Source organism: Sphingobacterium sp. UBA7631, assembly GCF_002483935.1.
Taxonomy (GTDB): Bacteria; Bacteroidota; Bacteroidia; order Sphingobacteriales; family Sphingobacteriaceae; genus Sphingobacterium; species Sphingobacterium multivorum.
On the sequence record NZ_DLIX01000007.1, the window covers coordinates 567,534 to 625,204 of the forward strand.

Genomic DNA, 57,671 nt, shown 5'->3' on the forward strand with positions numbered 1-57,671 from the left:
CTGATTTTTCATCAATTATAGGCTGTCCATTGCTACTGTAACCTGTAATCGGGTAGCGTCCTGAACTTGCCATCGGATAGCTGTCGACCAGTTTTAGCGAAGGTGCATAACCGCCCCAGCCCATCGTCACAACTCGCGGTGGAGCCGTACGGACGTTATAATTGAAGCCGTCATCAGACCATCTTCCCCAAATAATTTCCGAATTCCACTTATCAAAATAAATACCCATGTAGGATTTAATTGCACGTCGAAAAGAGTTCGTCTCTTTGTTATCTTGGTAAAGTGCATACACATTCAGGTCAATCAACGCTTTGGCAGATTTGGCCGCAAGCTCCCATTTATTGGGATCTGCGGTTTGTGGAAATAAGAATTCACCGCTTTTATTCCTTATTCCTATATAAAGTTTCGCTCCGTTAAATAGCGGCCTAGCCATATACAGCAGTAATTCAGATTTTGCGGCCATCACAGCCCCTTTTGTCAATCGACCATACCAGGCTTGATCAGTTATTTCCTGTGGCAATACGGCACTTGCTTTATCAAATTCAGAAACTATGAAATCCACATTTGTCTGCAAAGACATACGATCTACTGTTGTTGGATCAATTTTACTATCGGGAGCACGATCGCCCCATACAAATACAGGTCCATATCTTTTTAAAAGCAGATAATAAAAATAGGCTCTTAAAAAACGGGCTTCGGCTTTCATAATATCTTTAGTAGCAGCACTCAATTCCACATTTCTATCAATATTTTCAATGAAAATGGTTGCCTGATTAATCCCTTTATAATTCTGTTCCCAAGTTGTATAATCCTGGGTTGTCACGCCCCATGCCCCATTCGCAAAGTTAAGCCATGGAACCCAGGCTACCCATGAAAATAAGGCTTCATCACTCAGCGGAACATTTCCGCCTTCACCATTGAACATATCATGTTCTATAGGCAAATAGCCATACACCTGAGCCAGATATTGTTCCGTGGTTTTCCGTTTATTAAAAACCTCTTCTAAAGTCATTTGATTTTCTAGATCCACGTCGAGATATTTGCTACATGCCCCGAGGGAAAATACCAGTAATAGGCAGGAAATCGAGTATATATACTTTTTCATTATTATCTTTCAGATTAAAGTGTTACACTTAAACCAACATTAAAAACACGCATTTGAGGATAGCTGCTTCCTGACACTGTTTCCAGTTCAGGATCCCACAACTTGAACTTACTGAATGTGAACACATTTACGCCTTGTGCATAAATACGCACGATTGACATTTTCCATTTTTCCGTGAGCTGCTTTGGCAACGTATAGCCCAATTCTAGATTCTTCAAACGGATAAAGCTCATATCGCGTTGCCATAAAGTGGAAGCCTGAGAGTTATTGGCAATATTAAATGAGAGCCGTGGATAAGTTGCATTTGGATTAGGGTTGTCTGCACTCCAGCGGTGATCAGCGACATCCGAATAGATCTGTCCATAGCCCCAGATGTTGCCAGTTTGACCATATAGGGGTCCTCCCGCTATAATCCGGGATATTTGTCCAACGCCATGGAAAAAAGCCGATAGATCAAATCCTTTCCAAGATACACTGGCGCCAAATCCATAATTCCATTGCGGCATATCTGTATCACCTATCGCTACTTTATCTTCTTCTGTAATTTCGCCGTCTCCATTGATGTCCCGATATTTTACATCACCGGGACGTATCACATCGCCATAGCGTTGAATCGGGCTATGCGCGATTTCCTCTTCTGACTCAAACAGCCCCAAAGCAATTAATCCGCGCTGTTGTCCCCAGCGTTGTCCTATTTCAGACTGATATGCCCATCTTGGAATCGGCTTGTCATCAAATAATTTTTTATTTCGATTGTAAGTTAGATTACCCCGGACCTGTATGCCGACTTCTCCCTGGCGATGATTAAACTCCAAGGATCCTTCGGCCCCTTTATTTTGCATCTGTCCAATATTAACATAGGGTTTTACATTAATTCCCACGATGGAAGGCACACTTTCCTGAAGAATGTAAATTCCATCACGTTTCTCCGCAAAATAATCGGCCTGTATGGTCAATTTGTTGAAAAGGCTTAACTCAAGCCCGATATTACGCTTTAATGCACTTTCCCAGGCAACCAGTGGATTCCCCGGATAACCGGTTGCTATACCCTGAAGATAATTTTTGCCACCAATGCCGAAAGAATAGCCACCATCGAGCTTCATTTCTGAATTGTAAGCAAATCGACGTGAACCACCGATTTTATCGCTACCAATCCGACCAATTGATCCCCGAATTTTCAGAAAGTTAACGACAGGCAATAGCGACTTAAAGAACGCTTCATTACTAATAACATAGCCCATAGCCAGGGAAGGAAAGAAACCAAAACGTTTCTTTGGCGCAAAGTTCTCAGATCCATTGTAGCCAAAGTTACCTTCGATAAAATAGCGGTCCTGGTAGGAATAGGTCAAACGTGAAGCAATCCCCGTATTACGATAGGGGAATGCTGCGATATAATCCCGTTCTGGAAAGTTATTTGTCCGCTCGCGCATGGAGAATAAAAATAGTCCCCCGACGCGATGCTTGTTTCCAAACAACTGGTCATACATCAGGGAACTTTCAAAATTAGTCGCACGCTCTCCCGAATGATAGTCGGCTAAAGCAAGATAATCGCTGCCATTACCGTTATCTTTTAAAATAAGATTCCCTTCGCTGTCCCGCGGTTTTGTTTTGTCAACATAATAGGTGGTTGGTGCCTTTCTTTTGTCTAATGTCGAAGAGTTCTTTGCATCCCAGGAAAATTTAACATTCGCTTTTAAACCGGGAGTTATCAACTCTGAAAAATCTTGAGTGATACCAATCAACGACTGCGCATTATTCCAGAAATCCTTCGAGAATCCAGTAGTATTGAGCGAATAATAGGGATTTTGTCCTCCTTGTGGCTGTGCATAGGCGCCATTTGAAAACTGGGTAGGTGTTGCCACTGGTGTGGTGTGGAGCACAATATCATACATATCACCCAAATTTACACCTAATCGGTTTTTTGTTTCGTATTGATTGGAAAGGTTTAGGTTTACTTCAGTCGATCGAGACAGTCTAATATCAACATTCGATCTAAAATTAATCCGGTCGAAATTCACAGATGGATCATAATTCGATGTTTTTCGAGGCTGAAAGATCCCATTCTCTTTCATATAAGAACCCGAAACGTAATATTTAATAAAATCTCCTCCTCCAGTCACATTTACATTCAAACGTTCATTTGATGTTCTCTTTTTAAAGATCTCTTGCATCCAATCCACATTTGGATAGACATCTGGATCTACTTTATTCACATATTTATTTATCTCTTCTTGTGTCAATGGGGCTTTTCCAGAAGCTTCAAAATTGATATCGTTATAATAATCTAACCATTGAGCAGCATTTGCCAATTTCGGTAGGACAACAGGTTCCAACATACCGCGCTCAACACGTGCATTGATACTCGGTTTAACACTTTTCTTTCCCCTTTTTGTTGTAATGATCACAATACCATTTGCTCCCCTTACGCCATACACGGCTGTGGCAGTTGCATCTTTCAAGACAGAGAATGACTCGACATCCTCGGGGTCTACGAGGTCCATGGGACGTTCGATCCCGTCCACCAATACCAGTGGACCGGTCCCCCCCGCAAAACTGCTCACCCCACGTATCCAAAATGACGTTGCAGAGCCGGGCTCTCCCGAACCTTGAACCGTAACAACGCCCGCCATCTGTCCCGCCAATGCGCTGCTGATCTTAGCAACGGGAGTTTTTAATTGTTGTGGAGAAACGCTACTTATTGCACCCACTACGCTAATTTTACGTTGCTTTCCATAAGCAACAACTACAGCTTCCTCCAGATCGCTTACCGCAGGCTCCAAAGTGATCTTCAGCTGATTTGACGCACTAATATTCCGCTCAAACGACTGAAATCCTACGAGCGAAAACTGCAGCACCTTATGCTGATCTTCAATTTCCAAGGCAAATTGCCCCTGCTCATCGGTCTTCGTTCCAATAGTTGTCCCCTTAACCGAAACCGTGACACTTTCCAATGGCGCTCCCTTCGTATCAGACACAACCCCTGTTATTCTACGCCGCTGCAAGAACACCGCGGTGCTGGAAGCAACTTGCGGAGAACCCACTTTGGCCATAATCAATACCGTGTTCAGATTCAATTCGTAAGTCAGGTTTCTTTCCGACAGAAACTCTTGCAGGACCTCTTTAAAGTTTTTGTGATTTGCTTTAATGGTCACTCTTTTCTGTTTATTAATCAAACTGTTATTGTACAAAAACTCGTACCCCGTTTGTTTTTGAATCTCATCCAGGACGTCCACCAAACGTCCATTTTTTATATCCAATGTCACTTGTTGACCAAAGCTAGATGCATGAACATGCACCATGGAGATGATGAGGATTAGTATGCATACTTTCATCCTGATAAATGCTTTTACAAAGAATTTTTGTGTAAAAAAGCAACTTTTGCTATTCCTTTTATACATTTGTATAGGTTTGGTGTTAAATGGTTTATAACTCAATTAGGTTTATTTAATTGCTAAACTACGATCGGGAGTGTTGCGAGCACTTCCGATTACTTTTAGCTCAAAGTCTCATTGTTACATAACAAGGACCCTCCCATCCTGAATTTTAAATTTATAATTGGATATTTTTTCCAGCTGCCGGAGTAAATCCGAGAGCTTTTTGGTCCGCTTTATCATCCCCGTAAATTTATCGGTGGACGATGAATTCACCTTCACTTCTTTGATATCATACCATTCGCCCACTTTTTGCAAGACAGTCTCAATATTATCTTCTGTAAAGCGGAAGAAGCCATCCCGCCAAGCGAGAACCTCTTTTAGGTCGGCTTCCTGTACGGAAATTTGTTTCGTATGCAGATTGGTTTGTGCTTGCATTCCAGGGCTTAAAATCTGCTGATTATGCCCCGCACTTACAGCAACCTTACCTTTGATTAAAGTGGTCAGGATTTTAGTTTTGCTGAGATCAGAGGCAATATTGAATTGTGTTCCCAACACTTTGACCTGGGTTTGTTTCGTCTGAACAATAAATGGTTTTCTACTGTCATGAGTGACATCAAAATAAGCTTCACCATCCAAGGATACCGTTCGGTTATGTTCATCAAAATGTGTTGGATAGGTCAAGCTCGCGCCCGAGTTTAGTTGAACTTGTGTGCCATCAACCAACTTCACGGTCAATGCGCTACCTTTTGGACTCAGGAAAGTTCTCATCTCAGATTTGCCCTCGACATTATTTTTAACTTGATATACTACTGTACCATCTGTTGCTTTAATGATGCTCAGACCGTTTTTATCCAAGGTTTCAGGATGATCTTCTGAAATTGAATATTGGTCACCATTGGAAAGTTTAAGTATAGGCGCACCGTTTTCTGGCAAGGCGATTTCCCTTGGTGAGACGGCTTGTTGAGAAGTTCCTTCCTTCGCGCTTTGTTGGACCAGAAACAGAATTGAAAAACAAAAGACAACAATTGCTGCAGCAATCCCCCCCCATTTGATGTAGCGCAGCTTTGATTTTCTTTCATCTCCTATCTCTTTATGATGTCCGCCTATTCGACTTGAGATCTGATTTAAAACCTGATCCCTGTTAAATAGCTCCGAGCGTTCAGGAACTCTTTCGCCCATACGTTCAAAAAGATCGGAGAACTCAGCTTCTTCCAGCTGATCTAATTGATCGAGCATCTCTTTCAATTCCGAACGAGAGATTGTATTCCTAAAATAATGGGTTAGCAAATAGCGTAGTCTTTCTTCTTGCATGGTCAAATTGGTTCGTACTTTCTAAGTATTTATTTCAGTACACCGCAAAAACAGAAAAGGACTACAGGAAGAGATATTTTTTTTATTTTTTTTTAGATCCTTATGAAATTGTTATAGGTATAAAATTTCCAATGGAACTTCAGTCCAACTGTTTAGCATATCGATAAGCAGTTAGGAGGATTCCATCAATCCATGAAATCCTTTTCAAAAAAAATAGAAAAATAAGGATAATAGCCGATTTCGTCCAGAACGGACTTGTTTTAAATGTTTCGATGCTCTCGCAAGATGGTTTTTTACTGTGTTCTTAGAAAGATTGAGTTCCGCTGCGATTTGATTGTGGGGTATTCCTTCAATTCGGCTTAATGTAAAAACAAGTTTTTGTTGTTCAGGTAGTTGAGCAAGGTAATTTTCTATTTCATCGGCAAGCTCCTTTCGTTCTATTAAACCATCGGCCCTATCCGAATGATGTTCAATATGGTAATAGAGAAGCTCAAAGGCCGAATGAGAACGTTTGATGCTTCTTAGTTTATTGAAACACTCTCTTTTAGTCAATACATAGAGAAACGGCCAGAGATCCACATCCTGTTTTATACTTTCTCTATTGGTCCACAGTTTCACGAAAACTTCCTGCACAACATCCTCGCTCCAACCTGTATCTTTAAGCAAGTGAAAAGATACATCGAAAATGCGGTCTGCATATCGTTCGTAAAGTTTTGGTAAAACAGCCTGCTTCCCTATAGAGAGCGCCTGGATCAAATTGGCTTCATCATTTTCTTTTCTCATAACTAAAGCTCCCAATCTTCAGTTTATTGGTCATTGTGCTTTTCAGGTAACAATTAGATTACAAGGCCAAGTTAACAATTATTTCTACATATTAATCAAGCATATTAAATTTTTCCAAAGCGATCTTATCGTTAATAGATCGCTTTAGGTTCGGATTTTTCCTGTGCTTCTTTGTAACGCAATACCTGCGATAGCATAGCTGGATTTTCGATCACTTTAGGCCTAAACTTTGTACTGTTCATATACGTTAAGATAGAGCCCAACAGCTGTCTTGCAACGGGTCTGTTGGCTAGATCTGCCTCCAGATCAAACGAAGCAATCATCAGTTTGCCCGCTCCGACTGTCCCTTCAAAAAGAGATGCTAATCTCCTATTATTAGCAAAGTTGTCAATGAGCTCTACAATTGCATTTCCGCCTTTGATCTCATCCGTAATTAGCGTAGTCGATTTAATTTGGAGATCCCACCATTGCCAGTCAGTGTGATTATCTGTTGGGAAATCGGCAAATACAGGGTGTTTAGGGTCACAAAGCAATCCCATGGTACCGGCCTGTTTTGGAAAATGTACTGGGCTCCAAAAAACAGGAACGAACTTCCCTTCAATACCGTTTATTTTCTTCCAATCGGGATTTAAAAGCACCTTTTTCCCATCTTTCAGCAAGCGCATCGCTTCCGCCAGATCGCGCGTATAACTCACGTCCCCAAAATCAACAGCGAGCTGTTGAGGGTATACCCAAATATTCCAATGATTTTCATAGGATGTACCTTCCAGTTTAAGTTGAATCGTCAATTTCTTCGCCTGTCCAATTGCTTGTAATGGCACTTCTAAATGCCCCACATGGCCTTGATGTCCCTTTCCAATGGTCGACTGAAAATGTCCTTGTGCGATTATTTTTCCTCCATCTTTCAGAAACCAGCTAATCCCCTGATTCTTCAAAACCTCCTGGCCGTAATTACTCACATCGATAGAAGCTTCGAACGTTTCATTGTTGGTATATACAGCTTTCGCAAACTGGAGCAAAGGCACTACTGGAGCGCTAAATTGTCGAAATTCTGCCGCAGGAAGTATATCTTTACTGTCCCAAAAAGCATCTAATAAGCCTACCAGCGCCGTTCCCTGACCAGGGAAATCGTGAAGATCAAGGAGCTGATACCCGCTGATACCCGGTGTCTTCAACGCTCTTTCCATCTCCTCCTTATATAGAATAGCAGCCAATTTTCCTGAAGACATCGTATATGCTTTGGCCTTATGTAATAATCCCTTTTGTTTCAGATCTTCTGCTACAGAAATGAAGTTTAGCGGTTTTAAAACACCTTTATATTTTTTGATTTCGGCGAGATTGGGATAGACAGCATATTGTCCAATTTCATGCGTCACGACCGGAATCGAAATTCCTTCCAAAGAATTGCTGTAATTTTTATTGAATGTGGGTGCTTCGCTATTAAATACACCTTGTCCCCGTACCCAGCCCTTAGCTGTCCACTGGGTAATCAGATAATCATCATAAGGTTCTTCCTTCACACCATGCCCTTGCTGGAATGTAAAAGAAGTTGCCGTATAAAGATGCCGTCTGTCTTTCTGCTTTAGGTGTTTTACCAAAGTATTCAGCGCATTGAAATCACCACTCAACTCATTACCCATACTCCAAAAACAAAAGGACGGATGATTTCCGTAAGTCTGCATTATTCGATCGGCCTCTTCATAGAGAAAATTCATCACTCCTTCATCTTTACCAATATTATTCTCCCAAATTGGCAACTCAATTTGAAGATAGAATCCCAATTCGTCGGCAACAGCAAAGGCCGCCTCCGGAGGACACCATGAATGAAACCGCAGATGATTTAGCCCCCATTCGCGCGCTGTCAGAAAGACTTTCCGCCAACCGGCCTTATCCATTGGTGGATGTCCCGTTAACGGGAAAATACTGCATTCCAATGTTCCTCTCAAAAACAAAGGCTCGCCATTGACTTTTAGGATAGTCCCATCAGTAGAAAGCTCACGCATACCTATTGAGGTATGCAACGTTGATACGGCATCTGCGGCTTTCAATTCCAGACCGATGTCATACAAATGCGGTGAAAATTCGCTCCAAAGTTTCAGTTTGTCGCCAAGAAGGTAGTTTAGGTTTATCGTTGAATCCCCTTGCGAGAGCTGAAAGGTTTTTTCAACTGGAGGCAGGGAACCCCTATTGTCTTTTACCGCTATTTTCAGTTTACCGACAACGCCCTTTGCTAGTTTATTACGGAGATTGATCTGCAGATTGATTTCCTTCTTCGCTAGATTAGGGCTAGCGTACACCGACTTCAGACGCAGCGCATCATAGGCCTGAATAGCAATCTTTCCAAGAATACCATTCCAAATAATTTGGGTGTGATCGGTATAAGCATGCGCCATATCATCAACGCTGATTGGAAGCTTCTTTCTGTTATCTATGCGGATTGTCAACCGATGTTTCTTCCCAGCTTTCAGAAGTGAGCTTAGGTCAAACTCATGCGGACTGACAAGGCTACGTTGCTTTTGTACCACTGCTACCCCGTCGATCCAAACCATGGACTCCCAAAGAACACGCTCGAGGGTTAAGATCATCTCCTTACCAGCCCAACCTGCCGGAATTGAAAGTTCCCGTGTATACCATGCTGCCCCCACATAACGATGTTCTCGCGTTAAATGCGAAAGCTGAGGTTTGGCAAGAGCAGGTGTCAACGTATTTAAGGTTCCTAAACCCGCATCATCTGTTGTTCCTGGTAATTTGATCGATGTTTCGAACGATTTACCAGCCCAGCCCTGATCGATACCGACATCTTCGGGATCAAGCCGAACTTTCCACTCACCTGCAAGGTCAAGCCGATTTAGTCCATCTGCCGAGACCATGTAACTTTGAAATAGAATGACGAATACTATGATATAGCGATACATACGAAATTAATTCTTTAAAGAAGTTTCACCTAAGAAAGAATGCATGATAGCCTGGCTCCCCTGGTGATTGGGATCCAACTGCCGAACTTGTGCAAAATAATCCATTGCCAGAGCACGATCCCCATTCCCCAAATACCCCAATCCCATGACATACAGACAATGTATTTTATTCTTATCATCCAGATTTTCCTCCCAAATATCCATATCAGGTAAGGAAACTGCAAAATAATCTATTTTAAAGGGCTTGTCAATAAATAACTTTCCATGATCTATTAAACATTGAAAACGTTGCTCAGCTCGCCCTGGATCACCAAGCTCATGCCAGGCTAAACCTTGATAGAATATCTTATCTGGTTGTGGATCATTATAGAAAAGGGCTTGCTGGGGTTCATCAGCACCTTCTGTCGCTTTATAGAAATAAACCTTAGCTTCTTCTTCACGACCCAATAAACGGTAAACAAGCCCTTTATAATAGTGAATGTCATTTTCCTCCATTGTAATCAGCTTACCTTCACCAAGATTATGTGGATAATAATCAATTGCCTCTAGCAAAGAAAGCGCCTGCTGCAGTTCATTTTGGAGTATCGATTTTTTGGCCAGTTCCAGCTGACATATCGTGTATTGACGAGAGACCTTACCTTCTCCTCCTTCCCAGGGCTTAAACTGCCGGGAAGCAAGCAATGTTTTCGCGCACTCGTATTCGCCCAACAGATTAAACAGGGTGATCCGCTCCAAGAATAGATCATCTCTAAGCGTCACCAAATCCGGATATCGATCTAGTAACGCCAACCTCTCTTTGTAAGGACGGCCCTCCTTCTTGTAGAGCTGATGAAGCTCCATGAGTAAACGTGCATCAGTTTCATCCAATGAAAATGCCCGCTCCAATAAAGTCACGGCTTCCTTCTTCTTACCTATCCGATTATAATAAGCTAAAGCCAGATTGCGAAAAACGGTAGGAAACTCTCCATCCAATTGGATCGCATGCTGCCAACAGTCTGCCGCATCCTGATGCTGTCTTTTTCCATACCAAAGATTGCCCAAATAATACGAGGCCTTTGCGTCAGCATCATTTAAACCGATGGCATGTCGGAGAATTGCAATCTCTTCCAAACGATTTGGAAAACAATAGGTAGGATCCATGAGGATGGCTCGGTCACAGTAAGTTTTTGCCCTGTCATGCAAGCCTAACTGGGTCGCAAAATAACCTAACGTATAATATACCATAGGGTATACTAAGCTTACGTCTTCAATGGTTTTTTCCAGCAGTAACGATGCTTCTTCATACAGACCGGCATGCGCAAAATCCAATGCGTACTCAATCACACTATGAATATTTACACGCGCTAAATCGAGAATAGGAGAAAAAATGGATTCTTCTTTATTTAACAGGTACCATTCGAATCGACAGCCCATATTAAAGGGATCCAATTCTATTGATTCCTGAATAAATGCTAAAGCGGCATCTTTTACCCCAAGTTTTCTTAAAATAGAGGCCTTCAGCTGTCGTCCTTTGTGGTGATACCAGTTTCGGCTCAATGAGTGATCTATTTTTTCCAAAGCAGCTTTCCAATCGCCTCTCTTTGCATCAATTTGTGCCAAACCAAAATAGCCAGAGTCCTTCCAGGCTGCATTCCAGGTTGCTTTGTAGAAAGCTGCATAAGCTCCATTCAAATCCCCAGATAGTTGCAGAGCTACACCTAGGTTGTAATAAGGTTCTCCATCATAAGGATTGGGATTACGCTCCGTAGCGCGTGCGATAGCGGTCTCAAAATAAGGAATCGACGCATTGATCTTACCGCTTCGCAACAAGAACGCACCCATTGCATTATTACATCGGATATCGTTCGGTTCACGTCGCAGCGCTTCCTTATAATAATCCAATGGATTATAAGTTGCATGTCGGTACTGTTCCAAATGCTGTCCCGTCAAAAACAATTCTTCGATAGAACGAATATCTTCGGGTAGCAATGCTGCCTGTGCTGGTTTGGGCATATCTTTAGCATCCTTTGCCTGCTCTTGCTGGTAGACCAATATTTCATGGTTATTTTTATCATACACAGTCAATAGGAGTTCGGTTGGATCACCGTCCAATCCAGCAACACTTTGGGTATAAATATTCCGAGGAGAACAGTCCGCTTGCTCGTCCAAATAGATTTTACCTGCCGTATTGCGTAACAAAATACGTATACCTTCATACGTCCCCGTTGTATATAAGACAATGTGAGCTGTCTGCTCCCTAACCTCCATATTGAGCACCACATCTTTTGTTGCATTTTTCACCTGTCCGACTTCTGCGTAAGGCATAAAATACTGAGACCAGGATTTCACTTCATAGGGTTGTAACCAAGCAAAATCAGGCTGATTATCGGTGTATACACCGGCCATCAATTCAATGTACGGTCCATTTTCATCGGTCAAGTTTCTATCCCAGGCGACACCAAAATCACCATTTCCCCAAGTCCACTGCTTTTTGCCCGGCGAAATGTGATGATCGGCCACATGCAACATCCCCGCATTGGTCTCACCGGCCTCATAGCCGCCAACGAAATTGTATTTCGATTGAATGGCCATATAGGATGTCGGAACAGGAATATTCTTGTATTGTGCTATATCAACACCAGCTGAGTAATCGTACTTGTAGTAGGTCCCCGTAGCAATCGGAAAAGAGGAAACCTCTCGCTTTCCATGATCAAAAACGGCATTGACATCAGGAGGGAAGACGGAAAAATAGTCATCATTCACAACAACAGCCGGATTGGCCCACCACAGAAAGGTTTGTGGCAATGCTGTCCGATTATATACCTGAACCTTAATTTCTAGATATGCTTTATCGGGATGCAAAGTAAATCCCTGCATGGCCTTCATGCGAAACATGCGTTCGATTTCGTTGCACCAAACCGTAATGCTTCCATCGCTATTGTGTTCGATTAAATGCTCTGTTGGCATGAAAGTAGTCGGTCGATGATGCTGGGGCCAATTAAATTCAATCCCTCCCGAAATCCAAGGGCCAGTAAGCCCTACCAGAGCCGGCTTGATCACTTCGTTATAGTAAACAAAATGCCGTTCTCTGACTTTATCATAAGCCATATGAACCCGCCCACCTAAGGCTGGAAGAATCATTACCTTAATATATTCATTTTCAAGAAATAGCGCCTGATAGATCTTGTTTCGCTTCTGATCGCTAATTTTCTCTATGATTGGATAGGGATATACTACCCCTGAGCTACCTTGATATACGCGTTTTTCTGCAAATATGGGATTCTTCTCCATCGTTCCAATCTCGTATGTTGGAATAGCAACTTGCTCCTCCCATGCTTTTACGATCCCTTTTTGATCCACTGTTGATTTTATGAGGTAACGAGTCAATTCTGTCATTTTCTTAATACGCTAATAGGTTTATATAGGTCGAGTTGATTCAGTTGATTATCCGGGTGCCAATTATCCTTCCAGTTCTTGTTCAATTTCTTCTAAGCTTTTTCCTTTGGTCTCTTTCAATCGGCTCCATAGAAACAGACAACCGATAAAACAGACTCCACCATACAGCCAGAATGTACCAGCTGCTCCCAGGTTTTGATTCAGTAAAGGAAAAGTATAGGTGAGCACAAAACATGCAATCCATAATAACGATGTTGCAATCGCCATGGCCTGCGCCCTTACAGCGGTAGGGAATATTTCGGCGATAATTACCCAAGTTACAGGAGCCAAGGTCATCGCATACACCGCAATTCCGGCCAGTACAAGGAGAAGCACAAAAATGCCGCTGCAATTGAAATAATAACATGCTCCTAAGGCAATATAAATCACAAAAAGGCCTGCTGATCCGAAAAGCATCAATGCGCGACGACCAATTCGATCAACCAGATACATGCCAATGAATGTAAAAATGACATTGATCACGCCAGTGATAATAATATTGAAAAGCATCCCCGAAACCGTATATCCAGCAGCTGTAAAGATTTCCTGGGCATAATTAAAAATAACATTAATCCCACACCACTGCTGAAAAACCGCAATAAAACTCCCTAGCAACAACAACCGTAGCAGCTTCCCCTGAAATAAATTTCTCTTTCGGGATTTAGCCTGACTTAGTTCAGCCGCCTCGGCAATAGAACGTATATTTTCTGCTGCATACTCCTCTCCACCCATGCGTAAAAACACACGTTTTGCCTGTTCGTGCTTCCCTTTTGTATATAACCAGCGCGGACTTTCAGGAATCAGGAAAAGTAGCAATAAAAAAATAACCGCCGGGATCGCTCCTGCCCAAAACATCCATCTCCACCCCTCTTGCGCATTCCAGGTTTCTAGCATAGATTCTCCGGCTAAAACCGGCTTTGCAATGAGCCAATTGACCACTTGTGCTGCAAGGATGCCCAGTACAATGGTCAACTGATTGATCGATACAAATTTCCCTCGACTTTCTGCGGGGGCGATCTCAGCAATATACATCGGTGCCAAATTGGAGGCTACACCAATACCTATCCCGCCCAAAATCCGATAGATAATAAAAGTGTCCAGTTCGGACGCCATACCGGTTCCCACTGCAGACATTATAAATAAAATTGCAGCAGTATAAATCAGCGGTTTTCTGCCATAGCGATCGGCCAATCCCCCCGAGAGTAGTACACCAACGAAGCTCCCCACAATCGCCGAAGACATGGCCCAGCCCTGCAAGGCAGGATCGGACTCCAAATGAAAATAAGCCTCATAAAATGGCTTTGCACCACCAATAACTACCCAATCATACCCAAATAGAAATCCACCGATAGCAGCCACAAAAGTGATCAATAGCAGATAGGTCGTCGCAGTCTTTTGCATAAGAGTTTACATATTTAGATTTACTTAGGTAAAATTAATGGAATACTTGGGGAGAATCATGTAAGTGAACACGATAAACATGTAAAATATTACTATTTTTATACGAATAACCAAAAATAAGCTCGATCTATGAAACAAAACCAAGATGTCATCGCTGAAGGATTCAAAGGAGAAAAGGCGATTGTCCTTCCCTATGCCGTATGCAATTACCTGACAGGCAACAACATCACATCAAAATTACACATCACACATATCGGCTATTATCCCAATGCTAAAAAACACTACCGTGATCGTCAAGAAGGATGTAAGGAATATATTCTGATTTATTGCGAAGATGGAAGCGGTTGGATAAAACAGGATGAAACAACGCACAACCTTAAAAGAAACGATATATACATTATCCCGAGAGATAGCGCTCATTGCTATGGCGCAAAATCAAATGATCCCTGGAGCATTTATTGGATTCATTTCGACGGCACAGATGCAGTTCTTTTTCAACATATCATGGGCGAAGTGATTCATATAGATGACGCGGATTCAAACAAACATGCCAACCGCATCCAGCTCTTCGAGAGCATCTACAAAAACCTGGAAATGGGGTATAGTCCAGAAAATTTGGAGTATACGAGTTTTTGCTTTCAATATTTTTTAGCGTCCATTCAATATCAGGCTCAGTTTAGAGAAGGTAACCGAATTCAAGTAGATAATATCATACAGGACATCATCATATTTATGAAAGACAATCTGGAAAACAATATCAACTTGGATGATATTTCAGCACATTTCAACTATTCCAAGTCACATCTTATTAACTTGTTCAAGCAGAAAACATCTTACCCACCCATGGTGTATTACAATCAACTCCGTATGCAAAGGGCTTGCTCCTATCTGCAATTTACACTACTTAAGATTAAAGAAATCGCATTCAAACTCCATTTTTATGACCCCTTTCATTTTTCAAAAGCGTTTACACGGGAGATGAAAATGTCGCCACAGGAATATCGCAAAAAATATCAAAAATAATGTCGGTTAAAGCTTTCGGATTCAGATTCATAAGCCATCTTAACCAATGCCGCAAAACGATTGGCGCTCAACCCGAACCTCCTTCCTTGGTCTTATGTTACCTCTTCATCGATACTCAAACCTGACAATACACGGCGTATGGCGTTTCACGAAGTACAGCGGCATTATTCAAAATTGGGTGTCCTTTTCGCTAAAAATGCGGAAACACCTTCTTTGAAATCTTCTGTTCCAAACAGATGTCCGAAAGCATCCATTTCCACCTTATTCCCATTTTGTTGTTTATCTTCAACAGCGTTAATAGCAGTAATAGCATTTGCCACTGCAACGCGAGAGCGCGTAAATATCTTATGGAGTATTTCCTCCGCACGGGCAATTAGTTTATCCTGTGCGATCACCTCATTGACCAATCCTAGTTCATAGGCTCGCTGCGCGTCGATCATATCACCCGTTAAAATCATTTGCATAGCCTGTCCTTTTCCGATCAACTTGGGCAAACGCTGCGTACCACCATAGCCCGGAATCAGTCCCAAAGAAACCTCCGGCAGTCCCATTTTTGCATTGTCAGACGCTATACGAATATGGCAGGCTAAAGCCATCTCCAGCCCTCCGCCTAAAGCATACCCATTTATTGCAGCAATAACTGGCTTCGGAGAACCTTCAATAAGGTCCGAAAAAATAATATGTCCTCGTTCACTGAGCCACCGTGCTTGAATTACAGATAAATCCATAAATTCCTTAATGTCTGCCCCTGCAGCGAATGCTTTAAGCCCAGCGCCTGTCAGGATAATACCTCTTACGTGGTCATCGGAATTGAAATGCATGAAGATATCTTGCAATTCGTCAAGGGTTTCCTGATTCAACGCATTCAGCTGGGGTTCGCGATTAATGATAACATAGCCGATGCTATCTTTAATCACATAATTTAAATTTGAATATTGGACCATAATTGCTAAAAATTAAAATGTAAGGATGCTGTAAAGGTATCAGAAGGTATGCCTTCACCACCACTATAGCTTAATCTCTTTTTATACTCTAATCTAATCAATTTAAAGATATTATCCACCCCCACTAGCCCTTCTACATACGGTTTGTTACGCACTGCTTTTGTTTGGATAATACCATTTTTGTCCGCTTCAAACTGAATATTTTCGGGTGTTACAAAGGGGTTGTTGGCATCGCTTAACTTTCCATAAAAAGCCTTAAATCCCGTCACTTCACGCCATTTTAACCGCCTGAACAACGGAATTCTATTGAAAAAGAAACCATTCCAGTTGTGGTAATAGGTCAGTTTCAAAAACTGGTCTGAAACAAATTCCGAGGTAGCCATCAAGTCAAAATTCACCAACGGTCCCTGCTTATCTCTATTGACATCAGGGAGCTCCAGTAAGGTATAAGGCAGATGTTTCCCCCAAATTCTTCCTCCTGAAAACTCAAAATCCGCCTGCCCCGCTGGGGATAAAAATAGTCGTTTGAAAATGCTAAAGCGTAATGCATCATAACTATAGTCTGCGCCCCAAAATCCTTTCAGTCCTTTATTATATTGCAGGGTAAAAATGGGATATTTGTTTTCTACGGTTCCTCTGTCGAGATTATGATAAGTAAATTCTTCATTCGGAGCCCAACGTAAAATCAGCTGTAGGTCATTTGTATTGACTTGTCGGACAGTATCAGGTAAAGGTAGACTATTAATATAAAACAAGTCAGCGCGCGGTTGTCTGCGGGTATGCGTAAACGCCGTTCCTACGCTAACATGGTTCCCAAATTCGATCAGATGATCGATACGATAGATATCATTAAATTGCCATTTATTAGGCCTGTTTTTCCCAAAAGAACGGAAGAAACCATCCCCTTTTAAAAAACCCAAACCTCGCCCCGGTTCCATGACGTCATGCTGTACTGTAAAGCGTAAATAATTTGCCGGAAACTGAACAATACGTTCTCCATTTAAAGTAAATGCCGTACTCAGGTAGTACTTTAGCTCTTTGTCCTTATCGCCATAGGCTGTGTATCCTTCAATGTAGGCTTTTTCCGAAAATAAACGCGTCGTCCGACCACTCAGGCGCACACGATTGCCCTCGTAATTATTGCGGCTATAAAGATATTCCAGTGGACCAAATTCAACTTTCCCGGCATTATAATATCCCTTTGCTAACAAATAACCCAATGCGACCAACTGATTAAAAGAACGCATATTCTGTACCGAATCAACCTTTTGATAGGCTCCTAATTCAGCATGGCTTAACGGAGTTGGTCTAACCCCTACAATGGGTACCTTCGGTGCGGACTGGAGGAGATACCTCTTTTCAACTGGTACACCAGCAAAATTCTCATTCGAAATAGAATCTGTGCGATATCCCAGGTATTGGGTTTCCCTGCGTCCATACAATACATCTGACTTGCTCCCACCAAATAACATTTTTAGATCTGCACGAACAGGGAGCATGCTACCATTTTTAAATTCACTATAGCTGAGATCTATTTGCACGTCATTGATCCAATTGATATTTGCAGAACGTCCGATATTCAAAGTTGCGCTATGAACAGCATACCTTGTATCATCTGAGATCAGAAGATCACCGTAGAAGAGCAGATCAATAGCCGATTTACCTTCAAAATGGAGCTCAATATAATCCTTGCCTTCGATCTTGACCGTATCTTGAATTTTGTACCTATAAAACGCTGTAGCACCTGCAGCAATTGGGCTCAAGACTCCTTTGTTTGTGATCTGAATTGTATTATCATAGAGGTCAACATCACGGAGTATCGTTTGAAACCGCGTCTGCCAATTGTCATTGTTAAAAAAGCGTGGATTTAATTCGGTCTGGTTGTGGCTGATGACAATCTTCTTACTACGATCTGGATTATGGGATGAATAGACATTTGCATAGTTTTCTTCCAAATAAAAGGGTGCAATGGTTTGCCCCCGAAAAGCGGTAGAATCTATATTTTCAAAGAGGAATCGGAATGGTTTCGGAAATTTCTTCGCTTTATCTTCAGGATTGACAAAACCAAACTGTGTCTTTTCATACTCATCAAAACGAATTTCAGGTATGCGGGTGTAATGATTTTGTGGTCGATGTGCAATAACCTGTTCAATCAGTGCTATAGCAGGATCTTTGGTTTTTTTGTTTTTTCGATTAACCACGACCTCCTCTAATGTGTTATTTGAGGCAATTAAGTGCACGGTCAGCATTGAATCCTGTAAACGACGAACATCCACCGTACGCCGCTCATACCCCACCGCTCCAAAGACAAGCTGTCTGTATTTCTTGATATCCAGAATCTTAAAAAACCCAAGGGTATCGCTGCTACCACCGCTATCTCCATCAAGCCAGTTAATTGAAACCCTTGAAATACCCTTGCCTGTTTGTGCATCAATGACCTTTCCACGAATAAAGTCCTGTGCAATTACTTTTCCACCCATACAGAAGAATAGTAACACACTTAAAACACGAATCGAAAAAGATTTAACACACACTTTAAACGCCATCTGCAATTTGATAGGATTTCTTTTTTACAATATACAATTTGTATGCAAGAGTTATACCAATAAAAATAAAAAAAGCACAGCGAAATCGCCATGCTCTAATAAACAACAAGTATTTTAACAGAAACTTTATATTAATTTTAAAAGGCAGTCTGGATATACCCCAATTAAGATTGTAAGCGCTACGGCAAGGAATAACACAAATGAATAATTCCACTGTACATTGACACAGGATTCGTCACTGTCTCTAAAGTACATCGCAACAACAACCTTCAAGTAGTAATACACTGCAATTCCTGCATTGATTACAGCCAATACAAGCAAAACAATATGATAATTTTCCATAACAGAAGAAAACATCATAAACTTACCGATAAATCCAGCTGTCAGTGGTATACCCGCAAGAGAAAGAATTGCTATCGTGATGGCAAATGCTAGCAAAGGATTTCGTTTGCCCAGGCCATTGAAAGCTTCAAAATGTTCAGAACCGGTCGTTTTCTTGACTAGGATCAATCCTGTAAAAGCAACAATGGTGGCTAGAGAGTAGGCAAGGCCATAAGCAAAGATACTATTAGCCGAGGTAGCCCCAACTGCTACAATCGCAAATAACATATACCCGGCATGCGAAACGCTCGAATAAGCAAGCATACGTTTGAAGGAAGACTGCATTAATGCAGAAATATTTCCAACAAATAAGGTGAGAATGGCGATCACTAAGAAAACCGGCGTCCAAAAATCTTGTAAAGGCAATAGACTATAACTGAATAAACGTAACAATCCAGCAAAAGAAGCAACTTTAACCACGGTGCTCATATAACTCGTAATCAATATCGGAGCCCCATCATAAACATCTGGTGTCCAAAAATGAAAGGGAACAGCGCCCACTTTGAACGTCAGTCCTACAATGAGAAGCAATATACCCCCATAAAACAACGGTGAAATTGCCTGCGGGTTATTGACAACATAGTCTTTGATTTCACTTAAATCAAATGATCCTGTGGCACCGTACAAAAGGGCAATACCAAACAATAGAAAGCCCGTAGAGAAAGCCCCCATCAAAAAGTACTTCAATGCAGCTTCATTTGATGCTTTGTCTCTTTTACGTATACCGACCAAAATGTAAAGCGCTACAGACATAATTTCAATACCTAAAAAAAGCATTGAAAAATTATGATAACTATTCACAAGAACAGCACCTGTAAGGGAGAAAATTAATAAGGAATAGTATTCCGCAATTTGTCCCTCCTCATCAAAATAGCCCTTTGAGATGACAAAGATGCACAAGGTAACTGCGATACATAAGATTGAGAAAGCAATAGCAAAATGATCAAAATGAACCATCCCACTATAGAGCGGTCCACTGGTCGAAGTCCAATCATTCCATAAAAAACCAATAGCGACCAAGAAGCCAAGAATAGAAACAGGCAGTAGCATAGATTTCATCTTGAATAAACCAAGATAAAGGACGACTAATGCTAATATCGAAAGTGTAATTATTGCACCCATACAATTAAATATATCTATTATCTGCCTAAAAATGTACTTAAAACTTCCACGGAACCTGCAGAAAGGTTCAATAGGAAATTAGGAAATATACCAATATAAAGGATCAAGACGGAGACAACTGTCAATACAATAAGTTCCGTTCCTTTTACATCTTCAAATTGTACAGTTTTTTCGGTCGTTTCCCCCAACATCGTTCCTTGGTAAAGCCTAAGGATATAAACTGCGCCCAGAATTAAGGTTAAACCCGCGAAAACAGCAAACCAAAATCCATACTGAAAAACGCCTTTCAATAATAAAAACTCACCAATAAATCCATTCGTTAATGGTAAACCCACTGCCCCCATACAAATAATCATAAAGAAGATGGCCAAACGAGGCGCCTTGCTTGCTATTCCGCCAAGCGCTGTGAGACTACGTGTCTGTGTGCGCTGCTGTATAATATCCAACACATAAAAAAGCCCGATCACAGAAATACCGTGATTTAACATTTGAATAGTTGCTCCACTCAGGCCATTCGTATTCCATGTTAAGACACCGGCACTAATTAAGCCAACGTGGGCTATTGACGAATACGCGATCAATCGCTTCACATCGTCCTGTTTAATTGCGATAATGGAAGCATAAACGATCCCAATAACGCATAAGATCATTGCAAAATGCCCATACAGCGCAACACCAGTTGGTGCGATAGGCAATAGCCAACGCATTAAACCGTAAACCCCCATTTTGAGCATGATACCTGCCAACAACATCGTGCCTGCCGCTGGCGCATTTGTATACGTATTGGGTTGCCAAGTATGAAAAGGAAAAATTGGTATTTTGATGGCGAAAGCGACAAAAAATGCCCAAAATAACCACCGCTGCGTATTTTCTCCCAAATCTAAGGCAATAAATGAGGTCCATTCAAAATCACGGTTGGGCACTTGTTGATAGAGATAAAGAATACCGATCAACATCAAAAGGCTACCCAAAAAAGTATAAATAAAAAATTTCAAATTTACGCGAATACGATCTCCTTCACCCCAAAGCGCGCAAATAAAATAAATCGGTATCAAGGCAATCTCCCAACCCACATAAAAAGTAAAAGCATCCAGGGCCATAAATACGAGCAATAAGCCCGCTTGCATAAAAGCCATTAATGCATAAAAGTTTCCTTTATACTCCTTCTTAAAGGTTGTAGCAATGATTAAAGGCATCAATCCATTTGTCAATAAGATCAACGGCAAGCTAATTCCATCAACGCCGATATGAAAATGAATATGCAACGAAGAAATCCATAGCCAATTTTGTTCAAATTGCATTCCGCCATTTGCGTCAAAAGTACAGAGGAACGGAATAGTCAAAGCCAAAGACAGTAATGATAAAATCAAGGCAATAGACTTTGCAGCATTGGTCTTTAAGAACGTTAGAATCAATGCGCTTATTAACGGCAATAAAATAAGTAAAAACAAGTTATCCATCGATTACACCAAAATTAAAGACTCAACAATCCATAGATGAAAATGGCAATCACCCCAATTACCATCATCAATAAATAAAAACCAACATTACCATTCTGGAGCAAACGCAATACCTTTCCCGTATCAAATGTTGCCTTACCGGCCCCATTAACAACACCGTCAATACCACGTTGATCCACGACATTTCCGAAGAAAGCCGAGAGCCAATTGATGGGACGTACAATGATGCTATCATAGAGCTCATCCACGTAAAACTTATGGTAAGAAAGATTGCCCAAGAAACCACGCGTACCTTCGCCCTCTTCCTGTAGCTGTTGTCGTTTAACGTATTTATGAAAAGCCAAAGCAACCATAATCAATACTCCAACAACAGAAATGCCCATGAGTAAATATTCCGTACTATGTTCCAAATGATGAGTTGCAGGCATTATCGCTTTTCCCTCTGAAAACACTGGCGTCAGGAAATCCTCAAGCCAATGGTTACCACCCAAAACAGCTGGTAAATTGATCACTCCTCCGATCACAGAAAGTATAGCCAATACAATGAGTGGCACTGTCATACTCTTTGGAGATTCATGCAAATGATGCTTTTGCTCTTCCGTACCACGGAATGTTCCAGAAAAGGTCATAAACAACATCCTGAACATATAGAAAGCCGTCATTAATGCACCAATAAAACCTAAACCCCATAAAACTGGACTCGCAGCAAATGCCCCTGCCAATATTTCGTCTTTGGAAAAGAAGCCGGAGAAGGGTGGAATTCCTGCAATCGCGATTGTCCCCATCAACATCGTCAGATAAGTAATAGGCATTGCTTTCTTCAAGCCTCCCATTTTTCGCATATCCTGTTCTTCACTCATACCGTGTATAACAGATCCCGCCCCCAGGAATAGTAAGGCTTTGAAAAAGGCATGCGTCAATACATGGAAAAACGCTCCCGTAAATGCTCCGACACCAAGGCCAAGAAACATATAGCCCAATTGTGAAACGGTGGAATAAGCCAATACTTTCTTAATATCATTTTGTGTCAATGCTATTGCAGCAGCCAATAGGGCTGTACAAATAGCGATCACAGAAATGAGCTGCAAGGTAAACGGTGAAAGGATAAACAGTACATTGGAACGTGCAATCATATAGATACCGGCCGTAACCATCGTTGCCGCATGAATCAGGGCCGACACGGGGGTTGGGCCAGCCATGGCATCTGGCAACCAAGTAAACAAAGGTATCTGCGCCGATTTACCTGTTGCAGCAATAAACAACAAAATGGTAATGCTAACGACTGTGATATCACCAACAGCAAAATTCTTGGCCGCAGGAAATACAGTTGAAAATTCTAAGGATCCAAAAGTTCCAAGGATTAAAAATACCGCAAGTAGAAAACCTAAATCACCTATTCTATTCATCACAAATGCTTTTTTTGCCGCATTCGCATACGAACTATTCTTATACCAAAAGCCGATCAATAAATAAGAACATAGCCCTACACCTTCCCAGCCGATGAACATGACCAGGTAATTGGATCCCAATACCAATAGCAACATAAAAAAGATAAAGAGATTCAAATAGGCGAAGAACTTACCAAATCCATGATCATGATGCATATAACCAATCGAATAGACATGGATAAGGAAACCAATCCCTGTAACGATCAGGAGCATGATGGCACTTAGTGGGTCTACCAAAAAGGACAGACCGATCTTGAGATTGCCCACCGCAATCCAGTCAAATACATGTTGTTCTATAATACCTGCTTGTCCAGCTTGCCTCGCTTGGTAGACTTCGGAGAAAAGAATACAGCTGCATACAAAAGAAATAAGCACTACAGCGCTGCCAACAGCACCTATCATACCTTTGGAGAAGGCATTCCTACCCAATCCGTTCACAATAAACCCGATTAAGGGCAAAAGGGGAATCAACCAAACTAATTCACTCATCGTATTTATTTCTAAGTTCTACCAACGAAGTTTATTTAAGGAATCGATATCCACAGACTTCGTATTCCGATATACCATAATAATAATCGCTAGGCCTACGGCAACTTCTGCCGCTGCCAATGCCATGATAAAGAAGACGAAGACCTGTCCTGACGAATCGCCATGCTGCACTGAAAAAGCAGCTAAAAGAAGATTCACCGCATTCAGCATCAATTCAATAGACATCATAATAATAATGACGTTACGGCGAATAAGAACACCGATAACACCAATAACGAAAATAATCGCACAAAAAATCAGATAATGATTTATTGGCACCCCCTGCAACTGTTGAACAACTGTTTCCATTAGATTTGTTTAGGTTCTTTCTTAGCTAATAATATTGCTCCAATCATTGCTGTCAATAACAATAATGATGATAACTCAAAAGGAAGCAAAAATTCGTTAAACAACACCTTACCCAGATTCTTAACCAACCCTATTTCCGGATTAACAACAGTTAAGGGATTAGAAATGTCAAATACGCGGTATACACCGAAGAAAGTCACCAATAGGCAACAACCGGCGATAGCACCCATAAACTTAACCAGATTGGATTTCATGGGTTCGGTATCCTTGTTCAGGTTGAGCAGCATCAGTACAAATAAAAACAACACCATGATGGCTCCCATATATACGATGAAATTCACCACAGCCAAAAACTGTGCATTCAAAAGAATATAATGTATTGTAAACGTAAAAAACGTAATGACCAGATACAGTACACTGTGTACAGGATTTTTTGTAAAAATGGTCAGCAGCGCAAAGAAAATAGACAAGAAGGCTACAAAATAAAATACTGTCATAATTTCCTGGTTTAGCTCTTTAATTTGGTAATATCAAAAGTTGGTTCTACCAATTTATCTTTTCCATAGATAAAATCCTTACGTAGGTAATCTGCTGTCACATGCGGTCCATCCAGATAAATCGCTTCTTTAGGACAGGCCTCTTCACATAGACCGCAGAAAATACAACGCAACATATTGATTTCATATACCGACGCATACTTTTCCTCGCGATAAAGATTCTCTTCACCTTTTTTCCGCTCGGCGGCAGTCATTGTAATCGCCTCTGCCGGGCAGGACAAAGCACATAATCCACAGGCTGTACAGCGCTCACGCCCTTCCTCATCACGTTTGAGCGAGTGCTGCCCCCTGAAGTTTTTCGAATAAGGTCTTATTTCCTCCGGATATTTAATGGTTGGAATTTTCTTAAAAAAATGCCTTAATGTAATGCGCAAACCTTTGATAATAGCCGGAAAGTATATTCTTTCCGAAAATGTCATCGGTTTTTGTTCAATTACTTTTTTACGATTGGTTAGTTGCATAAAAAGTCCTTTCTTATGAGAAATAAGTATCTTTAATCAATGTAAATACACCTGTGAGTACAATATTGGCAATCGCCAATGGAATCAGCATCTTCCAGCCCAGATTCATCAATTGATCGTAGCGGAAACGTGGTAAAGTCCAACGCACCCACATAAAGAAAAAGATAAACAGCAATATTTTAATGAAGAATACCACCACCCCGATGATCGTGATCATATTGGCCGACCATCCCAGATCATTCATAAAAGGGAAATTATAACCGCCAAAATAAAGTGATGCCATGAGCGCCGAAGAAACAAACATATTGATGTATTCGGAGAACATATAAAGGCCCAATTTCATGGAGGAGTACTCCGTATGGTAACCACCGACAAGCTCTGTCTCACATTCCGGTAAATCGAAAGGAACCCGATTACACTCGGCAAAAGCACAGACCATAAAAATGATAAACCCTAGCGGCTGCGCCCAGATATTCCAATTGACAAAACCCGACTGCTGCGCAACGATTTCCTTTAAGGAGAGACTTTGTGTCACCATCAATAAAGCGATAATTGAAAGTCCCATGGCGATCTCATAACTGATGCTCTGTGATGCTGCACGAATAGCCCCCATAAGCGAGAATTTATTATTAGAAGCCCAGCCGCCCAACATAATACCATATACACCTAATGCAATCACACCAAACATATACAATATACCAACATTAATATCGGCCACCTGCAAGGAAACGACCCGCCCCCCAATTTGCAATTCCTGCCCCCAAGGGATAACCGCCGAGCTAATACAGGCCGTTATAATAGCGATGGTAGGCCCTAGGATAAAAAGAACTTTGTGTGCCCCTGCTGGGATAATTTCCTCCTTAAAGAAGAATTTACCACCGTCACAAAGCGGTTGCAAGATACCAAATAGACCAGCCCGGTCAGGACCATATCGATCCTGCATAAAACCTGCAATTTTACGCTCAGCAAGTGTCGAATACATCGCAATCACCAGGGTGACAACAAAAATAACAGACACCAGTATTAATTTTTCTATGACAAAAGACCACTCCATGTTTGTGATTATTTCAATTTTTCCGTTCTAGCTAACTGTTCCCGATTTTGTTCCTGCAATATTGGATTTTCTTTAATGACTTTTGGCGGATTAAATAACTCGTAGTGATTGGCAGAAATAACAGAATGTGGATCTATTTCTGTTGGTTCCTCCAAAATCCAATCGCTTGTTTTTTTCTGATCAAAGCGGCAGGTATTACAGATAAATTCTTCCACTTCACCAAACTCATCCTTTCGAGCAGTTACCCGAATGACTTCTTCTCCCTTATACCATAAGGTTACTTTACCTGAACATGTCGGACAATCGCGATGTGCATCGACAGGCTTTGTAAACCATACCCTGTTCTTGAAACGGAAGGTTTTATCCGTCAAAGCTCCCACAGGACAAACATCAATAACATTTCCGGAGAAATCATTGTCGATGACATTTTCAATATAAGTCGATATTTCGGCGTGATCTCCTCTTCCTAGGATACCATGTACACGTTGGTCGGTCAACTGATTGGCGACATAAACACAACGGTAACATAAGATACAACGGTTCATATGCAATTGGATCTTATCGCCTAGATCAATTCGTTCGAAGGTACGACGATCGAATTCGTAGCGTGTATTAGCGCTGCCGTGTTCATACCCAAGATCCTGCAATTTACATTCACCAGCCTGATCGCAGATTGGACAATCCAAGGGATGATTGATCAATAAGATTTCAACAACACCTTTTCTTGCTTCCACCACCTCTGGCGAAGTAATATTTTGTACTTCCATACCGTCCATCACCGTCGTACGACAAGAAGCCACCAGTTTGGGCATCGGCCTCGGATCTTTTTCAGATCCCTTGGAGACTTTGACCAAACAGGTACGACATTTACCGCCACTTCCCTCCAGTTTGGAGTAGTAACACATTGCCGGAGGGACTATATCGCCACCGATCTGTCTCGCTGCATTTAATATGCTTGTCCCAGGAGCAACCTCTACCGGTATACCATCGATGGTGACCTTAAACTTTACATCTTCCGCTTCTGCCATGATATAATTAATTTATCGTTACAGCTTCTATTATGATACTATTGGTTGTAAAGGATCAGCATAATGTGCCAGTCCATAATTCCGTGTTTGTGACTCTTCCGGATGAAGAATATGCCATTCAAATTCATCCCTAAAATGTCTTATTGCTGCTGCCACAGGCCATGCTGCCGCATCCCCTAATGGACAAATTGTATTCCCTTCAATTTTTCGCTGCACATCCCACAGCAAATCAATGTCTGACATCGAGCCGTGACCACTCTCGATCTTATGCAGCACCTTCTCCATCCAACCCGTTCCTTCACGACAAGGCGAGCACTGCCCACAGCTTTCATGATGATAAAAACGCGCAAAATTCCAGGTATTACGCACCACGCACTGATCCTCATCAAATACGATGAAACCACCCGACCCGAGCATTGTCCCTGTTTGGAAACCACCATCCGCCAATGACTCATAAGTCATCAGCCGGCTATTTCCTGCCGCAGTTTTCAAGATCAAGTTAGCGGGTAGGATTGGAACCGAAGAGCCTCCAGCTACGACAGCTTTCATTCGTTTCCCATTGGCAATACCACCACAATATTCATCCGAGTAAATAAACTCTTCCACAGGCAGACCGAGTTCGATCTCATAGACCCCTGGTTTTACAATATTTCCGCTAGCGGAAATTAATTTTGTCCCGGTACTACGCTCCACGCCGATTTTAGCATATTCTTCACCGCCCAAATTGATAATGGGCACTGTGGTCGCAATAGACTCCACATTATTCACCACTGTCGGGCAGTTATATAAACCTGCTATCGCTGGAAAAGGTGGTTTAATACGCGGATTACCCCGTTTACCTTCTAAAGATTCTAATAAAGCTGTTTCCTCACCACAGATATACGCTCCACCTCCAGGTTGAACATAAATCTCCAGATCATAGCCCGAACCTAAAATATTTTTACCCAAAAAACCTTTTTCCTTGGCTTCAGCAATGGCACGCTCCAGAATTCTGATCTGCGGCATCATCTCTCCACGCACATAGATATACGATGTATGAGCTCCTAAGGCGAAGCTGGATACGATCATTCCCTCAATGAGCGCATGTGGGATGTGCGTCATCAAATAACGGTCTTTGAATGTTCCTGGTTCAGACTCGTCGGCATTACAGACCAAATAGCGTGGCACCCCTTCAGGTTTAGCCAAAAAGGACCATTTCATCCCAGTAGGAAAACCAGCTCCCCCACGTCCACGTAATCCGGACTTCTTAACCTCTTCAACAACATCCTCAGGAGACATTGTTTTTACTACTTTTTCAACAGCAACATAACCACCTTTTTGTCGATAGACCTCAAAGGTATTGATGCCAGGAACATCGATATGAGTCAACAAAAGTTTACGTGCCATATTATTCTGTTTTAGCTTTTAAATTATCAATCAATTCGTCGACTTTATCTTCTGTCAGATTCTCATAGAATGTATATTCAGGGCCGATCTGTAAGACTGGTCCAAAACCACAGGCGGCCAAACATTCTACACCCCGCCAAGAGAAAAGCCCGTCAGCGGTGACCTGACCTTCCTTTACGCCGAGCTTTTGCTCTAAATGCCCCATGATACGCTCTGCACCGACCAAACAACAAGGTCCGGTACGACAAATCTCCAGTACATATTTTCCTTTAGGTTGCAACAGGAACATGGTATAGAAGGTTGCCACCTCATACACCTCAATAGGCAATATATTCAGGTAAACAGCAACCTTATCCATCGCATCTGCGCTTACCCAGCCATATTCCGCCTGAACCAGATGTAAAATGGGCAATAAGCCTGATTTTTGCTTTCCTTCGGGGTAACGGCTTACCACTTCTCCAAACTTGGCTAACAATTCTGGAGAAAACGATACATTTTCATTATGTTGTTTTACACTAAGCATCTAATTCTCCAGCTATAACGTTAAGACTACTCATATTTATAATGGCATCTGAAATCAACATTCCTGCACTCATTGGCGCGAACATTTGATAATTGACAAAAGAAGGTCTCCTAAAGTGAAGACGATAAGGTGACCGTCCACCGTCATGAATCAGATAAAAACCAAGTTCCCCATTTGCCCCTTCGACGGCATGATAGACTTCGGCTTTTGGTGTGTCCACCTCCCCCATGACGATTTTAAAATGGTAGATTAGAGCCTCCATATTGGTATACACCTGTTCTTTCGGCGGTAAATAGAAATCAGGAACCTCTGCATGGAAAACGCCTTTAGGTTCTTTCTCAATTTTCGCTAATGCCTGCTCTATAATGCGAAGTGATTGCCACATTTCGGCATTTCGAACCATGAAACGGTCATATACATCGCCTGTCGTGCCAACAGGTACGTCGAAATCAAACTCATCGTAGGAACAATAAGGGTTCTGAACACGCACATCATAATCTACGCCGGTAGCCCGCAAGATAGGACCAGACCAGCTATAATCCAGCGCATCTTCCGCTGTGACAGCAGCAACGCCTGAAGTCCGCTCAATAAAAATGCGGTTACGAACAAACAACTCTTCAAACTCTTGCAATACCGGAGGATAGCGTTTTAGAAATTCACGTATTTTCTCAAAGGCTATAGCATTGAAATCACGTTCGAAGCCTCCAATACGACCAATGTTCGTTGTCAGGCGAGCGCCACAGATTTCTTCAAAGATTTCGTAGATAAACTCGCGTTCCTGCATCACATACAAAAAGCCCGAAAAAGCCCCCGTATCTACTCCCAAAATACCATTACAAATAATATGATCTGCAATACGGGCAAGCTCCATGACGATAACACGCATATACTGCACCCGCTTAGGAATCTCGATCTTGAGTAGTTTTTCAACGGTCATATGCCAGCCCATATTATTGATTGGAGACGAGCAATAATTTAGACGATCGGTCAAAGGCGTAATTTGATAAAAAGGCCGATGTTCAGCAATTTTCTCAAATGCACGGTGAATATAGCCAATCGTGGAAACTCCGCTAACAATCCGTTCACCATCGATTTGCACGACATTCTGAAATACACCGTGCGTAGCCGGATGTGTGGGACCAATATTTAGGGTAATCAGCTCATCCTGTGGATCATTATCATCAAAGACAGGCTGATTAGCTGTTATCTTGCTTATAAATTCGCTCATATCGTATAAATTAACGGCCGAAATACAAATCTTTCTTATCTACGCGATTTGGATCCTCTAAAGGATATTCCTTACGCATTGGAAACACCTCCATATCATCTACATTCAAAATTCTTCTCAAATCGGGATGTCCTATAAAATTGACACCAAAAAAATCGAAGGTTTCACGTTCCATCCAATTTGCACCTCTCCAAACGACTGTTGCCGTTGGAATCTCAGGATTTGGTCCATGCAAAAAGACCTTCACGCGAATTCGGATATTATGAACGAGACTTTGAATATGATAAACTACAGCAAATTCCTTTTCTAAATGTGGATAATGTACCGCTGTAATATCCGTGAGATGAATAAACTGCAATTCGTTATTCGATTTTAAGAAACGAAGTACATCAATCACATCTTCCGTATCAACAACAATGGTCAATAGATTGTGTGCATCTTGAATTTCGTTAATCTTTCCCGGAAAATTTCCTTGGAGCTTATCCAATAAAAAACTGTTTTCCATCATCTATTTATTTGTATGTATTCCGTACTTTTCAAGCAGCGCTTTGTATTCGGGCGTATTTCTCCGGTTCAATGATTCATTCTTTACAATATCCTGCAGACGCAATACACCATCCAAAATTGCTTCTGGGCGGGGAGGACAACCAGGCACGTACACATCAACCGGTATGATTTCGTCTATCCCTTGTAGAACAGAATACGTATCGAAAATACCACCACTCGATGCGCAAGCTCCTACAGCGATTACCCAGCGCGGCTCGGCCATCTGTATATATACTTGTCTTAATACAGGCGCCATTTTTTTAGCGATTGTCCCCATTACCAAAAGCATATCTGCCTGACGGGGCGAGAAACTAGGACGTTCAGCGCCAAATCTGGCCAAATCGTAAGTAGAACCCATCGTTGCCATAAATTCGATACCACAGCAGGATGTGGCGAACGGCAAAGGCCATAAAGAGTTGGCTCGGGCCAAGCCAATGGCTTTATCCAAACTTGTCGCAAAAAAACCTGCGCCTTCTACTCCCGGAGGAGCTTCTGCCAATTTTATATCACTCATGAAAAGTCGATTTATAGGTTTAAGTATCATTGACTCAAAGAGCCAACGACCAACGGGACGTTTAGTCCCAATTCAATGCTTTCTTCTTGATCACATAGATAAAGCCCAACAAGAGCAGTCCCATGAAAATAAACATCTCAATCAAGCCTTGTAATCCCATCTCCCGGAAGTTTACAGCCCACGGGTACATGAAAATGACTTCAACATCAAAAATCACAAACAGGATAGCCACCAAGAAATACTTGATGGAGAAAGGCTGCCTGGCATTTCCGACAACTTCAATCCCCGACTCAAAAGCCCCAAGTTTGTTTTCGGTACGGACCTTTGGCCCGATAAGATGTGTAATAATTATGGTACCTACCCCAAATCCTACAGCAACTAGAAGCTGTATAAATATCGGCAAGTAGTCTATCGGCATACTATTGGCTTGCTCCATCTCAATTCAATTTATATTGGTAACTGTCTCTAAATATAGAGATTCCACGGTAAAAAACAAAACAAAAAAGGCGTAGATATTACGATCTACGCCTAATTTAGAATGATTTTACTTAAGCCTATTTGATCCCTTGTAAATAGCCTTTAACAGCTTCATTCGTTGGATCTATTGCCAATACTTTCTGGAAGCTCTCCTTCGCTTTAGGAAGATCTTGCTTCACATAATAGTAAAGACCGATATAGGTATTCGCATCGATTAAATAATTTTTATTTTTCTCTTGCGCACCACGTTGATTGATTGTTTCAATCAATTTTTGGAAGGATGCTACGAAATCACCTTTAGGCTGCTCCAGATTGTCCGCAGTTAAAGCTGCAAAAGCCTTGTAATAAAGCGCATTGATCAGATATTTATCCTGTGCTTCTTTATTGTCTGTCGTTTCAATAACGGATAAGAAAGTCTGTGATTTTTGCAAATCGGCAATTGCTTTGTCTCTCAATTCTTGATTAACGACAACTTGCTCTTCGTTTTTACTACCGGCATCTTCTTTAGCACCAATTTGATAGTAAGCTTCTCCAGCATAGTAATTTGCATCATACAAATATGTTTTATTGTCTTTGTAAGAAGCAACTAGCTCGAATAGAGAGGCCGCTGTTTGCAATTCTTGCTCCTGATATTTAGCAAAAGCCAACTCGGCTGTTTCACCCAAGAGCTCTTTGTCCAAATCAATTGCTTTCTTAATATCAGCGATACCTTTTTGAATATTTGCTGTATTTTCTGCTGTCAATACCGGAGCCGCGGCTGCTGTGCTATCCGCCCCGCCAGCGGCATGTTTTGGACTGTTAGCCGCAATTTCAGACATTCCTAGGTACATATAATCCAATGGAATTACACGGTCCTTTTCCATTTTGCTGAACATCTGGTTTAAGTAATCCAACGCTTTTGGATAATCTTTCGCTTTTTGGAAGGCGATATAACCCAAATAACGGTAGATCTTTGGATCTACAGAAGGATTTTTAGCTAATTCCTCAGAAACCACTTTCAAATCGTCGTATTGACGTGCATATACCAAGAAATCGGCGTAACGGATTTTAGCTTCCAGTGAATTATCGCCTGCAACTTCTAGATATTTTTTGTATTGCTCAACACCTTTTTTATTTAACTCGACATATTTCTCGTCAGAAGTGCCCGGTAGTCTAGACCATTGGTTGTATGTTTCAGCCAACTCACGGTAAGTAGGTGCATAAGCCGGAGTTTCTGCTGCGATAGCTTCCAGTTGCGTGATAGCCTCATCAAAAGCTTGCGCACCGCGTACGATCACCGCCTGTCCAACTTTCGCTTGTACTGAATTTGGGTCGATATCAGTTGCTTCACCATAGCTTGTATAAGCCAATGAACCTTCTTTTAAACCACGATACGCATCACCTAATGCGATAGGAACGGCTACGTCTTTTTTGTTTTTCTCTTTCGCCTGTGTCAGGTATTCCAACGCTTTTGCATAATCAGGCTCAGGAGCATTAATATAAGCACGACCGATTTCCAATAATGGCTCGTAATCTTTTTTACCTAATTTTGCTGTCGCCAAAGCGAATTTAGATTCAGCGCTTGCTTTATCCTTTTTCATTAAGTCAACATAACCCAAACCTACATTATTGATCGTAGCCTTTGGATCAGCAGCCAAACCTTGGTTGAAAATCGCAGCGGCAGAATCCGCTCTGTCGTTTACCAAATAAATTTGACCCAAATAGAAATAATTATCTCCATTCTTAGGTTGCTTACTCACTAACTGTTGAAGGATAGTTTTCGCTTTACCATAATTCTCAGCCTCGATGGCTGCTCTAGCATCTTTCAAACTTTGTGCACTTACTGTGCCCACAGATCCGGCCAATAAAAGACTAAATAATAATTTGCTGTTTGTCATAATCTATTTTTGTACTATTTATTATCTATTTAATATAACTTTCATCTCTAATAATGATCTCCCGTCCAGGCATGGTGGCAGGAACCAATCCCGCCTTTAATACGATGCGTTGTCCACGATCACCTGTCAAAAAAGCACTGAAGCCCAAACCTAGGCCCATATTCGGCTGATAGTTCATAATGTAGACAGGTCTGACAAAAGGATATAAGCCATCAGCAATAGTCGATTGAGATGGTTTATAAAAACTGACCTTTTCGCCCTCCTTACCCACACTTCCGATGCTCAATGTACGAATTTTATCCAATAAATTCGAATTTTTTTCGATAGCCTTTAAATACCAATTGTAGCCAATAACGCCCACTGTATTCGCTTGCTCGCTGACATATTTCATGACATCTTCACTATCCTTCATTGCAGAAACAGCCTTCGGATCAATTTTGTTCAATTTGAAATAGTCTTTCAAATAGCGTAGAGTACTCGAATTGGCATTATCAAAGATCAACCGTTGTCCAGCTAAGTTACCTTCCAACAAAGACTTAACGTCGTTTTGTGGCATTATAGTATCAGCGCTGTTACGATTATTAATCAGTACAACAGCATCCGAAGCCATTTGAAATATCTTTGGCTGAATACCGCGCTTCTTAAAATAGCTATCTTCCTCATTGCTCAATTTCCTAGTCAATACAACCACATAAGCCGAATCAGACAGCAATGCATTTACAGCTCTAATTTCCGGTCTCGCCATCAATTCCAAACTTGAATTTGGATAAGAACTTTCAAAAACATCCGCTGACTCCTGAATAATGGGCAATACGGTCTGATCAACAATCACCGGAAGCTTCCCTGTAAGAATGTCCTCACCTTCCTTTGCACTCTTCGTTTTATTTTTGCAAGAGACAAATACGCCCATACAGATGCCCAGCACCACAAGAACCATTTTATATTTTCTCATACGATACATCATAAAATAAGACAGTTTAAATAAAGAATAGTTTAACTTTTGAAGAGAGTTTTGGCTGTAGCTAAAAGAAAGAGGCGATCAATTAAAATTATTTTGCCAAAGTCGTACAAACCGCATAAACGAATACAGAATCAATACGACACCAAAAATTGTTTTGTAAGTTGGATTAATCTCAATGGGGAAATTATCCCAGAATATAATCAATAGGCCCAAAACAAAGTAAAAGCCAAACATAAAAAGTCCTAAAATAGACAGAAACCGCTTCAGAGGCGATTTCTGTCTATAATTTGAACTATTATTCGAATTAAAATTTGTCATTCTAATTTTGAAGGTTCAATCGAATTGGTAAAGTGTACGCTACGCGAACTGGACGACCATTTTGAATACCAGGTTTCCATTTCTTCGCTTTTTTAAGCAACCTTACAGCTGCATCTCCAGTACCATATTTCAAATCGCGTTTGATATTGATGTCTGTCAAGCTACCATCTTTTTCTACAACGAAGGATACTTCAACGACACCATTCACACCATTTTCAGTCGCAGCAGCTGGGTACTCGTAGTTTGAACCAACCCAAGACATAAATGCTTGCATACCGCCTACAGGCATTGGTTGAACCTCAATGGCATTAAATGGAAGAATTTCGTCTCCATTACCATTAGGATCCCCTTTTGCAGCACCAGTGATTGCACCGTCTTGTTTCTTCGAACCAAATTCACCACGTGCAACGGAAGTACCAGTCGGGCTACCTTTCAAGGTAATACGTGCTGGCGTTTTATTTGGATCCTTCAACTCTTCCTGAGAAGCAACTTCTTCCACAACTTTGTTTGCAGGAGCTACTTTAGGCTCAGGGAAACGAACCAAATCCTCTTTTGGCACATCCATAGCCACTTGTTGAGGTTTTTCTTCCGGCTCTTGCGGAAGCGGCTCCTCTTCTGGTGGCTCTGGAGGTTTGATTTCTTCAAGGTCTTCCAAAGTAACTTCAGTTACTGCCGGAGGTGCCTCAACAGCTTTCTTCGGGAACAGCTTACTTCCAAAAACACTAAGGAAACTAGCTATGGCTACAATGCCGATAACGACAAGAAGCCCCCTGTTAGTCGCTTTAGGCGCTAGCTTACGAAGCTCATAGGCTCCGTACTCCTTATTGCGGCCCTGAAAAACGACGTCAAGCCATTCTTTCTTAAAAATATCTAATTTTGACCCTATCATCTTATTTTAGTTTTTTGTGTCAATCTAATAACTAATCATTATAGATATTGTCACGTTTTAACACTTCCACTTCCTCTGGAGTAATCTTACCGATCATATAGCGTTTTACGTCTACAATTTTCATCTCGTCAAGAATGTCAACCAGATTACGTTGTGTACATTTATCACTAGGTCTTATGATTACGATCATGTCTTTACCGCCTGAAACGCGAGGTACATATGCCTTTTTCTCCATCAGGACCTTACGAATCCCATCTGCACCGTAACCAGCAACAGTAGGACCTTCGATCGGATGAGCAACTTGACCATATACCCAGGAGACTTTATTGTCAGAACCCAATAAAATTGTCAGGGAACGATTATCTGCTGTAAGCAATTCATCGCTTTGTTGTTCCTTAATTTTATTTTTGTCTGGCATAGCCACATCCATCGCTTGCGGTTTATTTAAGGACGTGGTCAACATGAAGAAGGTAATCAACAAGAATGCCAAATCCACCATCGCCGTAAGGTCGACCTTACCGCCATTCTTCTTGGATCTTACTTTCCCGCCTTTGCCTTTTTTACCACTATCCTGATTTAATTCTGCCATTGTTTGTTCTTATTAAATCGTCAATTATTTCTCCTCAGCACGCATGCCTGTTATGAAACTAAATTTGTTTTGCTTTTGATTGCGCAACGTTTCAATAACTAAATTAACCGAAGGATATTTTTCATTCGCATCTGCTTTGATAGCCATCTTTAAAGGTCCTGGATGCACGAAGTTTTTATCTGATGCCTCTTTTTCCTTATTTACTTCCTCAGCTGCAAGACGGGCATTTTGAACCCAGTAATACAACTCATTTGAAGTATTCTCTGTACTATCAACCGGGATACCAGTTTGCAAACCTTTTTCTGTACGCTTACTTCCATCCAGGGCCAATAATCCTTTCAATTTAGACATTGGTACACCAAAGTTTTCCATCAATTTGAAACGATCATAATCTTCTTGCGAAAAGCCAACGCCATATTTTGCTGACATTCTTTCTAGTGCTTTTACGCGAACTTGTTGATCAGTCGTACCGAAGAAAACTTTACCTTTATCGCCTATTGTGATCATACCCACATTTGAATCAGGTAACTTATCTTTTGTAGTCGATGCTGGGGTATCCACCGTCAATGCTTCCGGTTGGCGCGCAGTCGCCGTTAAGACGAAGAACGTAAGCAGTAAGAACGATACGTCACACATCGCTGTCATGTCGATCGACGTACTGGCTCTTTTTACTTTTGCTTTACCCATTTTAAATTCTTCTTTTTAAATTAAAAACTCAATCTTCTATCCTATGATGCTTTCGATTTTTGATTTCCATAAAATAAAATCAAAAATTTTCATCATAGTTCTTATTTGTGGTTTGCAGCGTACGTTTGTACGATTGAGAAACCAGCTTCGTCGATAGAGTAAGTTAATTTATCGATTTTTGCAGTAAAGATGTTATACAATACGATAGCGAATGTTGAAGTCGCGATACCAGTTGCTGTATTGATCAAGGCCTCAGAGATACCGTTTGCCAATTTAGCTGAATCTGGAGCACCACCTGTTGCCAATGCCGAGAAGGCTTTGATCATACCCGTTACCGTACCCAATAGACCACATAATGTACCGATAGAAACTAATGTAGCGATAACGTTTAAGTTTTTCTCTAACATTGGCATTTCTAATGCTGTAGTTTCTTCGATTTCTTTTTGAATTGCAATAGCAGCTTTTTCAGTGTTTACTTCAGGATCTGCAGATACTGATTTGTATTTCAATAAACCAGCTTTTACAACATTTGCTACTGAACCTTTTTGTTTGTCACACTCAGCGATAGCTGAATCGATGTTTCCACCATTGATCAACGTTTGAATTTTTCTAACGAAGTTCCCTACGTTACCATTACCAGAAGCTTTGTTAATAACGATAAAACGTTCTACTGAGAAAACCCATACCATCAAGAATAAACCAAGCAAAACAGGAACGATAGCCCCAGCATGGTAAACCATTCCTAAGTAAGAACTTAAACTTCCGCCTGGGATTGGTGCATTTTCATGATTTCCATCAACAAAGTTTGCAGGGTTACCCATTACAAATTTCCATAAACAGAAACCAACGATGAAACAGATGATGATTGCAGCTTGAGCGAAGAAAGATCCTCCGTTGTTGCTCTCTTGTTTTGCAGCAGTTTTAGGTGCGTTTGCCATTTTTCTAATTTTTAGTTTTTTACTGTTGTTTAAATATATAATGTTGTTTAAATTATATGCACTTTTATTCGCTTTTGAAACCAATTTTGCAAAGCAAATTTAATATTTAATGTCAAATTTAAAATATTCCTCTTAAATATATAAAAAAAATCAAATTTGTTTTTAAAACTGAATACACTATTAATCCGTGTTATTTTTCTCAGCAGTTCCCGTTATATAATCATTGCTAATCTATGCTAAATCGCTTATTCGCAATAATTATTTTACAATGAAAGCCATTTTTTTTTTGATATGCAAGAAAATCAAGGATTTTAAACGACAAAAAGTAAGTGATTACTCATGTTTATGAACGATCTACCATCCCACACGCAAAGCATACTTGCCTAATAAACAATTCATTAGATTTACCGCTATTCTGCTGGATATACTTGTTTAACCACCAACTAATTTTACGCGATACCCCTCTTTAAGTAACAAATCATAGATCTTTTGTTTAAACTCGCCCTGAATGATGATCTCCCCATCCTTCACTGTTCCACCAACTCCGCACTTCGTTTTCAACAATTTACCTAAGTTCTCCAAGTCGTCCACTTTTCCAACAAAGCCCGTGACCAACGTAACAACTTTCCCCTTCCGCATTTTCCGATCAAGCTGCACCTTTAAGTTTTGCTGATTTACAGGTAACGTATCTGCTTCCTGAAAAAAATCGGCCAGCTGATAGCTGAAGCTGTCATCTGTCGAATATACAACGCCCTCATAGGACTGTTTCTTATTTTTACTCATCATCTTAACAAATTATCTTTAACGCTTTTGGCATAATGGAAATATCCAATTTATCGCCAAGTTCAATCGGCTCCCCATCCACATGAACCGGGGACACCTTATCAATCTCAATCTGTATATTCTTCCCCGGAATAATCTCGACATAACTGGATTGATCCGCCGATTTATTAAAAAGATGGAAAATCATCTTTGGCAAAATATAAAGTGGAAACTTGTGCACGATACAGACATCTAAAATGCCATCGTTAACCGAAGCCTGCGGTGCTATATAAGCATTATTACCATACTGGGGAGAGTTCGCCACACTGATCATAAAGGCCTGCCTTTCGTACACCTTTCCATCAATTGTCAATTTATAATGTGCCGGTTGGTATTTACTGAGCACATTAAAAACGGACTTCATATACCCCAAAGGTCCACGAATATTTTCATTAGCAAAATTTTCACTTACGGATGCATCAAAACCCAAACCCGCGATATTAAAAAAGCGTCTATCATTAATTACACCACAATCCACTTCTATTGATTCAAAACGATTAATCCGACGGATAGCTGCAGCCTCATTCATTGGAACTCCCAAATAGAGCGCCAGGCCGTTGCCAGAGCCTTCAGGAATAATCCCCAATGGAATTCCAGATCCGACCAAAGCGGATCCCAATTCATTGATCGTCCCATCACCACCGACAGCGATGACTGCATCATAGCCTTCTTTGATCGCTTTCAGCCCAATTTCATAAGCATGGTTCGGTCTCGCTGTTTGTTGGAAAGTAGGATCAAACTTCTGCAGATCAAGCACATCCAGCACCTGTTTTTTAAAGGAAGTTTTATTTTTCCCTCCCGAAATAGGATTAATAACAAACAATATTTGTTTACGTTCTGACATATCCAAAGATAGCGGAAATTACCAATTTCTTAAAATAATGTAATCTTTATACGAATTACCTTACTTCCCCATACTTTTAAAAGTTAAAATATAAATTTGATTTTAAATAATCCACAAAGTATCGTAGCTTTGTCGCACAAAAAATAGAATGTGGACTGATTTGCGTGCTGTTGCGTTACAAGCAACGACAAGGAGATTGCAACCACAGTAAAAAAGTGCTAAAAACCCCTCGCTATCACGGCTCTTATCACTTTGCTGTTATTTCATTCTAGCGCAAATCCAATATTAAAAATTACGTAAAGCATGGCTTATTTATTTACGTCAGAATCTGTTTCTGAAGGGCATCCAGACAAAATTGCGGATCAAATTTCAGATGCATTAATAGACAATTTTTTAGCATGGGACGAGGACTCTCGCGTCGCTATTGAAACGCTAGTAACGACTGGGCAAGTAGTTCTTGCCGGCGAGGTTAAATCAAACATATACCTTGATGTCCAAAAAATAGCCCGTTCGGTGATCCAAAAGATTGGCTATACCAAATCTGAGTATATGTTCGAGGCAAACTCTTGTGGCGTCCTTTCGGCTATTCACGAGCAATCTGCTGATATTAACCAGGGTGTAGACCGCAAGACAAGACAAGAACAGGGTGCGGGCGACCAGGGCATCATGTTCGGTTATGCCAACAACGAAACCGAAAATTTTATGCCTTTGGCATTGGACTTATCGCATCGCCTGCTTTATGAATTGGCCGAGCTGCGTCGCGAAAATAACGAAATCAAGTATTTGCGCCCGGACGCAAAATCTCAGGTGACACTTGAGTATAGTGATGATCATAAGCCGAAAAGAATTGAAGCAATCGTAATCTCTACACAACATGACGACTTCGCTACTGAACAAGTCATGTTGGATAAAATTACACACGATATTAAAACGATCTTAATTCCACGTGTTAAAGCGCAATTGAAACCAGAACTTCAGTTGTTATTTAACGATGAAATTAAGTTTCATATCAATCCAACTGGAAAATTTGTTATCGGTGGACCACACGGAGATACAGGGCTTACCGGTCGCAAGATCATTGTCGATACCTACGGTGGCCGCGGTGCACATGGTGGTGGGGCTTTCTCAGGAAAAGATCCATCTAAGGTAGACCGTTCCGCTGCATATGCAACGCGCCATATAGCTAAAAACTTGGTAGCAGCAGGTGTTGCAGATGAAATTCTCGTACAGATTTCCTATGCAATAGGTGTAAAAGATCCGATGGGAATCTATGTAAATACCTATGGAACGAGCAAAGTCAATCTGACTGATGGCCAGATTGCGGAAAAAATAGCCGACTTATTTGACATGACGCCATACGGAATTGAAACCCGTTTGGGGCTGAGAAATCCAATTTATTCAGAAACTGCAGCCTATGGACACATGGGAAGAACACCAAGAAAAGTAACCAAGGAGTTCGAAAGCTCGACAGGCGAGAAAAAGCAAGTCGAAGTTGAACTGTTCACTTGGGAAAAACTAGATTATATCGACAAAGTAAAAGAAGCGTTTGGTTTATAAGAGCCAGATGTCCATCAAAATAGAATGGGGCTGTCCAAAAATCATCTTGGACAGCCTTTTTTATTCAACTTTATACCCATCCCTTCACAGCGCCTTCTCAGCATTCTATTCTTAAACAGTTTGAACCGACTTTTATACCCAGACTATTGGTGAAATCGCGCAGGTTTTGTATCTTAAACGTTCTAAACCGTTTCAATCATGAAAAGACGCAATTTTCTTCTTGCACCAATGGTGCTCATAACTGCCCCAACATGGGCAAATAATGTTCAATCGGATGAAGATTTACAACCCGCCACCATTGTCCACGTTGTGAATTTTTGGCTAAAAAAAGAGCTCAGTGAAAAAGAAAAAAAGAATTTTGTTGGATTTTTTGAGGAACTGCGCAAGATCGACGTCATCAAAACACTTAATTACGGCGTTCCGGCTCAAACAAACCCGCGACCTGTCGTAGACAACAGCTTCGACTATACCTTGATCGTCACTTTCAAAAACCTTAAAGATATTACCATCTACGAGACACATCCGATCCATTTAAAAGCGATCGAAAAATATCAGCATCTCTGGACAAAAGTAATGGTCAAAGATACCTCCATCATTAAATAAGGCCCCGGGCCTTAATTTCCAAATATTTATTGATGGAATTGATGGTCAGGTTTTCGGGCGCTGTATAGATTGTCTGAAAGCCGTTGCGAATCAGTTCTTGTACGATAAGCTGTTTTTCATAGATAAACTTTTCAGCAATGACCTGATTGTAAATGTCGATTGTCTTTTTAGGCGTACTTTTCGCTAAATCCTCTATTTCTACGTTTTTAAAAACAACAACAACGATAATGTGGCTCCTGTTTAACATAGACAGATAATTTATCTGACGTCTTAAGGAATCTAAGGTCTCAAAATTGGTATATACAAAAATAAGCGACCTCTTGTTAATATGCGCATTGGCATAACTATATAATCTTCCAAATTCAGACTCCTCAAATTTGGTCGACACCTGGTATAGTGCTTCTGAAATCTTATGCATTTGATTATTCCTCTTCTCTGCAGCTATAAATGCATTGATATCTTTTGAAAAGGTTAATAATCCAGCTCGGTCCTGCTTTAAGATGGTCGCATTGGAAAGAACAAGTGCAGCATTAATCGAGTAGTCCAATAAGGTAAGACCGTTGAATGGCATACGCATTGCCCGACCTAAGTCAATAAATGAATAGATCGGCTGAGACTTCTCCTCTTCATACTGATTGACCATCAGCTTCTTTACTTTTGCAGATGCCTTCCAGTTCATGTGCCTATAATCGTCTCCCTGCACATACTCTCTAACATGGTCAAATTCCATGGCTGAACCAATGCGTCGAATACGCTTTATCCCCAGTTCATTCAATCGGTTACTTGTTGCCAAAAGCTGATATTTTCGTAGTTGAATATAGGATGGATAACAGGGGATTTCCTGTTCTTGATTGGTAACAAACCTTCTTTTGAAAAATCCAAAACGTCTAACCAAAGCCATACAACGACCAAACTGATAAATTCCCCTTTGTGTAGGCCGCAAGGAAAATGAAATTTCAGAGCGTTGAAAAGCGGGTAAACTGGCTGCAAAATCCTTGTCCCGAATTTGGAGCTGCACCGGAAACTCCTCTAAAACATCTACTTTTGTTGCAAATGGATAAAAAGAGCTCACCATAAGCTTCATCGGGTTTTCATCTCCATTGGATAATTTTTCAGGATATATCCTTGTGATCTCAATTCTGCCCTTCCCTGAAAATAAGACAATAAAATCAAAAGCCAAAACAGCCAACCAGATCCAAAAGACAATCCAGGCCACAATCAACAATCCTTTAACGAAAAAAGAAAATGTAAAGAGTGTCGCTACCCCCAATAGGGAGTAGAAGAATTGATTTGTTAGAAAAAGCTGTTTTAGTTTCTTCATTATCTTGGAATTTCTACAGAATTTATGATTTGATCGATGACATAAGCGGTGGTAAATCCTTCCATTTCCCTTTCTGGAGTCAACATGACACGGTGGCCCAGTACGGCAGATGCTACCCTCCGAATATCCTCAGGAGTAACAAAGTCGCGGCCTGTTAACGCAGCTGAAGCCTTTGCTGATTCCAACAAAGCAATAGAAGCCCGCGGTGAGGCACCTAGTGTCAAACTTGGATTAATTCGTGTTTTTATAATGACTTGAGCAATGTAAGTTAGCAACTCCTCGTGCACAAAAATAGACTTGATCAATTTCTGGAATTCTAAAATTTCTGTGGCCGAAACGACAGCCTGAACCTGATCCTCTTTATTCTGTGCTTTTTGAGCATGATGCTCCTTCAATATTTCCAATTCCTGTTCAAGTTCAGGATAGTTCACATTGATCTTAAACAAGAAACGGTCGAGCTGAGCTTCCGGCAATCGATAAGTACCTTCGTGTTCGATGGGATTTTGCGTCGCAAAAACAACAAACGGCCCTGGCAATTGATAGGTTGTTCCATCTACCGACACCTGTTGCTCCGCCATGCTTTCAAAAAGTGCTGCCTGGGTCTTTGCGGGAGCACGATTGATTTCATCGATTAAAACAATATTTGCAAAAATGGGGCCCCTACGAAATTCAAACTCATTACTTTTCAAATCGAGTATCGACGAACCGGTTACATCCGAGGGCATTAAATCCGGTGTAAATTGAATCCGCTTAAATTCACTGTGAATCGTTTTGGCAATCAATTTTGCGGATAATGTTTTCGCCACCCCGGGTAAGCCCTCGATCAAAGAATGCCCTGAGGCCAAGATCGAGATTAAGAGCATGTCAATCAATTGATCCTGCCCAACGATGACTTTTTTCACCTCCGACTTTACCTGCGCCATTTTATCGAATAAAACCGAGACATCTATTCGGTTTTCAAAAGATATATATTTATCGAAGTCACTCATATCATTTTTGCTTTATGTTTAAACTCTTCTATTGTATCATTAATCATCTTAAGATCAGCCACATCATGTTGTTTAGCATCTTGCATATGAACAATCAGCCTGATTAAAGACTGCGTCTCTAGGAGCGGAACTCCAGTCCGCTCAGCCAGCTCCTCACTGAACTCTTCTTCCCGCAACATCAGCGTGTCCAAATGAAACCGCATCCGAAGATCGTGCAGGAAGTAATCTATTTTTTTTGCGACCATATTACCTGGTGCGCCATTTTCATAATATAAAGTAGCAATGGTTCCACAAAAGTCCTTCGAGAGATTCGGTTCTGGGCTCACGACCGCCACGGCTCGCTGCTCTCGTCTACTTCGAAATACAAGCAAAAGAACTAGCCCCGCCAACAAAACATACCAAGCTTGCCTAAGACCATCATTCATAAGCAATACACGCAAAGGTGTCCGATATTGCTCCAAATTCGCTTTAAAATCATACCAAGCGATCGGCTTATCATTTAGATAAGATAACGACTTAGCAACATAGGCATATTGCGAAGCGGAATTCAGCAAGTAATAGTTTCCAAATAAATCAGGGGTCAGGTGCAGATAGAATGTCCCTTTACCAAATTGAACGGCTATGAAGTTCGGTAACATAAATTCCTTATAGGTAACCGCGCCCAAAATGGTCGCATGTTTAGGAAGTTTTTTGAATACTTCGCCAAGATCTGATTTACTATAATGAATTTTATTGTTATCGTTCATCAACCGCACACGCAGTTGGCTTTTTATATTCACACCTTTTTTAAAACCATAGAAGTTATCTGTTTTCAAACCGAGGGAATCCAACAGATAAGGATCAATATCCTCGGCTACAATCATTGCTTTCCCACCCCGGTTTACATAATCCAGTAATTTATCTTCCGCTGCTTCACCCATTGAAAAATAGGAGGTGTAAAAAAATAAGTTAGCGTCGGTTTTCTTTGTACTGTCCAAATATTCATACAATGGTCGCTCAATCGTTGTGTTCTTTTGATCAATGATATGCTTTAGTTCTTGACGTAGCACATAAGCGCCAAAAGGATTTTTATCTTTTGCATCAAAAGTCCGATCCCAGATAATAGGTTTCTTACTTGTTGCATCGATAAGGGCTATTAACACTAACACAACAGTCAATAATATCAATCCAAATTTTACCGATCCCTTCATTTAATTTGTTTTTGATACTGGTGAAACAATTGCTGATATTGATTAAAATTGTTCTCTGTTAATTCAAATTGACCAAACCAGACATAATCAAATATTCTTGTACATTCCGCAAATCCACGACGGAGCTCCTCGTTTTGAATCTCTTGTGTAAATTCAGCGTTCGTTTTGCTCAGCTTCCATTTGATATGATCGGATTGCGCTAGTTTCTGAATATTCAATAGCTGTAAGTACCGGATACCCAATGCATAATTCCTTTGAGCGATAGCCTCCTGAATATAAGGCTCCAGGTTGCTATTCATCAGGTTTCGCTCCACATACGCTAAAACGTCCAGTTCACTCTCCTCTTCACTATGCTTAATAAAATATTGTTTTCTGTTGTAGAGCACTTTATAAAGAATAAACGCTAATGCGATGACAGCTAAGAAGGCAAATACATAGCCAAACTCTTCCCGAAATTTATAAGGATTATCCGGCATGATACTCCCGATCCAATCGGCGAGCCGGGCAAGGATGCGTTGCAATACGCCCACCCGATCTTTAATATTTTCAGAATAAACAAAATCGTCTGTCTCGTAACGTTTGATGATATCCTGATAAGGATCCATTTTAAACGAACGTTGTTCGGTATATTTTGGAATCGAATCAAATAATGTTGGATCCCACAGGTCAATTTCGTCTTTTCCCTGTTGGCCATTAGGAGCCTTTACTGCAGAATCAATGCGGACAGAATCTGCTCCCACCAAGGTTGAATCTATTTGCACATTAAGTGAATCAATTCTATCGCTGTTGGAGTCCGTGTCCCTTGGCTTGGGATCACAGGCGTACATAATCGATAAACAGGCAATGCAGAAAAAAGACAAGAGTTTATTCATCTTTTCCTCCTATCTTTTCGATCATGCCATAAATACGTTCTCCAAATTTGAGATCCTTGGCTGTTTCATAAATAATACCATTGGCCAAAACCCCGGACATATAAAGAAAGAGCGTAAATAGTGTGATAAATAAGCCCCCAAATGTCATCAGGAGTTTTCCCCAGGATGAGTCAAAGAAAGCGGCATCTATTCCAAGGAAGTTAAATGACAAAAGCCCCATGATAATCAATGGTACAATGGAAATCATCATGACAGCCATTTGAAAAATAAAGTTCACAATGTAGGTTGCGATACCGTATTGGATCAATTTTTTGCTCAGCATGACATAGGCATCTGTAAAACAGCTTCCCAGATCCGAATAACCTTCCCGATAAAATAGAAAAGAGCAAAACAACCATATCCCAACCATCGAGCCCAATATACCAATGGCAAAACTTCCAATAAAAGGGATAAATGCACAAATCACAGCTACGATTGCCAGTGGGATAAAGACAACGATTAAAGCCAATATCATGGCAATCAAAAACATAAAGTATTTACCGAGGTTAGATCTGAAATTTCTGAATACTTCCGATCCTGAAAATGCTGTGCTTTTACGTTCTTTGAGTAGCATAAAATATTCAATGGAAATACCATAAACGTACAATCCCAAAGCGATCAATGCCAAAATGAGTAATCCAGCCCAAGTAAAAGCATCGATATCCTCAAAAGAATCGCTATTAGCCGAAAAAGTGATTTTTGTAGAAAGAAAATAGTAAACTAAAGCAATCGCTGCTAGGGGAACCGCAGATAAACCAAAAATAGTAGAAACAAAGTGCTTATAGATCAATTTAAAAAGATCTATGAAACTTTGGATAAAGTCCCCCACCTTCCGTTCTTTTTGAAACTCAAAATCTATTTCCATTGAAATCGTTTTGCTAGTCGATAAGGATTAATAACATAAAAATAAAGGATAGCCAGTACGGATAAAACGATAATTATTAAACATAACCAAATTGACATATTATAATACCGTGTTACAAAACCTTCCAATGTTCCGGCTATAATAAAAAAAGGAATCGTGCTGACGAGAACTTTCATTGCAATCTTTGCTGTACGGACAAACGATGTCAAACGTGTAAACGATTTGGGAAATAGAATGCTATTACCGATGGCCAATCCGCATCCTCCTGCCACAATAATTACCGAAATCTCAATAGTGCCATGAATCCAAATCGCCGACATGGCTTTCCCCATAACGCCATACTGGAAAAACATATGGTGAAATGCACCAAGCATAATACCATTGCTAAACAGCACATAACCTGTCCCTACACTGAAAAATAGTCCGGCAGCAAAGGCCATAAAAGCAACCCGCACATTATTAATCGTAATCCAAATCGCTGATCCAAAGTTGCTCCCCTTCCCATATACTGCAGCAGGATCTCCTGCTTTTATACTTTCTATCGTCGAATCGACATAGTAGTCACCTAAAATAAGCCGAATAAAATCCATATCGTATACAGACGATACAAAACCAATGACTGAAGCCAAAACAAAAATTAAGAAGGAGTACAACAAAGGTCTACGGATTGACCAGATCGCCTGCGGTATCTCTTCATTGATAAAAGATTTAAACTTATTATTGGAAGCTTTCTGATCTTTATAGATTTTCTGATGCACGGTCACTGCCAGTTCATTCAGGTAAGCCTTTACCTTACTTTCAGGATAAAAAGTTTGTGCATAAGCCAGATCATTAGTGAGCTCAATGTAATTTGAGGCCAGTTCATCTGGATCAACCTGCATATTAATTGATAAATTATTTTCAATTAACGTCCATTTTTCTTTATTTCGTTCTACAAAGGATGCTTCTCTCATTAATTTTTTTAACTGGCTGAACCAAATATAGGAAATATCCATGATTGAAAAGCACAAATTGGAGCTAAAATGACCTAGAAATTCTATATTGCTATTAAACTCAAATAATTTACATATGAATAAGCTTGAGATAAATACAGCACAAAATGTAAAAATCGAATATAATCTTGCCAGTCTTGGTTCAAGAATGATCGCTTTTGCAATAGATTATTTTATTATAGTCTGTTATTATTTCTTTTGCTTCTTTCTCTTGGACAGCATAAACATGAACGCAGGAGATCCCTATCTTTTTTATGGCGTTATGATGGCATTGACCCTACCCGCGTTTTTTTACACATTGATTACCGAAACCGCCTTTGGTGGTCAGACAGTAGGTAAGAAAATCATGAAAATAAAGGTCGTTAAACTTGACGGTTCGCGAGCCAACTTTTATCAATACTTGTCCAGATGGAGTCTATCTATTGTAGATATTTGGATGACGATGGGTGGTGTCGCCATTACCTCGATCGTTTTATCCAAAAATGGGCAACGCATTGGAGATATTGCCGCAGAAACTTCCGTTATCAGCCTCAAACCTACATTAAAATTGAGCGACACAATTTACGAAGAGACTTTCGACAATCATCCAATTCTATTTCCACAGGTTATCAAATTGAGCGACAAGGATGCTAATTCGGTCAAAGAGATCTACCAAACAGCTTTTGATAGAAGAGATGTGGGCATTTTAACAGCTTTGGTCCAGCGTCTTGAGGCGGTTATGGAAGTCAAACATCCTGAAAAAATGACTCCCAACGACTTCGTGCTGCAGGTCATGAAAGATCATTACAGCATGTTTAAGGATAAATAGTTTTTACGCTCATAGTTGATTCTGCATTCTCTCGGTTAAAAAACGGATATCGATCGGAGCTCGTTCGGTGTTTCTTCGCTTGCAACCGAAGAAGTACCGAACGAGTTCCGAACAAGTACCGAATAAGCACCGAGTAATCTCCGAAACTGATCGCTATGTCTTATCCATTTTTACAGGTTAATTCTTGAGGTAAAGTAAGAACCGTATTAGACCTTTTGTAAACATTTTTCAGGGATGGACAGGTAATTCTTGATGTGATTCCGATTTTTCGTTCATAAAAAATGCCCTCAAAAAGTTGGACACTTTTTGAGGGCACAGCAAAATAATTCCTTTTTTTATACTGAATATTTTGTTACGCGGTCACTGAAGCCGCAGAAGTCTGCACCTGACGGTCAACCTTCTTAACCAATCCCTGCAATACATTTCCTGGACCGACTTCTACAAAAGCTGTTGCACCATCGGCCAACATATTTTGTACTGTCTGCGTCCACCGTACAGCGCCAGTTAATTGCGCAATAAGATTTTCCTTGATAACCGCTGGATCTGTCTGTGGTTTGGCATCTATATTTTGATAAATCGGACAGCTAGGCGACAAAATGTCTACAGCTTCGATAGCCGCCTGCAATTCGACTTTGGCAGATTCCATCAATGGTGAGTGAAATGCTCCACCAACATTTAGCTTTAATGCGCGCTTAGCACCGGCCTCGGTCAATAAAGCACAAGCTTTATCCACACCTTCAATAGATCCCGAAATCACCAATTGTCCGGGACAGTTATAATTCGCAGCCACCACAACGTCATCAACTTTAGCACAGATCTCTTCCACTATAGCATCTTCCAGACCTAATATCGCAGCCATCGTTGAAGGCTGAAGCTCACATGCTTTTTGCATCGCGTTGGCGCGTTGTGCAACCAATTTCAAGCCATCTTCAAAGCTCAGTGCGCCCGCTGCTACCAAAGCCGAAAACTCACCCAATGAGTGACCTGCAACCATGTCCGGTTGAAAAGACTCTCCCAATGCTTTTGCCAAAATGACCGAATGCAAGAAAATAGCCGGTTGGGTTACGTTGGTTTGTTTCAACTCCTCGTCTGTACCGGAAAACATGACATCCGTGATGCGAAATCCTAAAATATCGTTAGCCTGTTCGAACAAAGCTTTCGTTTCATCATTTAAATTATACAGGTCTTGCCCCATTCCAACAAATTGGGCCCCTTGACCAGGAAATACATATGCTGTTTTCATCCCTTATATTTTTTATTCGTTTATTTGTCTGCTACAATAGGTATTGAATCTGCTTTCTGCAGTCAATGGTTGATGAGAACGAATTCCCGTAAGCGCAAACTTAGATAAATTGCTTTTTATATGCAATATAAATTCATTTCAGCCAGCTATATTCCCATCTTCGGCCGTTCGATCTCATATTGTTCATTTCCTCAGAAGGATCTATCGATCCTTAAATTCAGTCTTCGGGAACAAAACTTAGCGACAACATCTTCTTCGGGTCAAATACATCTTGCGCTATTTCCAGCAGCCCTGTATTAGTCAAGTCCTGAATTTTTTCAATTACTTCGTCCAATAAGATGACACGATCATAGTCCATCACGTTTTTCGCGGCAGAGATAATCATACTCATACGGTTCTCTTCGGTCAAAGCAATCTGACCAATAAATTTCTGCTTCGCCTTTTTTACTGCAGTTTCGGATAGCGGTTGCTCGGTTAGCTTCGCTAGTTCTTTAAAGACGAGTTTTTTAGCTTTTTCAACTTTTTCTTCATCGGTACCGAGGTAAATACTAAATAACCCTGTATCCGAAAAAATAGTATAATTAGATTCAATGGTATAGGCTATTCCATATTTCTCCCGAATAGAAAGATTCAGAATAGAACCCATTCCCATGCCGCCAAGCATATTGTTCAAAAGCAACAGCCCTGTCTTACGCTCATCACGATAACCGTAAGCCAAAGATCCAAGCATGTAATGAACCTGATTAATTGGTTTTGCAACTGCAAGATGCTGTTCAATAATTGGATTGACATCGTTTCTCATCCGCATAATTGTATTTGCTGGAACACCACCAAAGATCTTGTGCAACAATCGCTCAACTTCTTTTAGCGTATAATTACCTGTGATACCAATAACCATTTCATTTGTATCATAGTTTGCCTGCATAAAGTCTAAGATATCGCCCTTTTGTAATGCGAGAAGCTGATCTTCCAGTCCCAAAATATTGTGTCCTAAACCCGACCCCTGAAAAACCAGATCCTCAAAATCGTCTACAATAGACTCTTCTGGGCTATCCAGGTAAGACGCCATTTCATCTACAATGACAGATTTTTCTTTATCCAATTCTATATCGGGAAAAGTGGAATGAAAAAAGATATCTTCAAAAAGATCTAAGGCACGACTTAAATAAGGCTGAAGAATAGAGGCATGTACACAGGTATATTCCTTCGTTGTATAAGCATTCAAATCTCCGCCAACGGATTCCAAATGATTTATAATCTGTTGTGTAGAGCGTCTTTCTGTTCGTTTGAATAAAAGATGCTCAATAAAATGGGCTACACCATATTTTCCAGCAGACTCATCCCGAGACCCCGCATTGATGACCATGCAGACATGTGTAACCGGTAAATTCTGATATTGAAATACTACGCGTATCCCGTTTGAAAGTCTAATAATTTCGTATTCCATGCAGTATAAACTTGCTGTAACTTCTTTAGTCTATCTATTTTGTGTGCCCGTTAGCCTTGACTATCTCCTCCAAAAAAATATACAATCGTACATTCTTTCGCCACTTTGCTCAATCTTCAAATCATAGGGCACATGAAGTGATCACAAAACTAGGCATTTTTAAACGCAAAACGGTCATAGCGAAATCACTATGACCGTTTTTATATCCTATAGCAATAAGATTATTCAAATTACATACGCGGTGGTCTCATTCCGCCTGGGAATCTGTTCTCGCCTTCAGGGTTCCCCATAGCGAATTTTTGGAACTTGTAGGTAAACAAAATCATAAAATATCGTCCCAAACGGTTGGTACGGCTATCTGTAATCATAGATTCGCTCACTGTCCGGGAAACATTCGTTTGCTGATTCAATAAGTCAAATGCTTGTAAACGTACTGTACCACGTTGTTGACTCAAGAACTTCTGCTCAAGGTACGTATTGATGACAAACGGGTTTGCATTGATACCGGCTCCATAACCACTATTGAATTGCTTCGATAGATCCGCTCCGAAAATTGTAGTTTTTGTGATGTTAACAGAGCCAATCAATGTGGGTGTCCAAGAAGAAACATTCGTCGTACGATTTGTCAATGAATTCTCCGTATGATTAAATTGGTAGCGTACTCCCGGATTGATTTCCAAATTCTCCGAAGGGTTGTATCTAAACATCAAACCTTGATTTAATACAATATTCCGGGCAACGTTCTTTTGACCGATGTTATCATCTTTCTCCGTAGAAACATATCCAATATTTTTGTTGTAGGACACCCCGCCCATTAACATAATATTATATGTTTTTTCTTTCAATGACTTTCCGTAATGATAAAAAGAACTCACATTAAATGGTTTATCGCTTGTTTCATTCAAGTAGCGAGTTTCGGATACTAACGTAGAATTTGTTTGTCCAGTTTGATAGTCCATTAAATCATCAAAATAGCTTTTGCTCAAGCTCACAATCTTGTTGTTAGTCAAACCGGCATTAACGAACGCAAAGAAGTTATTTCCTTTTTGAAAATCATTTTTACGGAACCGTACATTCAATTGATGGCTAAATTCCGGATTCAGATTGGCGTTACCGATTACGATACTGGTCCGATTTGTACTCATATCAAAGGGCAAGATCTGCGTTACTGAAGGCTCATTCGGTGTTCCCGAATAATTGACAGAGATATTGGACTGTCTCGAAAATTTATACTCAAAACGTGCAATAGGCATCCAGTTCATATTGTTGCGATGAATTGGAACGACTAAGCCTGAACTGATCGCATCTCCTCTTAATTGGGAAGGTTGAGCTGCTGCTCCAATGGAATAGGTTATTTTATCGCCACTATACAAATAGTTTGCCCCTATTTTATGTGTTGTGAAGGAATAATCGTAATTATAATCAAAATTCAACTTCGGGTCTTCTGCTATAAGGTTTCCATCGCGGTCAAATCCTTGCTGTTTGTTCGAATTATCATACTTATTTTTGTTGAAATCATAGGTAAACTCTACTTTTCCTTTCTCGGAAACAGGTTCAGTATAATTCACCGAGGCTCCTCCATTCCAACTTTTATTATTAGCTTCCAGAATCGTCTTCTCATAGATCGAATCTAAGGGAGCATTTGCATTGTTGGGATCGGCCAACAACCTATCCAGAATGGCATTCTGATCTTTCGTTGTTTTTGCATTATTGAAGTTCATGTTTACAAAAACATTCCTTCCTTTATCATTAAATTTATGATTGTATAAACCGCTAATCCCAAATCTCGGTGCAGTGGAATTGGCAACAATATCTTGCGCCTGAGAATTATTAAATACACTACTACGATACGTGAGCGAATTCGTACCTGTCGTTGCATCGCTCTTGTCGTAGCCAAACTGAGGCGATATTTTGATATAATCTTTCGTTGTAGGCTTCCATTCGACATTTGCTTCGAAACGATGGCTATCACCAACCGTGTTCGAATTGGATGTCACACTGTCCGTCTGCATTATATTAGGCAGTGTATTTTCCTGAAAACGTTGGGATAGTGTTGTATTGTTGCTATGGCTAAAACTATAGCTACCGTAAACAGTCAGTTTATCATTAAAGTCTTTGCGGTAATTCAGTCCTATGGAACCAATTTTTGTCAAACCGTCCGAGCCACCAAACATACCACCACCTCGGCGGCCGCCACCACCCTGGCCACGGCGGGCGCCACCACCTACAGTACTAAAATCGAATAAGGGGGCATTGGTATTGTTCAAATTCCCCAGCACCGAAATTTGTTCACCTTCACGCATCCCCATCCACATACCGGTAGCCTGATAGCGATCTTCTGTTCCCACGCCAGCCCGTAGGGTAGTCATATGCCCAGTATTGTATTTGGGATCTATCTGAATATTCAACACCTTTTCCGAATCACCGTTTTTATTGCCAGTGACATTGGCCATATCACCATAATCATCGATGACCTGCATCTTTTGGATAATATTTGCAGGTAAATTTTGGGTAGCTGTCTTTACATCTCCACCAAAAAAGTCCTTACCATTAATACGAACCCGCTTTACGGATTCACCTTGTGCTGTAACGTTACCATCTTTATCCACTTCGACTCCCTGTAACTTTTTCAACGCGTCTTCCGCAACGGCGCCATCGCGGAGCTTTAGATCTTTCATGGTATATTCCAGGGTATCACTTTTAACAACGACAGTAGGTACTCCATCAACCACAACTTCCTGCAGCATCTGTGAATTCTGTTGTAAAGTTAAACTTGGAATTATATATTTTGACTCGCCTTTAGGAATACTAAATTCCTTTTCAAAGCGCTCGAAGCCTAAGTTTGAAACGGTAATTTTAAAGGTATCGGATTTGACCTTATCAAAGATAAAAATCCCAGCCATATTGGATCCTGTAGTCATAGAATCCAACTTTGACGTCAGCTTAACCGTCGCCCCGGCAACAATTCGATTCTTGTCATCTTTCAAGATTCCCTGTACGCTCTTCGTCTGGCCATAAACAGTCCATCCCATCAGCATACTAAACAACAAAAGCATAAAGCCTCTCATAATATGTATTTTTATATTTCTATAATTGTTAAATCTTTGACACCAAAACTATTGCCCAAGTTTAATATTGAAACAATATGGCCCAGACCGGAACAACTTCTTATTTTGCTAATGAAAATTATTCCATCATATTAATAGTCTAGTGCTCTAAATCTTTACAAAAGAAGACATTATTAGTGTTAATTAATGTAAATGGCCAATATTCACACAGAAGTTACAATAAATAACTCCAAATTTATTTGTAATTTCGGCTATTTTAAGAATCGCATATGCTATTATCTTATTATCAGGAGCAGTGGATTGAAGCCGGTTGTGACGAAGCTGGAAGGGGCTGTCTGGCAGGGCCCGTTTTCGCTGCAGCAGTGATTTTCCCAACAGACTATTACCACGATCTCCTTAACGACTCCAAACAACTTAGTGAGAAAAAAAGGATGATGTTGCGGCCAATTATCGAACGCGAAGCTCTCGCATTTGCAGTTGCCAGTGTTTCAGCCGAAGAAATAGATCGCATAAACATCCATAATGCAAGCTACTTAGCCATGCACAAGGCGCTTGATCTCTTAAAGACCAAAGCGGAGTATATCATCGTTGACGGAAATAAGTTTATTCCCTATCAACAAATTCCGCATACATGTATCGTCAAGGGGGATGGCAAGTATCTGTCGATCGCAGCTGCTTCAATTCTGGCCAAAACTTATCGGGATGAATATATGGACAACATTGCTGTGGATTATCCCCACTACGACTGGCTCAACAACAAAGGGTACCCAACAGTTAAACACAGAACAGCTGTATTGGCGCATGGGTCTACGCCACATCATAGAAAAAGCTTTAGAATAACTGATCCACAACTCAAATTATTCTAAAGCTCACACAATAAAAAGAAACAGCAGCTAAGCCGCTGTTTCTTTTTTATTCCCTTTAAAGGAGAAATATATCGCCGCGCCTATTCCCAATACAAGAACAATAGACGAGATTAAAGTCAATACATTACCCAATTTGTGCGACTCTGGATCAAAAACAAATTCTACCTTATGCGTTCCCGCAGGTAACTGCAGTGCTCTTAAGATATAATCCGCACGAATAATAGGCGTTTCCTTTCCATCCACATAAGCTTTCCACCCTTTATCGTAAAATACTTCAGAAAATACCGCAAAGGCATCATTGGCAGATGTATATTCATATTGCATTTTATCGGGATGGTAGGAGGTCAACTTAATCTCTCCTGTCGTTGAAGCATTCGAAGTTTTAGCCTTAATCTCATTTTGATATTGTTGATTCACAAAGGCCTCCTTATGTGGGTCAAACGAACTGATTGCCTGCATTTCTTCGGCATTTCCTTTCACAAAACTTACCCGATCTACAAACCAAGCATTTCCTGCAGCTGTACTTCTTCTTACAATACGTTGTGACTGATTCTGAGGATCTGTCGTAATCAAATAACGTACGTTGAACATATCCAATACATCTTCGTTCAGGGCGCCATTAAATTGATTTTCCAAAATTTCCTGGAAACGCATTAATTTTGCTGCATGGTATCCGCCTAAGGATTTATGGAAGTAGGACGGACGGGCATCCGAAAACGGATCTGAAGTCAAGTCAAGTACGCGGTAGCTTGGATCTTTATCCATTAAGATCAATTGATCCACTTCACGTTGTTGGAATACTTGCTGTGCTGTAGCACCCTTCTCCATAAAAGATTTGTCATTCAAGAAGCGCTTATCTACACTCCATAAATCAAACAAGAATAAGACGAGCAAAGCCCCTAATAATACACCCTCGCTCAGTTTTTTCTTTAAAAAGACCCAAACAAATCCAGAGGTCAGCAGAACAATGAAAAAGGAACGGTAGGCATCTTTACTCGCGATATCTTTGCGATCCAGAACCAACTGGTTTGCCAACTCTGTCGCAAAGGCCTTATCTCCGATCTGATGCTCTAACATTTCTACCAAATTGCTATGCCCCGCATTTCCAAAATTCAAAAAGAGATCCGGCGTTACGGCAATCAACAGACAGACTCCACCGACACCAATAAAGGTATACAAGATTTTTTTATCTAAGTTTGGTATCTCCTTAGCACGTGTTAACAGTTCGTTTACTGCCATAATCGCCATCATTGGCACGGTAATGGAAACCACAACAAGAATAGATTCAACAGCCCTAAACTTATTGTACATAGGGAAATAGTCAAAGAACAGATCCGATACAAGAGTAAAGTTTTTTCCGAATGACAAAAGCAACGCTAAAATGGTTGTTGCCAAAATCCACCACTTGAAGCGATCCTTGACAATAACAAGCCCCAACACAAATAGGAAGAAAACTCCTGCCCCAAAATACCATGGCCCCGAAGTAAAACGTTTGTCGCCCCAATAGGTTGGCATGCCTTGCGCCATCTGGCCAGCTTGAATCTCCGACGCCCCTCCTCGTTCCATTAGGAACTTAGCGACATGTGATTTCTCGTCCAATTGTCCTCCAGTTGAACCACCATAGGCATTCGGAATTAAAAAGGTAATGGTTTCACCAATCCCTTGGCTCCACTCATAGGCATATTCTTTATCAAGTCCTTTCTCTTTAGCATTGTTGTTATCAACCTTCGTGATATTTGCATGCCCACGCGTGCTTAATTTACTATATTCCCAAGTCGGCAATAAAATAGATGCATTTACCATCAAAGCGATGACCACTGCGATAATCTGCCTTCCTGAAGCGATAAAAAAACCTTTTAATTGCTTTTGTTTAAGCGCATCGATGAACGTGAAAATCACGTATACCATGAGGACTATTAACAGATAATAGGTTGTCTGTAAGTGATTGACGCGAATTTCCAGCGAAAGGAACAACGCCAATAATACAGGCCCCCACAATTTACTTCCCCGATAACACATAATAACCGCAGCAATAACAGGCGGAATAA

The 57,671-nt window shown here is 40.8% G+C and carries 46 protein-coding genes (2 of these 46 cut by a window edge); 5 read left to right on the forward strand and 41 right to left on the reverse strand.

Going from position 1 to position 57,671, the window contains the following annotated elements; all coding sequences use genetic code 11:
- The 7 genes from B3P16_RS14310 to B3P16_RS14340 all read right to left on the reverse strand — a co-directional run.
- Positions 1 to 1,105: the 5' portion of a RagB/SusD family nutrient uptake outer membrane protein gene (locus B3P16_RS14310; RefSeq protein ID WP_115046354.1), read on the reverse strand. Its footprint begins 734 nt before the window's first position; only the first 1,105 of its 1,839 coding nucleotides appear in the window; it begins with the start codon at positions 1,103 to 1,105; its stop codon lies beyond the left edge, outside the window.
- Between the two features lie 14 nt (positions 1,106 to 1,119).
- Positions 1,120 to 4,437, reverse strand: a complete 3,318-nt coding sequence (locus B3P16_RS14315) for a TonB-dependent receptor (protein WP_286843363.1) — start codon at positions 4,435 to 4,437, stop codon at positions 1,120 to 1,122.
- A 180-nt stretch (positions 4,438 to 4,617) separates the two neighbouring features.
- Positions 4,618 to 5,790 (reverse strand): FecR family protein, encoded by a 1,173-nt coding sequence (locus tag B3P16_RS14320; RefSeq protein WP_286752813.1) that lies wholly within the window; start codon positions 5,788 to 5,790, stop codon positions 4,618 to 4,620.
- A 204-nt stretch (positions 5,791 to 5,994) separates the two neighbouring features.
- Positions 5,995 to 6,573, reverse strand: coding sequence for an RNA polymerase sigma factor (locus B3P16_RS14325; protein ID WP_286752814.1), 579 nt, complete (start codon positions 6,571 to 6,573; stop codon positions 5,995 to 5,997).
- Between the two features lie 131 nt (positions 6,574 to 6,704).
- Positions 6,705 to 9,488, reverse strand: a complete 2,784-nt coding sequence (locus tag B3P16_RS14330) for a sugar-binding domain-containing protein (RefSeq protein ID WP_286843365.1) — start codon at positions 9,486 to 9,488, stop codon at positions 6,705 to 6,707.
- A gap of 6 nt (positions 9,489 to 9,494) precedes the next feature.
- Complete coding sequence (locus tag B3P16_RS14335; protein WP_286843366.1) at positions 9,495 to 12,863, reverse strand: DUF5107 domain-containing protein; 3,369 nt, start codon at positions 12,861 to 12,863, stop codon at positions 9,495 to 9,497.
- 63 nt (positions 12,864 to 12,926) lie between these two features.
- On the reverse strand, positions 12,927 to 14,303 hold the full coding sequence (locus tag B3P16_RS14340; protein WP_070561001.1) for a sugar porter family MFS transporter: 1,377 nt from the start codon (positions 14,301 to 14,303) through the stop codon (positions 12,927 to 12,929).
- A gap of 129 nt (positions 14,304 to 14,432) precedes the next feature.
- Between B3P16_RS14340 and B3P16_RS14345 the strand changes: the two genes are divergently transcribed.
- Positions 14,433 to 15,326 carry an AraC family transcriptional regulator gene (locus B3P16_RS14345; RefSeq protein WP_070560999.1) on the forward strand — a complete coding sequence of 298 codons (894 nt, stop codon included), beginning with the start codon at positions 14,433 to 14,435 and terminating at the stop codon, positions 15,324 to 15,326.
- A 164-nt stretch (positions 15,327 to 15,490) separates the two neighbouring features.
- Here B3P16_RS14345 and B3P16_RS14350 read toward each other — a convergent pair whose 3' ends face one another.
- The 24 genes from B3P16_RS14350 to B3P16_RS14465 all read right to left on the reverse strand — a co-directional run bounded on the left by B3P16_RS14350 (position 15,491) and on the right by B3P16_RS14465 (position 39,763).
- A complete protein-coding gene (locus B3P16_RS14350; protein ID WP_286843367.1) occupies positions 15,491 to 16,270 on the reverse strand; it encodes an enoyl-CoA hydratase/isomerase family protein in 780 nt (259 codons plus the stop codon).
- Between the two features lie 5 nt (positions 16,271 to 16,275).
- On the reverse strand, positions 16,276 to 18,750 hold the full coding sequence (locus B3P16_RS14355; protein ID WP_286769233.1) for a DUF5686 family protein: 2,475 nt from the start codon (positions 18,748 to 18,750) through the stop codon (positions 16,276 to 16,278).
- A gap of 192 nt (positions 18,751 to 18,942) precedes the next feature.
- Positions 18,943 to 20,319: an NADH-quinone oxidoreductase subunit N gene (locus B3P16_RS14360; protein ID WP_286843368.1), complete on the reverse strand. Its 1,377-nt coding sequence runs from the start codon at positions 20,317 to 20,319 to the stop codon at positions 18,943 to 18,945.
- A gap of 17 nt (positions 20,320 to 20,336) precedes the next feature.
- Positions 20,337 to 21,779, reverse strand: a complete 1,443-nt coding sequence (locus B3P16_RS14365; RefSeq protein ID WP_286843369.1) for a complex I subunit 4 family protein — start codon at positions 21,777 to 21,779, stop codon at positions 20,337 to 20,339.
- A gap of 14 nt (positions 21,780 to 21,793) precedes the next feature.
- Complete coding sequence (gene nuoL / locus B3P16_RS14370; protein WP_070560989.1) at positions 21,794 to 23,716, reverse strand: NADH-quinone oxidoreductase subunit L; 1,923 nt, start codon at positions 23,714 to 23,716, stop codon at positions 21,794 to 21,796.
- Positions 23,717 to 23,734: 18 nt separating this feature from the next.
- Positions 23,735 to 24,064: an NADH-quinone oxidoreductase subunit NuoK gene (gene nuoK / locus B3P16_RS14375; RefSeq protein ID WP_046673084.1), complete on the reverse strand. Its 330-nt coding sequence runs from the start codon at positions 24,062 to 24,064 to the stop codon at positions 23,735 to 23,737.
- Positions 24,064 to 24,561: an NADH-quinone oxidoreductase subunit J gene (locus B3P16_RS14380; RefSeq protein ID WP_070560985.1), complete on the reverse strand. Its 498-nt coding sequence runs from the start codon at positions 24,559 to 24,561 to the stop codon at positions 24,064 to 24,066. The genes nuoK and B3P16_RS14380 overlap by 1 nt, the downstream gene beginning before the upstream one ends.
- 11 nt (positions 24,562 to 24,572) lie before the next feature.
- The gene (locus B3P16_RS14385; protein ID WP_070560982.1) at positions 24,573 to 25,082 is read right to left on the reverse strand and encodes a NuoI/complex I 23 kDa subunit family protein; all 510 of its coding nucleotides are present in this window, start codon (positions 25,080 to 25,082) and stop codon (positions 24,573 to 24,575) included.
- A gap of 13 nt (positions 25,083 to 25,095) precedes the next feature.
- Positions 25,096 to 26,136, reverse strand: a complete 1,041-nt coding sequence (gene nuoH, locus B3P16_RS14390; RefSeq protein ID WP_286843370.1) for an NADH-quinone oxidoreductase subunit NuoH — start codon at positions 26,134 to 26,136, stop codon at positions 25,096 to 25,098.
- Between the two features lie 8 nt (positions 26,137 to 26,144).
- Positions 26,145 to 27,164 (reverse strand): 2Fe-2S iron-sulfur cluster-binding protein, encoded by a 1,020-nt coding sequence (locus B3P16_RS14395; protein ID WP_286752819.1) that lies wholly within the window; start codon positions 27,162 to 27,164, stop codon positions 26,145 to 26,147.
- Positions 27,165 to 27,194: 30 nt separating this feature from the next.
- On the reverse strand, positions 27,195 to 28,550 hold the full coding sequence (gene nuoF, locus B3P16_RS14400; protein ID WP_070560976.1) for an NADH-quinone oxidoreductase subunit NuoF: 1,356 nt from the start codon (positions 28,548 to 28,550) through the stop codon (positions 27,195 to 27,197).
- Between the two features lies 1 nt (position 28,551).
- A complete protein-coding gene (gene nuoE / locus B3P16_RS14405; protein WP_286843373.1) occupies positions 28,552 to 29,073 on the reverse strand; it encodes a complex I 24 kDa subunit family protein in 522 nt (173 codons plus the stop codon).
- Positions 29,066 to 30,301 carry an NADH-quinone oxidoreductase subunit D gene (locus B3P16_RS14410; RefSeq protein ID WP_286843374.1) on the reverse strand — a complete coding sequence of 412 codons (1,236 nt, stop codon included), beginning with the start codon at positions 30,299 to 30,301 and terminating at the stop codon, positions 29,066 to 29,068. Before B3P16_RS14410 ends, nuoE begins: the two co-directional genes overlap by 8 nt.
- A 10-nt stretch (positions 30,302 to 30,311) precedes the next feature.
- The gene (locus tag B3P16_RS14415; RefSeq protein ID WP_286769237.1) at positions 30,312 to 30,809 is read right to left on the reverse strand and encodes an NADH-quinone oxidoreductase subunit C; all 498 of its coding nucleotides are present in this window, start codon (positions 30,807 to 30,809) and stop codon (positions 30,312 to 30,314) included.
- The gene (locus B3P16_RS14420; protein ID WP_070560969.1) at positions 30,810 to 31,361 is read right to left on the reverse strand and encodes an NADH-quinone oxidoreductase subunit B; all 552 of its coding nucleotides are present in this window, start codon (positions 31,359 to 31,361) and stop codon (positions 30,810 to 30,812) included.
- A gap of 61 nt (positions 31,362 to 31,422) precedes the next feature.
- Positions 31,423 to 31,797, reverse strand: coding sequence for an NADH-quinone oxidoreductase subunit A (locus B3P16_RS14425; RefSeq protein ID WP_046673074.1), 375 nt, complete (start codon positions 31,795 to 31,797; stop codon positions 31,423 to 31,425).
- Positions 31,798 to 31,915: 118 nt separating this feature from the next.
- The gene (locus B3P16_RS14430; RefSeq protein WP_070560965.1) at positions 31,916 to 33,715 is read right to left on the reverse strand and encodes a tetratricopeptide repeat protein; all 1,800 of its coding nucleotides are present in this window, start codon (positions 33,713 to 33,715) and stop codon (positions 31,916 to 31,918) included.
- Between the two features lie 25 nt (positions 33,716 to 33,740).
- Positions 33,741 to 34,667, reverse strand: coding sequence for a PstS family phosphate ABC transporter substrate-binding protein (locus B3P16_RS14435; RefSeq protein ID WP_231585229.1), 927 nt, complete (start codon positions 34,665 to 34,667; stop codon positions 33,741 to 33,743).
- A gap of 328 nt (positions 34,668 to 34,995) precedes the next feature.
- Positions 34,996 to 35,883, reverse strand: coding sequence for an energy transducer TonB (locus tag B3P16_RS14440; RefSeq protein ID WP_286843375.1), 888 nt, complete (start codon positions 35,881 to 35,883; stop codon positions 34,996 to 34,998).
- Positions 35,884 to 35,914: 31 nt separating this feature from the next.
- Positions 35,915 to 36,472, reverse strand: a complete 558-nt coding sequence (locus B3P16_RS14445; RefSeq protein WP_286843377.1) for an ExbD/TolR family protein — start codon at positions 36,470 to 36,472, stop codon at positions 35,915 to 35,917.
- Positions 36,473 to 36,496: 24 nt separating this feature from the next.
- Positions 36,497 to 37,159 (reverse strand): ExbD/TolR family protein, encoded by a 663-nt coding sequence (locus tag B3P16_RS14450; RefSeq protein ID WP_286752825.1) that lies wholly within the window; start codon positions 37,157 to 37,159, stop codon positions 36,497 to 36,499.
- A 101-nt stretch (positions 37,160 to 37,260) separates the two neighbouring features.
- On the reverse strand, positions 37,261 to 38,097 hold the full coding sequence (locus B3P16_RS14455) for a MotA/TolQ/ExbB proton channel family protein (protein WP_286843400.1): 837 nt from the start codon (positions 38,095 to 38,097) through the stop codon (positions 37,261 to 37,263).
- Positions 38,098 to 38,529: 432 nt separating this feature from the next.
- Positions 38,530 to 38,880 (reverse strand): translation initiation factor, encoded by a 351-nt coding sequence (locus tag B3P16_RS14460; protein WP_070560961.1) that lies wholly within the window; start codon positions 38,878 to 38,880, stop codon positions 38,530 to 38,532.
- A 4-nt stretch (positions 38,881 to 38,884) separates the two neighbouring features.
- The gene (locus tag B3P16_RS14465) at positions 38,885 to 39,763 is read right to left on the reverse strand and encodes a diacylglycerol/lipid kinase family protein (protein ID WP_286734148.1); all 879 of its coding nucleotides are present in this window, start codon (positions 39,761 to 39,763) and stop codon (positions 38,885 to 38,887) included.
- A gap of 303 nt (positions 39,764 to 40,066) precedes the next feature.
- Between B3P16_RS14465 and metK the strand changes: the two genes are divergently transcribed.
- On the forward strand, positions 40,067 to 41,320 hold the full coding sequence (gene metK / locus B3P16_RS14470; protein ID WP_286767456.1) for a methionine adenosyltransferase: 1,254 nt from the start codon (positions 40,067 to 40,069) through the stop codon (positions 41,318 to 41,320).
- Between the two features lie 198 nt (positions 41,321 to 41,518).
- Positions 41,519 to 41,923 carry a Dabb family protein gene (locus B3P16_RS14475; RefSeq protein ID WP_286843380.1) on the forward strand — a complete coding sequence of 135 codons (405 nt, stop codon included), beginning with the start codon at positions 41,519 to 41,521 and terminating at the stop codon, positions 41,921 to 41,923.
- Here the strand turns inward: B3P16_RS14475 and B3P16_RS14480 are convergent.
- From B3P16_RS14480 to B3P16_RS14505, 6 genes are read right to left on the reverse strand one after another with little or no spacing between them, the layout of a single operon-like run.
- On the reverse strand, positions 41,916 to 43,244 hold the full coding sequence (locus B3P16_RS14480) for a DUF58 domain-containing protein (RefSeq protein WP_070560953.1): 1,329 nt from the start codon (positions 43,242 to 43,244) through the stop codon (positions 41,916 to 41,918). The genes B3P16_RS14475 and B3P16_RS14480 overlap by 8 nt on opposite strands.
- Positions 43,244 to 44,233 carry an AAA family ATPase gene (locus tag B3P16_RS14485; protein ID WP_286843382.1) on the reverse strand — a complete coding sequence of 330 codons (990 nt, stop codon included), beginning with the start codon at positions 44,231 to 44,233 and terminating at the stop codon, positions 43,244 to 43,246. Before B3P16_RS14485 ends, B3P16_RS14480 begins: the two co-directional genes overlap by 1 nt.
- Positions 44,230 to 45,423 (reverse strand): DUF4350 domain-containing protein, encoded by a 1,194-nt coding sequence (locus B3P16_RS14490; protein ID WP_286843383.1) that lies wholly within the window; start codon positions 45,421 to 45,423, stop codon positions 44,230 to 44,232. The genes B3P16_RS14485 and B3P16_RS14490 overlap by 4 nt, the downstream gene beginning before the upstream one ends.
- Entirely contained in the window at positions 45,420 to 46,295 is an 876-nt protein-coding gene (locus B3P16_RS14495) for a DUF4129 domain-containing protein (RefSeq protein ID WP_286843385.1), read from the reverse strand. Before B3P16_RS14495 ends, B3P16_RS14490 begins: the two co-directional genes overlap by 4 nt.
- The gene (locus B3P16_RS14500; RefSeq protein ID WP_286752832.1) at positions 46,288 to 47,199 is read right to left on the reverse strand and encodes an ABC transporter permease; all 912 of its coding nucleotides are present in this window, start codon (positions 47,197 to 47,199) and stop codon (positions 46,288 to 46,290) included. The genes B3P16_RS14495 and B3P16_RS14500 overlap by 8 nt, the downstream gene beginning before the upstream one ends.
- Positions 47,190 to 48,152, reverse strand: a complete 963-nt coding sequence (locus tag B3P16_RS14505; protein ID WP_115049359.1) for a stage II sporulation protein M — start codon at positions 48,150 to 48,152, stop codon at positions 47,190 to 47,192. Before B3P16_RS14505 ends, B3P16_RS14500 begins: the two co-directional genes overlap by 10 nt.
- A 115-nt stretch (positions 48,153 to 48,267) precedes the next feature.
- Here B3P16_RS14505 and B3P16_RS14510 point away from each other — a divergent pair, with 115 nt between their 5' ends.
- Positions 48,268 to 48,999: an RDD family protein gene (locus tag B3P16_RS14510; RefSeq protein ID WP_115046318.1), complete on the forward strand. Its 732-nt coding sequence runs from the start codon at positions 48,268 to 48,270 to the stop codon at positions 48,997 to 48,999.
- Between the two features lie 352 nt (positions 49,000 to 49,351).
- On the opposite strand, the gene fabD is transcribed toward B3P16_RS14510, so the two are convergent.
- From fabD to B3P16_RS14525, 3 genes are all read right to left on the reverse strand, one after another.
- Entirely contained in the window at positions 49,352 to 50,242 is an 891-nt protein-coding gene (fabD, locus tag B3P16_RS14515; RefSeq protein WP_070560944.1) for an ACP S-malonyltransferase, read from the reverse strand.
- Positions 50,243 to 50,459: 217 nt separating this feature from the next.
- Positions 50,460 to 51,689 (reverse strand): M16 family metallopeptidase, encoded by a 1,230-nt coding sequence (locus B3P16_RS14520; RefSeq protein WP_286769245.1) that lies wholly within the window; start codon positions 51,687 to 51,689, stop codon positions 50,460 to 50,462.
- Between the two features lie 230 nt (positions 51,690 to 51,919).
- Positions 51,920 to 54,757 carry an outer membrane beta-barrel protein gene (locus B3P16_RS14525; RefSeq protein WP_286843387.1) on the reverse strand — a complete coding sequence of 946 codons (2,838 nt, stop codon included), beginning with the start codon at positions 54,755 to 54,757 and terminating at the stop codon, positions 51,920 to 51,922.
- Between the two features lie 269 nt (positions 54,758 to 55,026).
- On the opposite strand from B3P16_RS14525, the gene B3P16_RS14530 reads away from it, so the two are divergent.
- Positions 55,027 to 55,623 (forward strand): ribonuclease HII, encoded by a 597-nt coding sequence (locus tag B3P16_RS14530; RefSeq protein ID WP_070560938.1) that lies wholly within the window; start codon positions 55,027 to 55,029, stop codon positions 55,621 to 55,623.
- A gap of 27 nt (positions 55,624 to 55,650) precedes the next feature.
- Here the strand turns inward: B3P16_RS14530 and B3P16_RS14535 are convergent, their stop codons facing one another.
- Positions 55,651 to 57,671: the 3' portion of a YfhO family protein gene (locus B3P16_RS14535; RefSeq protein ID WP_286771219.1), read on the reverse strand. 460 nt of this gene lie beyond the right edge of the window; only the last 2,021 of its 2,481 coding nucleotides appear in the window; its start codon lies beyond the right edge, outside the window — the gene reads right to left on this strand; the stop codon is at positions 55,651 to 55,653.

Bases quoted from the DNA above. Each gene is read 5' to 3' on its own strand.
- B3P16_RS14450 (WP_286752825.1), bottom strand. From the start codon at position 37,159: ATGGGTAAAGCAAAAGTAAAAAGAGCCAGTACGTCGATCGACATGACA.
- B3P16_RS14415 (WP_286769237.1), bottom strand. From the start codon at position 30,809: ATGATGGAAAACAGTTTTTTATTGGATAAGCTCCAAGGAAATTTTCCG.
- B3P16_RS14385 (WP_070560982.1), bottom strand. From the start codon at position 25,082: ATGCAACTAACCAATCGTAAAAAAGTAATTGAACAAAAACCGATGACA.
- B3P16_RS14335 (WP_286843366.1), bottom strand. From the start codon at position 12,863: ATGACAGAATTGACTCGTTACCTCATAAAATCAACAGTGGATCAAAAA.
- B3P16_RS14455 (WP_286843400.1), bottom strand. From the start codon at position 38,097: ATGGCAAACGCACCTAAAACTGCTGCAAAACAAGAGAGCAACAACGGA.
- B3P16_RS14430 (WP_070560965.1), bottom strand. From the start codon at position 33,715: ATGACAAACAGCAAATTATTATTTAGTCTTTTATTGGCCGGATCTGTG.
- B3P16_RS14340 (WP_070561001.1), bottom strand. From the start codon at position 14,303: ATGCAAAAGACTGCGACGACCTATCTGCTATTGATCACTTTTGTGGCT.
- B3P16_RS14410 (WP_286843374.1), bottom strand. From the start codon at position 30,301: ATGAGCGAATTTATAAGCAAGATAACAGCTAATCAGCCTGTCTTTGAT.
- B3P16_RS14530 (WP_070560938.1), top strand. From the start codon at position 55,027: ATGCTATTATCTTATTATCAGGAGCAGTGGATTGAAGCCGGTTGTGAC.
- nuoF (WP_070560976.1), bottom strand. From the start codon at position 28,550: ATGGCACGTAAACTTTTGTTGACTCATATCGATGTTCCTGGCATCAAT.
- nuoE (WP_286843373.1), bottom strand. From the start codon at position 29,073: ATGCTTAGTGTAAAACAACATAATGAAAATGTATCGTTTTCTCCAGAA.
- B3P16_RS14350 (WP_286843367.1), bottom strand. From the start codon at position 16,270: ATGGTCCAATATTCAAATTTAAATTATGTGATTAAAGATAGCATCGGC.
- nuoH (WP_286843370.1), bottom strand. From the start codon at position 26,136: ATGGAGTGGTCTTTTGTCATAGAAAAATTAATACTGGTGTCTGTTATT.
- B3P16_RS14465 (WP_286734148.1), bottom strand. From the start codon at position 39,763: ATGTCAGAACGTAAACAAATATTGTTTGTTATTAATCCTATTTCGGGA.
- B3P16_RS14480 (WP_070560953.1), bottom strand. From the start codon at position 43,244: ATGAAGAAACTAAAACAGCTTTTTCTAACAAATCAATTCTTCTACTCC.
- B3P16_RS14435 (WP_231585229.1), bottom strand. From the start codon at position 34,667: ATGAGAAAATATAAAATGGTTCTTGTGGTGCTGGGCATCTGTATGGGC.
- B3P16_RS14500 (WP_286752832.1), bottom strand. From the start codon at position 47,199: ATGGAAATAGATTTTGAGTTTCAAAAAGAACGGAAGGTGGGGGACTTT.
- B3P16_RS14490 (WP_286843383.1), bottom strand. From the start codon at position 45,423: ATGAAGGGATCGGTAAAATTTGGATTGATATTATTGACTGTTGTGTTA.
- B3P16_RS14325 (WP_286752814.1), bottom strand. From the start codon at position 6,573: ATGAGAAAAGAAAATGATGAAGCCAATTTGATCCAGGCGCTCTCTATA.
- B3P16_RS14420 (WP_070560969.1), bottom strand. From the start codon at position 31,361: ATGAGTGATATAAAATTGGCAGAAGCTCCTCCGGGAGTAGAAGGCGCA.
- B3P16_RS14525 (WP_286843387.1), bottom strand. From the start codon at position 54,757: ATGAGAGGCTTTATGCTTTTGTTGTTTAGTATGCTGATGGGATGGACT.
- metK (WP_286767456.1), top strand. From the start codon at position 40,067: ATGGCTTATTTATTTACGTCAGAATCTGTTTCTGAAGGGCATCCAGAC.
- B3P16_RS14330 (WP_286843365.1), bottom strand. From the start codon at position 9,488: ATGTATCGCTATATCATAGTATTCGTCATTCTATTTCAAAGTTACATG.
- B3P16_RS14520 (WP_286769245.1), bottom strand. From the start codon at position 51,689: ATGGAATACGAAATTATTAGACTTTCAAACGGGATACGCGTAGTATTT.
- B3P16_RS14495 (WP_286843385.1), bottom strand. From the start codon at position 46,295: ATGAATAAACTCTTGTCTTTTTTCTGCATTGCCTGTTTATCGATTATG.
- B3P16_RS14440 (WP_286843375.1), bottom strand. From the start codon at position 35,883: ATGATAGGGTCAAAATTAGATATTTTTAAGAAAGAATGGCTTGACGTC.
- fabD (WP_070560944.1), bottom strand. From the start codon at position 50,242: ATGAAAACAGCATATGTATTTCCTGGTCAAGGGGCCCAATTTGTTGGA.
- B3P16_RS14320 (WP_286752813.1), bottom strand. From the start codon at position 5,790: ATGCAAGAAGAAAGACTACGCTATTTGCTAACCCATTATTTTAGGAAT.
- B3P16_RS14355 (WP_286769233.1), bottom strand. From the start codon at position 18,750: ATGGGTGGAAAAGTAATTGCACAGGACTTTATTCGTGGAAAGGTCATT.
- B3P16_RS14505 (WP_115049359.1), bottom strand. From the start codon at position 48,152: ATGAGAGAAGCATCCTTTGTAGAACGAAATAAAGAAAAATGGACGTTA.
- B3P16_RS14380 (WP_070560985.1), bottom strand. From the start codon at position 24,561: ATGACAGTATTTTATTTTGTAGCCTTCTTGTCTATTTTCTTTGCGCTG.
- B3P16_RS14510 (WP_115046318.1), top strand. From the start codon at position 48,268: ATGAATAAGCTTGAGATAAATACAGCACAAAATGTAAAAATCGAATAT.
- B3P16_RS14460 (WP_070560961.1), bottom strand. From the start codon at position 38,880: ATGAGTAAAAATAAGAAACAGTCCTATGAGGGCGTTGTATATTCGACA.
- B3P16_RS14315 (WP_286843363.1), bottom strand. From the start codon at position 4,437: ATGAAAGTATGCATACTAATCCTCATCATCTCCATGGTGCATGTTCAT.
- nuoK (WP_046673084.1), bottom strand. From the start codon at position 24,064: ATGGAAACAGTTGTTCAACAGTTGCAGGGGGTGCCAATAAATCATTAT.
- B3P16_RS14425 (WP_046673074.1), bottom strand. From the start codon at position 31,797: ATGGAGCAAGCCAATAGTATGCCGATAGACTACTTGCCGATATTTATA.
- nuoL (WP_070560989.1), bottom strand. From the start codon at position 23,716: ATGAGTGAATTAGTTTGGTTGATTCCCCTTTTGCCCTTAATCGGGTTT.
- B3P16_RS14445 (WP_286843377.1), bottom strand. From the start codon at position 36,472: ATGGCAGAATTAAATCAGGATAGTGGTAAAAAAGGCAAAGGCGGGAAA.
- B3P16_RS14475 (WP_286843380.1), top strand. From the start codon at position 41,519: ATGAAAAGACGCAATTTTCTTCTTGCACCAATGGTGCTCATAACTGCC.
- B3P16_RS14365 (WP_286843369.1), bottom strand. From the start codon at position 21,779: ATGGATAACTTGTTTTTACTTATTTTATTGCCGTTAATAAGCGCATTG.
- B3P16_RS14485 (WP_286843382.1), bottom strand. From the start codon at position 44,233: ATGAGTGACTTCGATAAATATATATCTTTTGAAAACCGAATAGATGTC.
- B3P16_RS14345 (WP_070560999.1), top strand. From the start codon at position 14,433: ATGAAACAAAACCAAGATGTCATCGCTGAAGGATTCAAAGGAGAAAAG.
- B3P16_RS14360 (WP_286843368.1), bottom strand. From the start codon at position 20,319: ATGGGTGCAATAATTACACTTTCGATATTAGCATTAGTCGTCCTTTAT.
- B3P16_RS14395 (WP_286752819.1), bottom strand. From the start codon at position 27,164: ATGGCAGAAGCGGAAGATGTAAAGTTTAAGGTCACCATCGATGGTATA.